Below are 49,236 nucleotides of genomic sequence, written 5' to 3'. Positions count from 1 at the left end.
GATTATGGAGAGGTAAAATCATCCGAAAAAGTATCAGGAGAGATAAAAGAAATAGATGTATTGTTCACTCCTTCAGTCGAACAAGCCTCTAATTTACAAGTGCTAGGCTTGCTAGGAAGATTTGCCGAATATCCTGCAATATTAGAACCATTCCGCAATCCTGCCTCTACCGATGAAATATGCGATTGTATTCTAAAACTATTAGAAGTAAAGGGTGGATTGCGACGAGAAGCACTCGGCAAAGAAAATCCAACTCCAGGAGTCGGAAATACCCAAACTGTGGGTTCTGACTCCAACCATATCTGAACGCTTATTATCTAGCTTTAACGTTAACCAAAAAGAGGGATGGTTATCAGGAGTATATTTTTTAGGTGATGCCTTACGGACAGCAATTGTTGCCATACATCAATTACCGGAAACACCTTCTTACGTTGTGGTTGAGATTATTGGGAAGGGGAAGTGTGCAGTCACAAGCGATTGTTGAGTTGCAAGCGTTACCATTAAATCATCCATACCAGCAAGCAACACTCGAATTAGTTTACAACTTGCGCGAAAATTTGAGAATTAATCAAGAATTATCATCAGACGATCAGGAGTTAATTATGCGATTAGAACCACTTTACCAAAGAGATAAGGAACAAGCTATACAGTTCGGAAATAAACAAGGAGAACAACGTCTAATTATACGTCAACTCAATCGCCGTATTGGTGAAATTGATGCATCATTAATCGAGCGAGTTCAAGGATTATCTATTGAACAATTAGAGAATTTAGGAGAAGCATTATTAGACTTTTCTAGTGTTGCTGATTTATCAGCTTGGTTGAGCCAACAACTTCGATAAATAATCGATTAATCATGTTTAAAATACATCCCTCTCGTTTGTTGGGAGGGATTTTTTATATATCACTGAAGCTAATACTTCAATGTTCTGGTGGATGGGGACGCGGATCATCTCGCGCTTGTTTGTTTTCGTTCCTCATAGTGATATCGCAATTGATAGCAACAGCTATCGATATCAAGTAGATAGCATTGCTATCAGAATATCAGGAATTGGATGCACAGTACTAGCAACGCAGTCCGGAAGAAAGCAGCGCATATAATTTATCAATCTCGGTGCTTCATATGTGCTGACCCTACCGTCTAAAGCGATTGAGGTTAAGCGAACTTGCTTCATCTTCTCCAGCGTGCAGGTAATTGTCGATAGTAATTTTCCCGCTGGAATGTCCCAAAGTCTTAGTAATTACATGTATAGGAGTATTTTTAGCAGCGTGGGTGGCGTGGGAATGTCGCAGCCAGTGGGGAGAAGGTATGCGCGATAACCCAGCAGCAAGAGCAATCGATTTAATAATACGACGAATGTGCCGATCGCACACTGGCTCGTTCGTTTTTTGACTGATAAAAATGGGTTCAGTTTTATCACTCTTGCGCTGTCGGTTTTTGAGTAAATATTGATATAGTTCAACAGGAAGGCGCACGTCGCGTTCCTTATCCCCCTTGCCTATAACCTTAATATAAGGTAAACTCGACTGATTAAGATGAATCGCGCCCCAGGTGAGTGTAGCAACTTCGCCAACCCGAAACCCTCCACAGTAAAATAGCTCAAACACCAAGTAATTGCGCTGCGCTTGAATTTTCTTTTGGGGTGTTTTCGCGTCACTAATCGCTAAAATTGCTGCATCGCTCATCATCTCAATCTCGGTGACAGAAAGCGTTCTTTCCTTTATTTTCTTGCGTTCAGCAGGCACCTTTAATAACATCGCCGGGTTAGCACGTAGATATCCCACATCGCACGCATATCTAAGAAAACTTTTGAGCGATGCCAACCTTCGCCGTACCGATGCCCGTGCAATATGACATAACTTCTCCTTCTCTAGAAGGTAGTTTTTATACTCATCCACATCTTCTTTGGTGACGGCGTGCAAATTCAAATCATCCAAGTCAGGATAATCAACCCCCAACTTGTACTGCACAAAATGCATTACATCATTACGATAAGCACGCGCTGTTTGAAGCGATTCGCGAGAACCTAACCAACTGGTAAATAATTCGCTCGTTGTATTAGCCCCAGTAATTTTTACGTTGACTGTTGCCTGTACAACAGCATCAACAGTTGCCTGGATAAACGCTAACTGCTCCGGTGTAAGTAACGCGATCGCATCGGTTAAATCGGTATGCCTTACGAAGTCAATACTCGCATTGTCCATCACAAAACACCTCAATAATTCCACACAGCGTCCGCCCACTTATATAAATGTCCGATAAGTACCGTTCCCAGACATTTAAAATATATTGTACACCCAACGAGAGGGTGTATTTGTACACAGCGTCAAGTTTTTGTCAAGGTATGGGCAATGTTAATTTATATTGCACTTAAGGGATTTTTCCGTGGGGTTGAGTTAAACAATTTGATGAGTAGTGTGATTGATATTACAGGTTAATTTTGAGTATTTGAGTGTGAATATTCGACCGCACTCCCGAAGGAGTGCATTTAACTGTGGAGTTCCGAGGCTTTGTGTGCTAAGAAGGATGAAGAAGCAGAGGGCAAGTAAGCTGCAATGCACTCTAGTAGGTAATGCACAGGAGAATTTATGACACGTCCACCTAGTAGCAGAGGTACTTCAACAAACCAGCCCAAATCTAGAAACACTCCTCCCAAGAAAAGCTCTAGTGTATCAAAACAAGCTTCGTCAAATGGTGCAAGTACCAACGCGGTAGTTGATTCGACACATAAGGCTGCATTGGATGTAGAATCTGTTGCTGTACCGTTGTCCAATCAAGAAGCTCCTTTCTCGACGGTGCCATCGGACAAGGAAGAAGATTCAGAAGGAGTTGTTGCTACATCGCCATTGGATAAACCTGCTGCTGTGATGGTGCCTCTGCGTTTGATTGTTACTGCTTCCACGCAACCCAGGCGTTATTTTGACTCCAAAGCGATGGAATCTCTGGTGGCATCGGTGAAAAAAGACGGTATCCTCCAACCCTTGTTGCTAAGACCGTTGGGAGATGACAAGTTTGAAATAGTTGGTGGGGAAAGAAGGTTTAAAGCCGCACTTTCGTGCGGACTCAAGGAAGTACCCGCAGTTGTCAGGGAGATGACTGACACCGAGGTATTAGAATTTGCTCTAGCAGAAAATTTGCAACGAGAAGATTTAAATGCCATCGAGGAGACTGAAGCGATTCTAGATTTGTTGGCTTTGAAGCTTAAGAGCGATAGGTTCGGGGTTATTTCCTTACTCAATAGACTTGCTCGAATCAAACGCGGAGTTGCGTACAACGATGTACACGTCGAACGTTTAAATATAGTCGAAGAAGTGTTTACGGATATTGGCAAGATGTCCCGTGAATCATTTCGGGTGCATAGATTGCCGTTACTCAATTTGCTTTTTCGATATCTTATCCGCATTACGTAACGGGCAAATTGCCTACACCAAAGCACTTGAGATAGCCAAAGTTTCGGATGATGTTGAACGTGCAGACCTTCTTTCTGAGGCTCACGCCCAGAATCTAAGCGTGAGTCAAATTAAAAACAAGGTTTTAGCTATTAACCCACCATCGTCTGGGGACGAACTACAAGAGCGCATAGGAGTTGCTTACAAATTGGCAAAGAAATCCAAAGCGTGGGATAACCCAGAATTGCGTTCCAAGTTGCGGGATTTGTTGACACAAGTAGAGGAGTTGCTTTCACTATAATACATTGAAGTTATAGGGCAGAAGTCGAACCCCACATAGCTGATAAAAACAGCTTTGGGCAAGCGTTACTACTTTCTATTTTTGGTCAAATTATTCAGTTTAGTTAGGCTAGACCGAATATTGCCCGCTTCCTTCCTACTTTTTAGCCGCTTTTTTGCTTCCTTGATAACTTGCTTCATCACGGATTCTTTATCAAAGCAAGTTACGTAAAACGCTTCAAGCAATGTTTCGATTGTGACTTTTTCTCGGTTGCACAATTCGTCGAGTTCGTCTTTAATTGGAGTTTCTAACCGCACGGGTATTCTAGCGGCAATTTCTGGAAAGTTGGCGAGTAATTCTTCTAATCGCTTGAGTTCCGATACTTCAGTTGGGGGAAGTGCGATGGCATTCAACGTGTCATCAATCTTCTCTTGCTGCAATACATCAATACGTGGCTCCACGGTAGGTTGGGTTGCGCGATCGCGAATCTCATCTAATAGGCTCATGTCTAATTCCTAGTACTATAAATTACACTGCTAATGACGGAATAAGTTTTGCGTACTGTTCGGCTAATGTTGGTTTTAGTTTCTGTGCCAATACTGAAATTGGATATTCCAATCCCGGTTGTCCTAAGTCTGTTGGTGATACCCGTTGGTTGATTGCATTTTTATATACATCAGATTCGAGCAGGTGAGGTAGCATTAAGTCTTTTCCCACTATTTCACCCATGAGCGTGATACTGCTTTTAGTGGCTTTTGTTGGGTTTACACCCGTCCATTTGGCACGGAAGGGGACTACTCCCACGAGTGAGCCATAGGGTAAAGCTGGCTGAAATTCTTTGACTAGTTCGAGTGTTCGTACCAAAGACTGCACTCCTTTGACGTTTGCTTCTGCTGGGATAATCCACTTGTCACCAGCACCCAGAGAAGTTTGGGCAAGGTGCGATCGCTCTGGTGGTGGGTCTACAATTATTACCCCGAAATTATTGGCAATTGGCTGTAAGCGGTTTCTCAGGATAAACAAACTAATGCCGCTGGATGCAAGTTTATAATTTGCATTCTCTAAGCCGTCATCTGAAGGTATCAAAAATAAGTTGGTATTGCTGATGGTGCGGTTGTCAAGTTGGACATCTGGTACTGGTGCGATCGCATTCACAATTGGTGTTTTGTCTTCGCTTTGAGTGATTACTTCCAGCAAAGTGGGGGTATTTGGTTGCACCTTAACCCCTAGAAAACTTGTGAGTGATGACTGCGGGTCTGCATCAATGAATAGTACTGGGATACCTAACCGTCCTAGATATCGACCCAGCATTAAGGCGACAGTAGACTTGCCCTGTCCCCCTGCCAATCCCAAGGTGACGATTGTGGGAGTTGAGAAAAGTTCCATTTGAAAGATGGCATAAATTCCTTCTTGCACAATAATACTACTATATATCTGCACTTAAATACAATAAAGTAATTGTACTTTTGTACAAAAGATAATAGACATAAAATTGCGTATACATTATATAGTGGGATTGCGCTTTGGTAATGAATGAATGCTTTGATTATTGAGGGAAACGTTTTGGCAGCATTAGGGCAACGCTAACCGTATATATTCAAGCTGTTTCAGGCTTTTCTTGTAGTCGAATCCTACCGGACGTTCTTCAAGCTTTCCACACTCGAACTAAACATATCTGTAAAAATTGACATCACCGTGCGTGAGCGTATTTTGATATTCGTACTTACTCCCATCCCCGACTGCAAGGATATATTCCTTCCTGAAACCAACAACTGCTGAGTTTCAAGTTCCACCTTTGCGGGAAACCTGTAAAATGGATAAATCTGGTCGGGTGGTAATGCATCAGAACCAATCCACACGAGTTTACCCTTAATATCGCCAAATTCACTAAACGGGAACGAATCAATCCGCACATCAACCGTCATCCCCTCTTTCACGAACCCGATATCTTTGTTGGTGATGTAGACTTTGGCTACAAGTTTGTCACTGGGAACCACTTTCAAGATGGGTTCGCTTGATGTGACAACAAACCCTGGTGTGTGTGCTTTTAATTCAAAGATTGTACCATTAGCAGGCGCTTTTATTTCCTGATATTTCAGGTTCATTTTGGCTTGACTAATTTGACTGTCCGTCTCAGCTATCTTTTTATTATTTTCGACTATCCCTTTAGTAAATTGCGAGTCAATTTCAGCAATTTTCTTATTATTTTCTGCTATACTATTAAGCCAATCTCTACGGGAAACTGCTACAGTCGAATGTAATTTAGCAATTCCTTCTGCTATAGAAGCTCTTAAACGTGCTTTTTCTTGAGTAAGTTGGTCAATTTCACTTTGGGCATTTCTTACTTCCTCTTGTTGTTTGAAGTATTGAATTTTGGAAATACCCCCATCTTTCATTAAAGGGGTAATATTATCCAAGATACCCTGATTCATCTTCAGAGTGTCTTTGGTACTGACAAGTTTAATATCGGTTTGCTGAAATTGTCGTTTTAATTGGTCTATTTGTGAAGTTGCAGCTGTTATTCGTGTATCAAGTTCGGCTTGGTTGGATGAAATACGTTCTCGTTGTTCTAACGTCAGCTTACTTGCAGAACCTGCACCAGACAACTGGGTACGGTATACCTGATTTTCTGCTATTAGTGTAGCCCGACTTCTAGTTAAATCAAGTATTTCAGTTGGAATTTTTAACTTTGTGACATCAACAGAAGTGCTACCTTTTAATTCAGACTGATAAAATTGGTTTTCTTGTACTAACGAAGCACGAATTTTCTGCAAGGATTGCATCTGTGCAATGCTCGTTGTATTATCAAGTGTAAGCAAGCGTTCTCCAAGATGAACTTGCTTGCCATCAATAACAAATATTTGTTTAACTACCCCACCCACAGGTGCTTGTACATCTAGTGTTGCACCACTAGCTTCCAATTTACCAGTAGCAGATACTGCTTCTTCAATTAAGGCTAAATTTGCCCAAATTACAGTACCAGTAGTTACTGCCATCAAACTCCACAGGATTGCTCTTGACCATTTTCTTGGTTGTTTTAATATTACTGGTTGGTCAAATTTGGGTACGTAACGTGGTGCAGTATTGGGTGGTTTGGGTTGAATATCAGATGCTGGGGTTGATAGTTGTTCTAATTGTTGGATGGAAACCAACGAGGGTATTGACGAATGTGAGTTACCATTACCACTAGTATTATTCTTGTTAGTACCATTCCCATTGTGTGAAGATTTTTCGTTTCCATTTTTCCCGTTACCATTATCAGTATTCATAATTAGTTTGTGATTGGTAAATAGCTGTTAGCTGTTAGCTGTTAGCTGTTAAAATTTTATTATTAATCATTATTTTTGTCTATTAATTAATTAATTAATTAATTAATTATAGCTTTGTTAATTTTTTAATATTTTATTCATCAAATGCTAGCGAATTGAAACATTTGGTATAATTTTAATTATAAATATGTAGCCATCATTAATTAAAAAAAATGATGATTGCTGAACTTGTGTTTGTTGTTGGTTAGCAATTAGCTATTGACTTTAGTGATTGGCTGTTAGGCGATATAGCCTGTTGTCTGATAGCTATCAATTATGACACATGGATGAACAGAAAATGAAAGATTTTATAGAGTTGAAAGTTTGGCAGAAGAGTCATCAATTAGTACTCCAAGTTTATGAAGTTACTGCAAAATTTCCCAAACACGAATTATACGGTTTAACTAGTCAAATGCGACGAGCATCAGCCTCTATTCCTACTAATATAGCTTTATGTTGTGGGAGGGGAAGTGATGCCTCTAAAAGCTCGCTTTCTTCAAATGGCAATGGGTTCTGGTAGTGAATTGGAATATCAACTTATACTTGCTCATGATTTGGGTTTTCTCGATAAATTACAACACGATAAGTTGATGGACGAGCTAATAGAAACTAAACGAATGCTCAATTCTTTCATCCAAAAACTAAGATTTACTAACAAAACAATTAACAGCTAAAAGCTAATAGCTAACCGCTAACCGCCAGATGCCTCCTGTTGTTGGTAGAGACAGTAGTATAATCCTTTCATCCCCATTAATTCTGCATGAGTCCCTTGTTCCGTTACTTTCCCAGCACTCATCATCAGAATCACATCAGCATTCTGAATAGTTGGCAATCTGTGCGTGATAAACAATACTGTCCTTCCACGGAATGCTGCTGCCAGATTCAAACAAACTTGCCTTTCAGTGGCATAATCCAAAGCACTGGTAGCTTCATCTAGAATCAAAAGTGGTGGATTTTGCAATACAGTCCGTGCGATCGCTATTCTTTGTCTTTGTCCCCCAGATAATGCTGAACCCCTCTCCCCAACTCTAGTTTCGTAGCCATTGGGCAGATTCATGATAAAATCGTGAGCGCAAGCAATATGAGCTGCTTCGACAACTTCTTCTGGTGTAGCATCCGGGCAAGTTAAAGCAATATTTTCCTGGACAGTGGTATCGAACAAGAGGGTATCTTGCAGTACCATGCCAATTTGCTGACGCAGTGAGTACAATTCAACTTTGCTGATGTCGTACCCGTCAATTAAGATGCGTCCTGCATCAAGTTCGTAGAGACGTGGTAATAATTTAGTTAGGGTACTCTTACCAGCACCACTTTGTCCCACAACTCCCACAAACTTACCTTTAGGGATATCAAGATGAACGTTATTAAGTTGGGGGTTGGGAGATTTACCAAAGCTGAAGGTGACGTTTTCGTATTTGACTGTTCCCTTAATTGCTGGCATTGGTATATTATTACGTCCTGCAATTTCGCTTTCTTGGGGAGTATCCAGAATATCTGCAAGACGTTCTAAAGATAAAGCCGTTTCTTGGAAGTTCTGCCACAGTTGAATTAATCGCAGTAGGGGACTGGTGACATAACCTGCTATAATCCTGAAAGCGATTAATTGTCCTAATGTAATTTCTTGCTTCAATACCAGATAAGCACCAACCCACAATAAAAGTAAACTCGATAGTTTATTGAGGAAGTTACTGAGGGAACTGGCTGTATTAGAAGTTAATACGTTCTCAAAGCTAGCGCTAATATATTTACCGTAGCGTGTTTGCCATTGCCACCTAGAATTAAGTTCAATATTTTGTGCTTTGACTGTTTGTATTCCAGATACAACTTCTACCAGATATGATTGAGTTTCGGCATTACGTTCAGCTTTGGTGCGGGTTTGATTGCGAATAATTGGTGCAAATATAAATGTAATTAGCGCAAATAATGGTACAGTTGCTAGTGCTACTATTGTTAAGAGCCAACTGTAGAAGACCATCACCGCGATGTAGATAACCGAGAAAATCGCATCTAGCACTACAGTTAAGGCTGTACCTGTAAGGAAAGAGCGAATATTTTCTAGTTCATTGATGCGGGAGGAGATTTCACCAACTGGACGCTTTTCAAAGTAGCGTAGTGGTAATCTGAGTAGGTGGTCGATTACTTCACTACCTAAACTTAAATCAATGCGGTTGGTAGTATCGACAAACAGATTAGTACGCAACCAAGTGATAACACCCTCGATGACAGCCATTACAATTAACAGGCTACCCAACACGTTGAGGGTATTGATGCCATTTTGAATAATGACTTTATCAATAATTACTTGAGTAATGAGGGGGTTAGCTAACCCTAATAGTTGTACAAATAATGAAGCGATAAATACTTCTATTAAAACTGTCTTATGTTTCTTGATAGCTGGGAGAAACCAAGATAATCCAAACCGCTTTTTGGGTGTTTCTTTAGTAGGTTGTAAAAGTAAGACTTGTCCCTCTTCTCCCCAAGCTTCAACAAAATCGGCTGGCTTTTTACGGGTAATTCCCTGTTCTGGGATGGCAAAAACTAGTTCTTGTTCTGTGGCAAAGTAAATAATTGCAAAGCTGTCAAGCCAAGGTAGTAAAATAGGAGTTGGTAGCTTGGATATAGCAACAGCGGGAATGTTGACTAATTGCGACTTCAAACCCATCAACTCAGCAACACCACCGCAGAGTTCTATGGAGATTTTACCAGTGCGCTGGTAGTTGTTAACTAATGCTCGCTTCAATACATCACGTTTCCACGGCATTCCCCAGAGTTGACTGAGCATTTGGAAGCACGCTAAACTAGCATCAACTGGTCCTCGTCCATGAACGTAGGGATATTTGACTTGTTGTGCGTTGTTGCTTTCGGATGGTGCTTCTGGTTTTAGGGGTGCAAATGGGACGTTTTCCCAAGGATTTGTCTCAATCGAAATATCGGATTCGGTTGTAGTTACTGGTTGGGAAAATGATAATGTAGGGTATGTTAAGCCAACCAGACGAATTCCCTTACCCGTTGCTTGAATATTACCTGCATCGGTTGGGTTGATAGCATTTCCAACCTGATAATTATCACAAGTGCTGCTAACTAACCATAGCAGATTTGGATCTAGTTGTTGAAGTGGCGTTTTACCTGGTGGTAAGTTAAGTACAGTTGCGTGGTGAAGAGATGCGATGGCTAAAGATTTTAGATTATCTACAACTTTACCGCGACGTTCTAATTCTGCACTTAATAAGTCGTAGATTTCAATCAGAGTGCATTTGTTGCAAAATGCATTTTTTAGGATTGGTTCAAATTCAAGCAGTGCGAGAAAATCTGCTGCTTTAAGTGTAAGGCAAATTGATTCGGTTGATGCGATCGCTGTTTCACAAATAACTCCACGTACAATGGAAGCAGCACCGATAATTGCACCTGGTTCTAGTAATTCCAATGTTTCTGGAGCATCTGCACTTCTTGAGTAACCCAGCAACCTTGCTTTGCCTTGAAAGAGAATGTTAATTCTTGCTGGTAGGGTTTCTCGTGCCAGAATTGCTTGTCCCATTCTATAACGCAATGGTTCGAGTTTTGCGGCGATGCGCTCGATTGAAGTGGGATCAAGCCTGTCAAAGGGTGGAATGCTAGCAAGGAACTCTACAATGGTGGTAGTGCTTTCTATCATTGCGTTACTAAAACTGGAGTAGATGCACTTGGGAGTAGGGAATTATCGTTGGTGTTAAGCGAAATTGGTGTAATCTGTAGTTGTTCTGCTAACCATTGTTCAAATAAGTGATTGAGCAACATGGTGCGTGTAGTATCATCTAACTGTGCCGCAACTAATTTTTCCAACCGTATAATTACGTACCAATTCTCCAGTTTGATGGGTGTCCACAACTGTCCTGGTTGGGAGATGGAGAGTTTTTGTGCTATTGCAGGATGGGGTTGCGATAGTGGAACGGGTCCCAGCAGTCCTCCTGTTTGTGCTTCTTGTCCTTGTGAGTATTCTTTGGCACAGTCAGCAAAGCTTTGTTCTCCTGCTTTGATGCGGAAGTATAGTTCTTGTGCTATTTCTGCGTCTTGGATGCGGAGGAGGGAGTAGACGACTTTATCGAGTTGGGGTTTGTATTGGAGGAAGAGTGATTCTAGTTTGTTTCCCCAATTTGCTATTTTGAATTTTTCTACCCGCAGTTCCCTTGTTGCGATCGCTTCAAATTGTAGCTCTGTGATACACTGTTGTTGTAATGCTGCTTTTATGGCTTCAAGTGTAGTAAGCTTGTTCTGTTGACAGAATTGCTCTATAGAGTTGGCTTTCTCTTGGGGAGTTAATTCGATAGGGGCAATGGCTTTATTAACGATTAATTCGCGTTGAAACTGTGACAATAGTTGATACTCTGCCAACAGGTGTGGTAACTCTGTGGCTGATATTGTTTGGTTGCCAAGTTGGATGTGTGCCATAGCAATAAACTTCGGTAGAAGAGAGCAGCCTGAAATGTGCGAGTGTTGCTTTAAATACAAACTCACTGTTTAAGGATTGCTTAATATAATAAATACGGCAACCTTAAGGATACTTAAAAACACTGCTATTTATCAAAAGTGCGGTACGTGGGAATACGGTAGCACAGTGGAATAACTCAAAACATGAGTTTTTGAGAAGTGCAGGACTGTCGGAAGCTTGAAAAGCTATGTGTACTTCGACTCTATTTTACATCTGTAAATATTTCTACTTACATTTTGTCATACGTCTGTATTATAAAATCACCTTCAATAGTCGCGTCACACACGTTTACAGTAACCGGACAGTGACCAGACAGTTAATAAAATGACCAGACAATATTAGTGTAGAAAACGCGCTGTATGACCAGACATTTTTGATAAAAACACTCATCAGTGCGTCGGAATGTCCGGACGATTTATCGTACCAATTTTTCTTTCTAATTATTTGTCTGGCTTTATTAATTTGACATGTCAAAATAGTATTTCGACTGACAGATAATTAAAGAAGTAAATTTTTTTATCAAAAAACATATATATAAATTTTGGATAAAAATTTTCTAGCAGTGGAGTCTCTGTCGTCCGGTGTCTGGTTGAAGAGTCTTGTGATATGAATAATAGTGTACAGCAGACAGTTAATTATATTTGAATAACAAATTACCATAAATATTAACATGTATGGCGAACTGTCTACCGGACAGTGGTAATAAAACGCTCCTCAAGATATTAAATATTAACCAGACAGTTGTAATTGTATACCGGACTCTTTTACCCGACATATAACACGTAAATAGCTTTTTGGGCTGTTTACGTATTACAAAAGCTGTGGGATTTGTGATACTGATTCTCCACGATATTTATTGTCGCAGGTTGCCCAGATTGAGCGTATCCGAGTATTATCTACCGAACAATTAGAAGCGTTGGGGGAAGAATTTTTAAGTTTTTCAAATGTATCCGATCTAGTTGCTTGGCTTGAGCAGAATGCAAGCAGTTAAGTAATCGTAGGTAAAATGTTGGGTTACGACGCATTGGAGATTATTAGTTAAATTTATAGATGGTTGTACGTCTTCACCCAACCTACGAATTGATGTGATTCTACTTATCATTAAAATCTATCAAACATGCTGACTTTATCAAATAATGATAGTTCGTAGCTCATCCTAAATTTACCATCTGGCAAATAACCAATATCAAGAGGTAAGCTATCAATACAGTTACATAATTTAATAATCCACTCCTCTAAAGCACTGTTCGTCAGTAGATGTGGTTTGTAAGAAAAGTTTAAGTAAAAGCGACCATCTGAAACATTTATTTTTATTTCATCATATACTAATTTATTTTGGAGGTTTTCTTGTAGAATTAGTCCATTTTTTGTAATTTTAATAACTTCCGAAATCAATTGTGTTATTTCGGGAACGTGTGTTGAATCAATGAAAAAGACATTAGAAATAACTTGATTTTCTCCCAGAATATACTTCTTCTTATCATCTGCATTTTGGAAATTATAAATATCTTCAGATTTACTCCATAATGCTTTTCTAATGCAAAAAGGGGGACTAATATCTAAATTATTACTATTATCACTAAAATCTTCATCATTATTAGAATATACTCCAAAAAACTCAATATTAGAAATAGAATCAAGAAGTAACCAGAATAAAGGAGTAAAAACGACAGGACTTCCCTTAAAATCAGCACTTATTAGTCTGACATCCATCATTTTAGAAATTGCCAAATTTTTCATCAAAGTAGGTGTGAATATAACTTTCTTTTGCGCTTTATAAATACCTACATATCCTCCGACAGCTTTTTCCCAAATTAAGTCTAAGTTTTCAGGTGTTTCCATGCTATTTTATTCTAAATTAATCATCTAAATTTTGAAAATCATCCAATTTACCAAGATATTCAGGGGTCGCATTTGGTACATATTTTGGCTTGCGAAGTCCCCACAAATTATTGTCTTTATCTTTGTAAATGTCAAATTCTTTTGCAGGACCTGGGAGAACTTCTTTTATCGTATGAGGGTCAATACCTTGTTTCTTTAACCACTTGTCGTCTAAGCCTTTTAAACCACCTACGGGTGCATCTGGGACATCAAAATCACCGCAACCCGCATTATGAACCAGAATCCCTAAATCAGAAACAAAGTAGGTATGGAATCCCTCAACCTTAAAATTATAAACCTCAAACTGTCCAGAGCGCTTTTCAATCTTATCAACATCAATAAAAGAGCCATCTTCAGTTTGCAATAAACTCCCTACTTGCAAATCCTTCGCTTCCACCCAACCCTTATCAGGTGTCCAGAAAGGATGTTCCCCAGTGGTAGAAATAACTTCCCCATCAACATACAAGTCAACCAGCGCAGTCGTTTCCCTAACAAAAGTGTCTAATACCTGCCGTGCTTCAATTTCCCCTGGTGTAGTTGGGTCATCTGCAATCACCCAATCCCCAACCTGAATATCCTCAATATTCTTGATACCCTCAGTAGTAAGGATTTCTGTACCTGCGACAAAGCACTTCCCGATTTGAGTTACTGTATTTTTAGTTGCCAGCAAACCATCAGTAGACTCAGCACTACCCTTAATCGCTTTATTAGCAGCGAAGAACTTCTTGACACCAAATAATGACCCAGCAAAAGGCACATAAGCCAGCAAGTTCCAAGCATCCTCGCGTTCAAACTTACCGTTATCTTGGTAGCTCTGGTAAAGGTTATAAGTAGCCTTAGCAGCATCATAAACATCAAGAGCATCCTGTGCCCTAGCCACCCATCTCAAAGGACCGATCGCAGTTTTTGCCCAAGTAGCAGCCTGCATTCCTGTCAAGAACGAAACCCCAATGCCCGTAACATTACCAGCGTTGTACAACATGGCATGTTTCGGTTCAATCTTCTTACCAGTGGTTGCTTCGTAAACATCGGTTAAGAAACCACCCGATACACCACTAGCAAAACCCGCACCCCATTCACCAAACATCCCCAGAATTTCTTCACCACTCGCACCAGTTGCCGCAGCACCAGCTATATATCCAACCCCTGCACCTACACCACCACTAGCCGCTCCAACTCCTATGAGGGTGGTTGCAAATTGTATCGCCCCCAGCACCTCTCCCAAGGTAAAATAGCCAGTGGGGTCGGTATACCTCACCGGATTAGCATGAGCATACTGATAATCATGCTGGCTGTAAGGGTCATTTAAAGTACCTGCATAAGCATCCTTCGAGATAAATCTACCCAAGTTCGGATCGTAATACCTAGCCCGCAGGTAATCCAACCCAGTTGAACTATCCCTTTGTTCTCCTGCAAACTGGAAGGAATTACCAAAAGTACCATCACTATTCAACAACACCCCAAAAGCATCGTAGGTGTAACGGTCAGTTATCAAACCAACATTATCCGTAATTACCCTAGTGGAACCCAGTCCATCGGTGTGGTAGAATCCTTCCTTGTTATCTCGACGCGACCTAACCAATCCCACACCCTGAGTATAATCAGCCGTAACTTGTCCGTTGGTGCCATACTCCATCAATACTTCCGGCAAATCCCAAATTGGAGCCGTTAAGTAGTTGGTTCTTACACCATCCGCAATTGTTGCTACCCGACTACCAAAAGCATCGTAGATATACTGTTGTTGAGAAGTACCAGAGGAAGTTGAACTATTTACCCCAATCAGGCGATTTTCACCATCATTAATCCAATCGTAGGTAATAGTTTGAGTGCCATCCGACCGACGCTTGAGGGAACCGTTATTATCGTAGGTAAAGTTTGTTACCTTCGTCCCTTGGGTTGTATCCTTAAGACGGTTGTTGCGGTCATAGGTGTAGCTAGTTAACCCTGAAAGCGAATCGGTTTTGCTGAGACGATTTCCAACCAAGTCATAGTCATAGCCGATTGTTCGGTTGCCTGCTGCTGGATCGGTAATCTTTTCTTCGGTCAACCGATTCAGAGTATCGTAAGTATAATCAACAATGCGACCTGAATGTTCTTCTACTTTATTGCGGTTGCCAACTGCATCGAGGGTGTATTTAAAGTCGGAGAATATTGTACCAGTGACATTTTTCGTCGTTACCTGCGTTAAGCGATCGCGTGTATCATATTGCCGCGATTCCAGCGAACCATTGGCAAGTTTAGTTTGGGTGAGATTTCCTACTTTGTCGTAATCGTAATCTGCTAGGAGTCGCGTCCCATCTTTAACAGTATCCAAACGATTTAGCTTATCGTAACCGTAGCTAGTGGTTCCTGCTTCTGTTGTCAAAGATGTAACATTGCTTAACAAATCGTAGCCGTAGTTGACAAATTGTTGATCGGGTTGAATAATTTTCGATAGGCGATCGCGCTGGTCATAGTTATACTGTGTTACGCCGCGTCCGTCGGTCACTGTCTTCAATTGCGACGAAACTGGATCGTAAGTGTAAGAGACTGTCGAAACTCTGGGGTCTGTAAAGGTCTTTTGCTTGAGGCGACCTATGGAATCGTAGCTATAGTTAATAGTGTTGCCATTGAAATCTTTTTGACTACTGACTTGTCCAAACTTATCGTAGACAGTTTGGTTCTGCTGACCCATCGGCAAAATTGTTGCCGTTAAGCGATAAAAGTCATCATACTCATACTGAGTAATATTTTGATTTGCATCTTGAGTTTGAGTTAACAAACCAAGATTATTGTAGGTATATTTTGTTTTTGCTTGATTAGCTTGTTCAACTTGAGTCAGTTGACTGAGATTGTCGTAGGTGTACTTAGTGGTATTTAAATTCTCGTCTGTAACACTAGTGACTCGGCTAAATTGGTCATAGCCCATTGAAACTTTATCGCCGTTATTGAAGAGAGTTTCTACCTGCTGGGCATATTCATCGTATTTGTAACGAGTAGAGTGACCAAGGGCATCAGTGACTTTGACTAGATTCTTACGTTGATCGTATTCAAACTCTGTTCGTTGATTCAGAGCGTTAATGACTGCGCTTACTTGACTGTAAGCATCGTATTCGTAAGTTGTAGTTTGGTTGAGTTCATTTGTTTCAGTTTTGACCCGTCCCAACTCGTCATAGCTTACTTGATAATGAGAGTTATCGAAGAAAACTGTTTCTTTAAGACGCGCCTTATCATCGTAAACATAATGCGTGTAGTGTTGTTCTCGCGGTCTGTCACACTCACAAAATCGCCTTTTCATATTGGGGATAGCGATGAAAGTGCGTGTTAGTACTGAAGATGCTAGGGATTTCGGAAAACAATCCTGGGTTGCAGCTTCTCAGAGAATATTGGAATGATGACCCGGCATTGCAGATGGTGATTAAGAAATTGCTTGTGAAGTTTCCGCAGTGGGGGATTGCGGTTGTGGATGGAGAATTAGTTAAGGGTAATGGGTAGTGAATACGTGATTGATGATGAGGTTGCACAATTGCAGTAGCATCTACCAACTGGTCAGCATCTATATAAATTCAAATCTGAGATATGCGTGCAGATTTGCAATCCTTTGCATAACTTCCGCAGATAAAACTGGTCCACCTAAAAAACCAGCATTAATCCAGTAGCAATGGAACACAGCTGTCAGTGAACAATGGTTAATAAGTTTAATCAACTGTGACTGAACCCGTTCCAACTTCTCTAATAGAAATATCAAATGCTTCTCTGAAGAAGTAGTAATTATTTGTCTTTGTGACGACAAAGCCCAAATATTTTCTTGTTTATCAATAAAAACTGAATTAATTTCCGTGCTACAATTTCCAGATTTTATAAAGTCTGGTTGGATTTTCAATAATTCAGTAATATTTATTGAATCTAAATAATTACTTGATAAAGTAAAAATAGCATAAGTATCAGTACAGTTTTCATTTTCTCTTAACCCTGCATCTTTCCATAAAATACTCATAGTAAACCTTTAGTCTTCTAAGCTTCGATTGTAAAAAGATAAGTATGCTTTTAAATTTGCAATTCTTCGCAAATAAGTAGGAGTCAGTATTGGACCATTAGGTATTTTAATTGTTTTCCAAACAACATTAAAATAAGCTGTTACTGCCGAACTATTTAAAATTTCTATGAGATCATTATGTTTGAATTCAAGTTGATATAGTAAATAGTCAAGGTGCTTCTCTAAACTAGATGTATTTAGCTTATTTTTTGAAGATATTAGCCATATTCCCTCTCTATCTCCTTTTTTTTGACGAATAGAACTTGGTTCAATTTGAAGCAGAGAGGTGATTATATCTGGTTGAGGTATATCTCCAATGATACCAAAAACGACATAGGCTGTGATACCGTTTATATCTCCTTCAACAGATTTAAATTCCGAATATTTATTCATGTATTTTACCTGTTAACACAATCTTTCAGATATTATTTATTACCCCACTCATTTAAGGCATTACCTAAAACTTCAACGAGTTCTCCATTTTGCATTTGAAGGATATCACCTTTCTCCAAGCTTACACTATCTCCATCAATTGTTTGCACATTTTTACCCGATCCATAATAAACTCCAACATTAAAGTTGCCAGGAAGACCTGAAGAAATTTTCATATCTTCTATTGCATCACCTAAATCATTACGATCCATACCAATTTGTTTGGCAATTTTGTTTGGAATAGTAGCTTGCGTTCCTTGCGGCGATATCCAAACGTCCGGGATCTTTGATGAGGCTGTAAAGAGGTAACTAATTAAGTCATTTATATCATGACTTGAGTGACCTGTATGATTACTAACTGTAGGTTGTGAATCCTTGCTAAATCCACCTAAAGTTTCTGGAGCCCATGTATTTCTCCAGGTGAGCAGTCCATCTAGTATAGTCCTCGGTCGTTCATCTTCGCCAAATCCCCTAAGCTGTTCTGGGTGATAAGATTTTGTCACTATTACATAAGCGGTCACTGCCAAACGTGTTTCTATAGAGAAAGCGAGAGCCTGCTCTGAAGCTGTAAATGAAAGCCCACTAGGATCAATAAAGTTGACTGGGTTGAGGTTGCCATAAAAATACTTGTGCAACGTCATTGGCTCACTCAGCCTGCCTTCATAAGTATCTCTTCTTGTAAATCTCCCCGAATTAGTGTCGTAATATCGTTGCCTTAAGTAGTAATCACCAAGGTTCTGGTCATACTGCTCTCCAGCAAACAGGTATTTATTCTCTACACCACCTGTTGAATTCAGCAGTTTCCCAAACGCATCATAATTATACGTAGTAACAACACTACCCTGAGCATCGGTCAGTATCCGCGTACTACCCAACCCATCAACGTGGTAGAAAGTGCGATCGTTAGCCTTCTCCTGAGCAATCAAATCATTACCGTAAACATACTCCTTGAGCACAGCACCATTCGGAGAATATTCTTCCAAAACCTGTGCATACGGTTGTATTTCATCAATCAAGTAACGCGTTTCAATACCATCAACAGTTGCAGCAACCCGAATACCCCTATCGTTATATCGATACTGCATCTGTTCTTGAACAACACCACCAGCATCTTTAACCCTTGCAGCAATCAACCGATTTTCATAATCCCAAGTGTACTCAGTTGTAATGCCATTTTTGGTTTTCGTTAACGTGTTGCCATTATTATCGTAGGTATAATTTGCAACGATTTGTTGATTAACAGTCTCATCTAATAATCGGTCATTGGCATCATAGACGTAATCTGTAACCGTTGTCGCATCGTTGACCATTTCAGTCTTAGTTTTACGATTGCCTACTTTGTCGTAGGTATAACCGTACAACCGATTTCCATTAATCGCATCAGTAATTTTTTCTTGAGTCAACCGATACAGGTCATCGTAAGTATAATCAACGCTACGACCATTGTGTTCAACGACTTTGGTGCGGTTGCCTACTTTGTCCAGGGTATAACTGTAGCTAGAGAGAATGGTGTCACCCTTATGATTTTCCAAATACTTCAATCGATTGAGGTCATCATAAGAGCGAATTTCTTGCGTGCCATTAGCAAAGGTAGTACGTACCAAGTTATTGACTGCATCGTAATCATAATCTGCGGTTACAACAGAATTCTCAATTACTTGGTCAAGACGGTTACGAACATCAAAGGTGTAGTTTACTGTGCCAGATGCGGTAGTAACAGAAGTGCGATTACTTGCTACATCATAGGTGTACTCAATCTTGCGTCCATCCGGGTCAGTACGTTTTGTCAAGCGATCGCGCACGTCATAATCATAATCATAGGTTGCAGTCGTTTGACCCGAAACGTCAATAAATGTGACGATATTTTGCAAACCAACTTGTGTATATGCATAACTAACCTTCGATCCATCCTGGAACTGCTTAGAAGTCATCCAGTTCATCGGGTCATAATTGTAAGTAGTAATGTTGCGGTTAAAGTCTGTGTATGTTTTCAAGTTGCCGACAGCATCATAAACAGTATCAGAACGCTGATCAAGTGGTAAAATCGTAGCAGTCCGGCGACCAACTCTGTCATATTCATAGCTGGTACGGTGGTCGTTAGCATCCTCCATCCAAATCAGGTTGCCAACTTCGTTATACCCGTACTCAGTCCAATCCTGAAGCGCATTCTTCACCCCAGTCAAGCGACCCAAATCATCATAGCGATATTCAGTGCGCTTGCTGTTCTGGTCAGTCATAGCAATGCGCCGACCTAAGTTATCGTATTCACTGGTGGTGTATGTCTTGTCGTTAAACTCGGTTTTTGTTAACCGCCCTAAATCATCATACTTATATGTAGTGGTATGGTTGAGCGCATCAGTTTGGGAAAGCTGTTGCCCTACTTGATCGTATTTATAAGTAGTTCTGGGATTATCATCCAGTGTATTGGGTGTGTTATCGGCATAAATTATCTCAGTTTGCCGACCATCAGCATCGTAGCGAACCTCTGTACGATTGCCGCGCTCATCAATCTGCGCTTTAACTAAGCCATCGTCGTAATAGACAGTTTCCGTCTTGGGATTGTCCCATAGTTCCGGTGAGAGATTTGGGTTATCTAGCGTATTATCTGGAAGAACAGTATATCTTAAGCGACCTATTTTGTCATAAACAAAGCGCGTTTCCCGTCCAGCTTTATCAATGGTTGCAATTGTACGCCCAGCTTCATCGTAGCGGCTGATTTCTCGCGGGTTGTCATTAGGATTATCAGGGGTGTTGTCTGCGTAGATGGTTGCAATCAACTGACCTTTGTCGTCGTATTTATACTCAGTTCGGTGCTGGAGCGCATCAATGACCGCAGTTTGATGCCCAAGTTTGTCATATTCATAAGTGGTAGTATGATTTTCCGCATCGGTCATCGTTTTCATTCGACCGTTGTCATCATACGTCCACGTTGTCAACAACTCTCGTACCTGACCATTGGTGAGAGTCATTTGACGAGTTTCAGTCAGCTTGTCACCGTTGGCGTTGTAAGTATAATTCGTAACATTACTCAACGCATCTGTAACGCTAATAACATTGCCATTGTCATCGTAATCAAATGCCGTGACTTTACCATTAGCATCTTTAACAGACCGGAGTTGACCTCTGAGGTCGTAAGTATAATTATTAGTGTGACTAAGAGCATCAGTAGTTGAACGGAGATTGCCACTTGTGCTGTAGACATTAGTGGTCGTGCGACCCAAGGCATCAGTCTCCGTCAACAAGCGGCTCTTATCGCCGTATGTGTAGCGTGTAATGTTACCTAATGCATCTTCTTGAGTTAGCTGATTGCCTTGACTGTCGTAAGTGTATTTAGTAGTAAAACCATTTAGACCAGAGCGGTCTGAAATGACGGTTTCTTCCAAAACATAGTTGTTATCATCGTACTTACGCTTGGTAATTTGACCTTCAGCATCAATTTCAGTAAGGATGTTACCGCGAGAGTCATATTCATAAACTGTGGCATGACCGAGTTGGTCTAGTATAGTCTGCCTGGAGTTATTCGGGTCATACGACATCTCAACGGCTTTACCGTTGACATCGATAATTTCCTTCAAGCGACCATCCGAGCCGTACTCATTCCGTACCCCAGTTCTGCCCAAGGGGTCGATGATTTTGTCGAGATAATGTTTCCGAGTAGTGTTATACGTAATGCGAGTCGTATTCTTCTCGCGGTCTGTCACACTCACCAAATCCCCAAATTCATCATACTCATAGCGGATAAGTTCGCCCATTGGGTCTTTCACCGACTTAATCCGACCACTCGCATCCCGCTCAAATGTAATCTTCTGACCAGTAGAGCTAGTAATCGCATCATCCGTATAAGTCAACTTATTACCATTGGTATCAGTAACCGTCAGCAAATCCCCAGTCGAAGCATCAATCTCATAAACAACCCCCTCTTTCGTCGTCAGCACATAAACGCTACCAAAATTGACATCTGCCGGATTATAAGGTACACCACCATTCAAGCCAACGTACTCACTAGTACCAGCCTTATGAAGAATCCGTGCATCTTTCACCGTCAAGGTACTAGTTACACCTTTATCGCCTACAAATGCTGGTCTGTACACATACGGATCGCTATCAATCTCATTTGAACCACCAAGATTTGCCAATAACCTAAACTGTGGATCAATCGTCGGTTTAAAAGTAAACGCTTGTCTCTGTCCACCAGGCAGTGTAATATAAACTTTCGTACCATCTTTGAACGCACTTTGATAGCCGATTAACTGGTCTTCCTCGCTTGGAGTCCGCAACGAAGTTCTCAAATCAGTATCCCGGAACTCCATCCGCCAACCATACCCAAAATCATCAGTGGTATTGGAAGTCAGCGTGTCATAGGTGCGAGTCAGCGTAATAGGTATCCCTGTTACTGGCACAGTCAAATCAGTAAACGACAACCGGAAATTACCCAGTTTCAACTCACCTGCAACATCAACAACTTGCTCAGAGTACGAAATATGACCGCCATTATCAGCAACTTCCAACCGCAAAATATAAGAATCGTTTTGCAATAAAGAGGGGTCAAACTGATATTTAGCATCAAGCAAGGCATTATTAACAACAGTCGGATTATCATTACGCCATACTTCCTTAAACTCACCACCATTAACAGGTGCAACCAATAGGCGATAATAATCCAACTGACCATCATCCGTAATAGTCGCCTTAATCTTACTTGGTGCAGTCACAAAACCATCAGTCACACCAACCAAGTTGAAATTAACAATTGGCGCACTCACATCGTTAGTATCAACTACTACTACATTGAAAGTGCTTTGTCCGACATTGCCAGCAGTGTCAGTGGCGATCGCGCGAGCGTTAATTGTTCCTGCAACTGTCGGAGTAAATGTTGCCAAACCATTAGCATCAATTACTACAGGAGAATTGTTAATTAGCAGTTGCAACCCAGCCACCTTAACATTATCAGTAGCCCGTGCCTGGAACGTGACCGACTCCCCAAGATTTACAGTATCGTAAGTAGCAATCAGGGAAACCTTTGGTGCAACAGTATCACCTGCTACAACCAAGTTATACGGCTGCTGCTTAGTACCGCCATTTCCATCACTAACCGTCAGCACAATATTATGCGTGCCAACATTGCTGGTTGTGGGAGTCCAACGCAACCTTCCCAATGCATCGATGGTCATTCCCTTATTGAGGGAAACTTGGTCGAGGGTATAAGTTAGGCGATCCGAGTCTGGGTCAACCGCAACTACATCATAGCTGTAAGCACTGCCGGGAGTTGTAGTTGTAACAGGATTCGAGTTAATTACGGGAGCGTTATTAGCTCGTGCAGTCAGGGTAAAGCGCTGTGCAGCAGCCAAACCACCTTTATCAACCGCACCCACAACAACTTGGTAATTCCCAGCGACAGGATTTGTCCAAGTCAGCAAACCAGTGGTGGCATTAATGCTCATCCCCGTTGGTACAGGAGAAGGAGATAACAATTGATAAGTCAGCGTATCACCAGCATCCGAGTCTTTTGCAACAACTTGGTATTTATAAGTACTGCCAAGCGCAGCAACAGACACGGGGGTAGAGGTAATTAATGGTGCATTGTTAATAGCCGTTGCACCCACCGTTAGGGTGTATGTCTGCGTAGAAGTTGCACCTTGGGTATCGTTTGCTATAACTTCAACGGTTTGAGAACCAATTTGTGTTGGTGTCCATTGAATCTTACCTTGAGCATCAATAGTCATACCTACCGGACGGCGACCCAAACTGTAGGCGATCGCGTCGTTTTCAGGGTCAGTTGCAACTACCGTGTAGGTATATTGTTGATTTAGTGCTGAAGACGTTACAGGAGTGGAGACTATTTGTGGTGTTTGGTTGACACCAGTAACAGTAAGCGTAAATTCTTGACCAACGAATGCACCGTAGGCATCAGTTAGCTGCACAGCCACCGTATGTTCGCCAATTTGGTCGGCACGCGGTTTCCAACGCAATGCTCCGGTATTGGCATCAATTACCATGCCTTCTGGTTTTTTGTCAAGACTCCACAGTAACAAATCGCCGTCGGAGTCAATACCAGTAATATTGTACTGATACTCTCGGTCTAAATTGGTAATCAGGTTGGGAACAGAAGTAATACTGGGCGCAGAATTGCTTCTTACAGTAGTACTGACAACATCAATATTAAAAGTTTGGGGAGTAAACCCACCCCGACCGTCACCAACTTTAACAGTGACGGGAATAGCACCGAGTTGGTTGAACTTAGGACTCCAGGAGATTATACCCTTGCTGTCAATGGTCATCCCCGTTGGAGAATTTTCTAAGGTGTAGGTGAGAGGGTCGTTATCGAGGTCGTTTGCCTGGACAGCGTACAGGTAGGTTTGACCCAAGGCAATGCTCTTACGTGGTTGGGAGGTGATGGTAGGTGAGGAGTTGGCAGGAGTAGCAGTGGAGGGGAGAACATTGATACCAAAAGGCAAATTATTCTTGCCTCCGCGTCCGTCCGAGATGGTGATAGTAAAAGTGTTACTACCTTCAGTACCAGCTTGCGGTGTCCAGGTAAACAAGCCAGTATTCTTGTCAATAAAAGCACCGCTTGTTGTTGGGGCAAGGCTATAACTGATGGAATCACCATCGGCATCTTGGGTTGTAAACTTATACTGGTAAGTTTGCCCAACAAAGGCACGGTTTACGGAGACAAACCCAGACGTAAATACTGGTGCGTTATTTAACGGAGATACCTTGAGTTTGAAGGATTGTAGGTCTACTCCGCCGTTAGAGTCCCTAACGCGCAGCAACACATCCTGTTCTCCAACTTGGTTAGCGGTGGGTTTCCAAACAACAATTCCTGTTGCCGAATCCACTACCATGCCATCAGGTTTTACCACAAGGTCATAAGTAAGAGCATCTCCGTTCAAGTCTGTAACAACGGGTTCGTAAACAAACGGACGCCCAACCATCACATCAATTGGTGGTGTGCTGAGAAAATCGGGCGGTACGTTTTCAGCAAGCCCAATAATATTGGCAAAGTTTATATCTTTTGCTAAGAGATTACTGCCAACGGTGATGTTGTGGGTGTAGCTGCCGTTAGGGAATGTCTGCGTCCAGCCTTGTCTCGTCTCTTGTGCAATCGTATAATTACCAGGGTCAAGCGTTAAAGAATAGTTGCCTTGGTTATCTGTGCGGGTGAAAAGTTCTTCTGGGTCGCGCTGGCGATTACCATTTTGATCGGCGTAGACAACTGTGCCTGCTAGAGGTTTGAGATTGCGCCCCATAGTAACTTTTACGTTGTCTATCCCCCAACTTTCGCTGTCATAAAAAGATGTAGTACCTTCTCCAGAGAAATTAAGTTTTAGCAATTCTGCTGAGTGAGCAAATGTATACGATAAGTTGTATACAGCACTAGGATAATACCCAAGAGTGTCAACTTCTGATGCTCCTGTTTTGGTCTCACCAATTATTGGTTCCTCTCCAGGTTTAATCTGGTTGGGGTACACCTGATTCCAATAGTTACCAAAAGCTGTATACAAAATTGGTGTAGGATTGCCGTCTACACTCAGTTTCCATAGGTCTGGCTGATAACCGCCATAGCCGAAGCCATCCCACGAATTGATGATGTACAAATCGAAGGAAACGGTGACAGTATCGTGAGTCTGTAAGTTATTGAGCGTCAAACTCGTACCTTGGTTCTCAGTACCATCATTTGGACCTCCATACTGTCCGAGGAATTTTCGCCCCGTTGGAGTTACATCTCGCTTAACATTCGACCATTCGGTCAGTAAACTTGTATCGCTCTCAAAATTCTGGAAATATACAGTTTCAGTTGGCGGTAATTCGTTACCTACATACACTTTGCCTGTAATTTTACCAGGGGCAATACCATCACTGACATTTAGCCTAAAAGTCTGAGTATCGACCCCCCCACGAGTATCCTGCACCCGCACGGTTACGTCTCGCTGACCTACCACAGGTGTATTCCAGCTTATTATGCCTGTGTTGGCATCAATTGTCATGCTTTGGGGGGCACTCACCAATGAATATTTCAGCGAGTCGTTATCTGAGTCAAGGGCTTTGACATCATAGGTATAGTATGAAGACGTATAGGCAACAGTAATCGGATCGCTGACGATAACTGGTGAGTTATTGCCCGGTTCCGGACGCACGCGAATCTTAAAGTTTTGTTCAGCCTTACCCCCTCGTCCATCTCTTACGTCCAGTCGAACGCGGTAAGTACTCGTCCCATCCAAATCCAAGTTCCCTTTTTCTCCTGTACCAGGCATTACCACAAACTTATTGCCAGAGAAAGTAGGGGTTGGATTAACACTAACTTGGCTAGGAACAACTTTAAAATTGTAGTCAACAAGAGTACTGGAAGAACCGCGTACTGCTAGAACATAGGTTCCTGCTTTTTCAGCAGTTACCTCAAAGTCGGGGCTAGTTGAAGTGGGTGTAGCAATTGCTGCGTTCGACGGTCCGTAAAGTACCCAGTTGGCATTAGTCCATTGCGGTGCAGTCAGGTCAAAGTTAAATTTTTGTCCGACATGAGCATAAAATTGGTAAAAGTCAACCTCAGCACCTGGGTCAAGCCGTCCGATTACGGGAGTATTTAAGATAAGGGTGGGTACTGTTTCCAAATCTACCAAGCGGAAATTGTAGCTACCCGTTGTATTATTATTACCACTAATCACTAAGCGGTAGTTGCCGCTATCCTTTAACAATAAGGGTTGATTGCTGTCAGCAAGGGTAGACAAAGTAATAATTTCTACACCATTGGGACTGTAAAGTTTAGCGGCAATATTGCTGTTACCAGTCAGACCGTCAAAAAACAATCGTTGACCGGGCGTACCATTAAAGGTATATATATCTTGTTTGCCTGCTGCGTTGATAGAACCAGGAACGGTACTGCCAAGGGTCAGGGTTTGGGGAGTTGTTACCCGGAATTGGAAGCTTTCCGTGGTGGTGGCATTGCTTTTACCACCTATCATCAAGGTGTAAGTACCATCCCCAGGTAGTTTGACTTCTAAATCGGAGCTACCAGATTGCTTGTTAAAGTTGCTTGCAACCAGTTGGTTGCCCGGTCCGTAAACTGCCCAACCAGTGCCGTTATTAGTGTTCCACTCCCCAAATAAGTCAAAATACAGATGTTGTCCCTTGGTGCCAGTGAATTTATACAGCTGCGCTTGGCTTGCTGGATATAGGCTTGATGACGTATTTGTATTTAAGGTCAGATTCGTAGAAAAAGCCAAGTCGAGGAGACGGAAGCTGTAGTTACCTGTGCTTCTTCCTTCTCCATCAAATACTACCCGGTAAGTGCCAGCCTCGTAGAGTGTAAATGGTTCCTGTTCTTGCGTTGTTTTGCGATTGTAAATAACAGCACCACTGGGACTGTAAATTTTAACTCCTAAAGTGTCAATTCCAGCCTGACTGTCGAAAAACATTCGCTGACCCACAGACCCTGTAAAAGTATACATGTCTTGCTCGCCCATTACACCGATGGAAGTTGTGTAAGTGCTGCCAACAGTTAATGAGGTAGGGGATGTCGGTGTTGCCACCATTTGGAATTGGTAGTTTGTTTGCCCGCTAGCAGCACCGTTGAGAGCAAGGATGTAAGTGCCACTAGCTGGTAGAGGGAGTTCTCTGTCTACACCACTGTCAGCACTGGTAATAATTTGATTCCCCGGTCCGTAAAGCGTCCAAGTGGATTTCGTACCAGTGTAATTATTTTCAAGATAGAGATTCTGAAGAGCTGTACCGCTAAATCTGTATAATTGTGTTTGATTAGCAGCAACAGTAATATTTTGCCTGCTACCGGAACTTAGTAAAGTAGCGACATCAGCATCAAAGAAGCGGAAGCTATATTGAGGAGTTGTTGTTTCACCAGGAGCGTCAACAATAATGCGGTAAGTACCGCTCTCAGCGAGGGTGAATAGCTCTTTATACTTAGAATCAAAGGGATTGAAAATCTCAAGTCCACTGGGAGAAAGCAATTTTATGCTCTCCTGACCACTAGTGATGCTATCAAAGAACAGATGCTTTCCAGCAGTGCCGTTAAACGTGTAGGTATCCTGTTCGCCTGCTTCGCTAATGCTACCACTGATTGTGGAACCCAAAGAGATGCTTGTTGTGGTTTGCACGGGTGTTACTACCCGGAACTGATAATCAGCTACGCTACCACCAATTCCAGTCAAAGCTAGCAGGTACTGACCAGCACTGGGCAAAGCTATTTCAAAGTCTTTATCCAAATCTTTGCGGGCAAGCTGCTGACCGGATGGACCGTAGAGAGTCCAAGTATTCGGTGTTGTTCCGGCAATGGAATCAAAGTATAAATATTGACCTGCCGTACCGTTGAAGCGATAGAGGTCTGTCCCAAATCCACCATTCGAGAAAGTATTATAAATATTTGTGTCTAAAGCAAGAGATGCAGCACCACTAGCAGAATTATCAAGTAAACGGAAGCTGACCGACGTATCACTGGCTTCTTTGCCACTGACAATTACATAGTAAATGCCGCTTTCATTCAGTGTGATAAATTCGCTATCAGATTGCGCTTGGGTGTTGAGAATTTGGCGACCGCTAGGAGTAAATAATCTAACAGTTGCGTTGGGGTTATTACTGTTAAGGGCATCGTAGAATAGTTGCTGACCGACTGTTCCGTTAAATTTATAGGAGTAAGCAGCCTTACCAGGATTTAAAGAAACATTGGTAACAGCATTCAAAGTTAAGTCAACAGCAGCCCCCAAGTCAATCAATTGATAGCGGTAGTCACCATTACCTTCCAAACGCAGGGTATAAGTTCCTGATTGCTGCAATTGAATTAGGTTGCTATCAGAAGCAGCATTAGTGGAAAAAACTTGATTATTGCTCGAATCAAGAAGACGGGCTGTTACTTGGTTTCCTAACTCCGCAGCAATCTGACTGTCAAAGTATACAAAAGTACCTGAAGATGCCGTGAAGGTATTGTTAACTGGCTGGGTTGTAGTAATGCTGCCAGAGCGTATTGTCCCCAAACCTGAGTTCGTTCCTGAAGGTAAAGAGATGTTATCTACCCGGAAGCTAAAGTTAACAGTGGTGCTTGCTGAACTGCTGCGTAGGGCTAAGATGTAAGTGCCGTTTGTAGGCAAGAATGCTTCAAAGTCATTACTCAATGCTGCCTGATTAGCTATAGAACCGTCTGGTGCGTACAGTACCCAGTCAGCGTTCTGTGTAGCCGTTAAGCTGTCAAATTTTAATCTTTGTCCTGCTGTACCATTGAAACTGTAATGCTTGGTTTCGTTAGTTGCCAAACTGTTAGCGATCGTCGTCGAGAGCGTTAAACTGGTTGCAGATGCTAAGTTGGCAAGGCGGAAACTGTAAGATCCAGTTGTGTCAGCATTGCCATCAAAGGTTAAACGGTAAGTCCCTGTTTCAGTGAGTAAAATAGGAGCACTGTCAGCACTGGCATTGCCACTCCATACTTCCACACCGCTGGCACTTGTCAGCTTAGTTGTAATATTGCTACTACCGCTTCTGGAGTCAAAATACAAACGCTGCCCACTAGTGGTGATGTCGAAAGTATAAACATCTTGTTCGCCGAGTCCGCTGATGTTATAGCTATATGTACTTCCCAAAGTTAGGGCAGTGGGGGAAGCTGTTGTAGGTACAACCTGAATCCTATAGTTAATTGCAGTTGTGGTACCATCCCCCCGCAGCATGAGGTAGTATGTTCCATTACTGGGCACTACTATTTCAAAGTCATCGCTGAGTGGCTTTGAATCAATAAGTTGGTTGCCCGGTCCATAAAGCAGCCAGGTAGCATTGCCAGATGCAATTTGGCTATCTAAATATAGGCGGTTTCCTGCATAGCCTGTAAATTGATATAAGTTAGTTGAAGACCCAGGATTCAGCGTACCAGTGGTGGACGTACTCGTTGACAAGGTGGTAGCAGCAGACAAATTACTGAGTCGGAAGCTGTAGCTGCCTGTAGTTTCTCCCGTACCTTCAACAATCAACTGATAACCACCAGTTTCTGGCAAAATAACTGGGTGACGCGCAGAATCTGAGGCAATCTTGGTATTAAAGACTTCAACTAACGACGGACTTACCAACCGTGCGTTAATATTGGGAGATTCCTGTAAGGCATCCAGAAATAACCTCGTATCAGCGTAGACTGAAAACGTGTAGATATCTTGTTCTCTTTTTTCTGCAATATTACTTGATACAGTGCTGCCCAGCGAGAGCGCTGTTGAAATTGCGTCGGGAGTAGTCACCCGAAATTGATAGTCAATTGGGCTATCGCTGTTACTCTGTATAGCTAAAGTATATGTGTTAATGGTTGGCAGCGTTATCTCTAAATCAGTATTTAAAGTGGCTGTGCGAATAACTTGATTGCTAGGACCGTATAGCGTCCAAGAAGCATTTGGGGAACCTAACAGAGAGTCCAAATACAGACGCTGGTTTGCCACTGTGGTTGACAACCGATACAAGTGGGTTTCTTTACCAGGGTCGAGTCGGTTAGTAATTGTATCTGTATCTAAGTTAATGGAAGTAGCAAGTGTTGCATTCAACAGGTTAAAGCTGTACGCACCCGTTGTTGCACCATCACCATCTATTACCAAACGGTAGACACCATCTTCTTCTAAACTGAACAGACTGGAATCGCTACCATCTAGTTTATAATTGGTGAAATACTTCTGCCTATCTCCACTGGGACTTATAAGAGTGGCATTTATTCCACTACTTGCAGATATTGTGTCTAAGTACAGCCGCTGTCCCCTAGTACCCGTGAAGGTATAGACATCTTGTTCACCTTTTTTAAGAATGCTGCTGCTAACGGTATTGGGATTGCTATTGGTTCCCAAAGTCAGCGGTGTAGGATTTGTGTCGTAGCTAATAATGCGGAAACTGTAGGGAATATTGTCGTTGTAATTACCCTTACCCCGCAAAACTAGAGTATACTGACCATCAGCAGGCAATTCTACCTCAAAATCACTCCAATCTTTGGAGGCAATCACTTGGTTGTTGGCGTCGTAAATAACCCAGTCCAAGTTGTTATTATCAGTTAAAGTGTCAAAGTACAACCTTTGACCTGCTTTGCCGTCCAAACGGTACGCATCATCTTCTGACCCTGGACTGAGTGTACCAGTAATGTTGCTGTCAAAAGTTGCAATTGGTACAGCATTGAAGTCAAGCAAGCTAAAACCATAGTCACCAGTAGCACCGGAAATAACCAAGTTATAGTTGCCAGTTTCAGTTAAGTTGATTACATCCTGATATTTTGTGTTGCTATCAATTAACTTTAAGCCACTGGGGCTATACAACTGCAATGTTTGAGACTCACTGCCAACTAAGGAATCAAAATAGATGCGCTCTCCTAATGCTCCACCAAAGGTAAATGTATCGCTTTCACCAGGATTGGCAATCCTCTCTATTACAGTATCGCCGAATACCTTCGTTTTGGTAGGTGTCCATTTGATCTCACCAGTGGTAGGGTCAACTGTCATGCCTTCTGGTCCCAGTGCCAAGCTGTAGGTTAGGTTATCGGCATCGGGGTCTGTGGCATCGGCATCGTATTTGTATTCAGTATTAATTGCCGCATCGACTACTGGGGTGGAAGTAAAAATTGGCGGTCGATTCGGCGGTGTGTCTATTACTGATAAGGTATAATTCTGCTGCGTTACACCACCGCGACCGTCGCTAACTTCGACTACAATTGATTGGTTGCCTTTGTTGCTAGCTACTGTGTTCCAGCTAATTAACCCAGTTGTGGCATCAATTATCATACCACTAGGAGAAGTTAGCAGTTTGTAGGTGAGAGTATCGCCCTGTGGGTCAGTTGCATTAACATCATAGCGGTATTGTTTACCGCCAATGATTTCAATAACGGGTTTGCTTTCAATTACTGGCTTTTGGTTGAGTTGTGCCAGTACCACTACATCGTAAGTAAACTGTTTTCCTTGCGGGTTGTAGAATAGTAAAGAACGCTGGTTAGTTACTCCAGCGGGATTGAGTTTACCAGAAGCAACCAGCTTGCTGAAATCGTAATAGGGAATGCCATCAGGTGTAACCCCATCTGGATTGCGTAGAATTACAGAGGGGTCGCTGATATTCTTAACTGCAACCAATAATGGTGCATCAACGCTGTAACTTCCAGTATTGCGGATAGCGATGTCTGCATACAAAGTCTTGGTATCTGCGTTGAAGCTGGTACTGTGGTATTCGGCGCGAAGGCTGTTGGAAACGTCACTTAGCAGGTTAAAATTGGGTGGTGTTCCTGGAGTAACTTCTGGTGCAAACGTGCTTTGTGTGGGGGAAAGCGTACCCGCAGGTGCAGCTTGGATGGCAAAGTCTGTAATCTTGACGTTGGTAGTTGTATCGCTGTCGTTGTTGACCAAGCGGAATATCAGCGTGGCATTAGTATCAGCTTTAATACCAGTAAGGTTAAGGCTAACGGTACGGGTTTGTGCGTTGTAAGTAGCACCAGCACCATTACCTACCGATTCACCTTCAGTTAAGTTAAAGAACGCATCTTTACCTTTGGCAACGGTATGTACTAAAGAATTGCCATTGGCATCAACTAATGCGACTTCAAATGCGTCGTTAATGGATTTGAGGTCGTTTAAATCAAAGGTGGGGTCAATCTTGAAGCTGAGAATTGATGGATTAGCAGGAATAACCAACGGGAAGCTACGTTGTGCGGTAAAATTAGTTTGTTCGGTGAGGGTAATTTGACTGCCGATAAGCAAACTCTGCGTGTTGCTGAGTCCACCCGCATCTTTAACAGAAAGTGTAAAGTTAAATAAACCCAGTTGATTAGAGTTAGGAGTACCGAAGACAGTCGCTGTACCATTACTGTTGTCGGTGAGAGTTAGCCAACTGGGTAAGTTTTTCGCACTTATTGTCCGCGTGTCAAGAGCATCTGGGTCGGTGGTAGCAATATTGTAAGTGAAAGTACTGCCAGAAGAAATGTTCGTGTTCGCAAGCGTACTGGTAAAGCTGGGTGCTTCATTGACGTTGGTAACGCTAATGGTAAATTCTTGGGTAGTGCTTACGTTCGACGCATCGGTACTGCGAACTGTAATGGTGTGTTGATTATTGCTTTCAAAATCAAGCAGCGTACCCGAAGCTACTTGCAGTTGATTGCCGACAATCTTAAAGCGTCCGCTTGCGTCGTTTGGTAGAGTATAAGTATAATTCCCCGTATTTGGGTTGTTGGTGTTCAACTGACCAATTACCGTTCCTATCGGGCTATTTTCGGCTATGGTGTTGCCTGTTAGGGTGATAGCAATTGGGTTGAGACGTTGGATGGTTGTGGAGAAAGTACTTTGGTTGCCAGCAGTATCAGTAGCGCTTGCTGTGAAGGAATTGTCTCCCATTACTAAGGGGACATTGGCAAAGGTAAATTTGCCTGTGCTATCTGAGGTTGTTACTCCCGACGTTTGTTGTAAAGTGACAGTAACGTTTGCCTGAGTTTGACCTACTAGGGTTACGGTGCTTTCCTTGGTTTTGCGATCGCCAATTACACCAGAGTCAGATGCTGGATCTAGGTTAAAGGTTGGTTGAGGGGGTGGAGTAGTGTCAAGGATAAAACCAAAACCCTCCTTGGATACCGACTGGAACTGTCCTTCGTTCCGTCTTGTTAATAGGTATAGAGCATATCCCCCATCTGGTAGCGAACTTCCGTTAATCGTCGAAAGCAAAGTGCGGTCAAAGGTAGTAACGCCATTTGATTGCAGATACGGCAAGATATTTACATAGTTGGCTTCAGGAGTGTTATTAAAGCCTGCTTTCCATTCATAAACTTCTTGGGGAGAAGGGACAGTGACCCTGATTGTTGGGTCAAATGTAATGAAGTCAGTGTTTGTAGTACCACCACCAGCAGTATCGTTAACTAAGGCAAATGAAGTGAACTTTGGTGGTTGGTAACTTAGGGAAGTAGAACCCGTGCTTTCATCGTATGAACCTGCGCTAAAACTCGACATAGACATCAGGTTGGTATTGGCACTTGTCAGCGGATCTGATTCGGAACTGCTGACTAACGGGCTATTTTTATTACTACCAGTGAGGATATCTTTTTCAGTTTTATTTTTTGAGTAACGTGGTTGTAGCGCAACGGGGGGAGTGTAGATTGGTTGGTTGAAAAGCGATGATTGTTCGTTGGTGTTTACTGGACGATTGTTGGGGTTAGTTGTAGTGTCGTTGGATGTATGCTGGTTGTTTAGGGGAGAAAATGGGTCGTAGTTACCGCTATTTTTGTTGTTGGTAGGTTTTGCTATATGAAGCAGGGATGGGCTTTCGGTTAGCGGTGCAGCAAGTGTTGCGTCATCAATAAGAGAGTTACCGAAGACACTGTTTGAAGATGTATTGTTGCTGCCAAGATTATCGGAACTAACCATGATGCGCTCCCCTTTGCCAGTAGTAAATATCTGTTGTTTGAACTGTTTTTAAATTTAGCTTTTAGCTTTTAGCTTTTAGCTTTTAGCTTTTAGCAATTAGGCTGAAATAAAACGGATAAATCCGAGGGTTTAAATAAAGATTAAAGTGTTTTTTTTACTTTCCATAAAAGCGATTAGCTAAAAGCGATTAGCTAACTGCTAATAGCTAACCGCTAATAGCTAACCGCTAACCGCTAACCGCTTTAGGCAACACCACTCATAGCAAATAAGTCTGGACTTACAACACTATCAGAATCTATATGCGGTAACTGTGGGAAGCTGTTTGTGGCTGTTTGTGCGAGAAAATGATTGTTGATAATATCTGTAAATGCTGCAAAGTCTGCTTGCCAGTTACCGATACAATCGTGCATATAAGCTAGTTTTTCTGATGCACTTTCACCATTGAGTGTATAACTAAAACTGCCGCTAAACATGACGATTGGTGTAGTAGTTTCGTCTGCTTGTCTAACAGTAGCTTCAGCGATACTGAGATATAAAGGAGCGCGTTCTAGTTGAAATACTAAGTTGATAGAAGCACGCATTGGAGAAGTTCCAATTGCTTGCCATGTACCAGCAGCAAGAAAGTTTGATGCGATATATCTTGATGCTGCATCTTGAGAATCTGGGAATGAAAGAAAGCCTCGAATATTAATACCAATTGCTTCGTATTCGAGGTTGGGAAGTGTTTGGGTGTATTTACGTGCCATTGCTGGAATTACCAGCTTTTCATATGTTTTATCAACCATTGCTTCTGAGAAGACAATGCGGTTTGGTTCTCCAACTATGACGATATTTTCTTCAAGCTCTATGCGTGAAAAGTTTTTGGAATTGACTGGTTGAGAAGCAAGTTTGATTTCTCCGTCAACAATACCTGCACCGCTAAAGAAGTCTATATTGATGGTTGATGTTGCTTGTTTTTTAGTAGCAAATACTATATCGATATTTAAACCAGATAATTGTTGATTCATAATTTTTCCTTTATTTGATAGATGCTTTTTGCTGTTGGTTAAATTAGCTCTTCGTTAAGTGGCACGCCAACTTTTACCGGATAATCAAATATCCGGTTTAATATTTCTGGTGTTTGGCATTCAAACCACAATTTGAGTAACAGTCCTGCCTTGATAACTTTGCTTTTTCTGCTTAACTATTTTTAATCTATTTTAGTAATAAATATTAATGCTATTTCTACCTAACTTCGTCTGGGGTTGATTTTCAGTGTATGTGTAGTTTTTAATGATGATTTTATGAGTGCTTCATAAAGCTAAAATATGTAGTTGCCCCTTTTTCATCTATTTCGTTGCCAATTGTCGGATTTGGGCGTAGTACACCATTTTACGGCAATGTAATTATTAATACGTTTTAGAAATATTACTGTTTTTTACTGATTATTGGTGCGTTGTTTAGGTTATTCATCTGAAAAGCTATTATACGGCTTTACAAGCAGGCAGGACTGCCTGGGACGACTGCTTACAAAGAGTCTCAACTTTTAGTTACGTACTAGAATAAGAAGCCTTTGGGAAATATTTTTTTGGTTAAGATGCGTTTTTCCGAGCGTGAGTATCAAGGAGAAAACAATTAGTTGCGTTGCCCCTTCATGGGGTAAAATCGTAACGAATTCGTTTTCGTTTCATGATGGGACTAGCACTGCGTTGTTCTATACTCACGATGAGTGCGGCTCATTCTTTGGAGCGATCGCCCGTAGATGAAGATGCTGCGCGATACTTCTGCATTATTCTATGCGCTTCTTCAAGCGGGTAAGCGCGATTCCTTTGAGATGGCTTTACAATTCAAAACCAGAGTCGGAACGATTCCGTTGTTGCGGCTTTTTCAGACTTAGTTGCTGTTGGGGTTTTGGTTGCTGCTTGGACTCTTGCTGCTTCTGCTGTGACAATTTTTTCAATTTCTCATTGAATTGTAAAAATTCCTTCACCTCGTCTGGTGTCAACCCTTGACCTTGGGCTGGTTTGTTTGGGTCGAGTGGTATAATGGCAATTACTTCGCCACTAGTCCGCTTGAGAATATAGGTTTCGTTAGAGAGCAGTAGTTCGTGGCGATCGCTCTTATAGCGTTTGCGTTTGTAACCTTGTAGTTCAAAGTACTTGCGGATAACAGACGCAATTTGATTTGCATACTGCTGCTGTTGGGCTGCATCCGAGGCTTGGGTTGAAAATTGCTGTGATGCAGGTTTTTCAGCACTTCTAGCAGATATATTGGACTTCTCTAGTGCTACTTCTAAAGTTGGTTCGGGTTGAATGGTAGTATTCGGTGTGATTGCACCTTGTTGCTTGATAATTTCTCCAATAATGTATATCGCTTTTGCTTCACTACCAGTTTCTTTTATTAGGTTTTGAAATAATGGTTCAGTACGTAGCTTTATTAACCAATCAATATTATAAGTTTGAGGAGAGTTAGCATTTACTTCTTCAGTTTCTCTTCTATCTTCTGCAACCGAATCTCGATGCTGTTCGCCCTGTTGTTCGTGCGGTTGAGTACCTCTGGTGGTAGAATCTGTATCAGTATCCAGGCTGTTGCTCCTGATATTACTCCCATCATTGCTAGCAGCCCCGCTAGCCCCCTGTAGGTGAATATCTGCTCCGACAGCATCAGCTTGAATGGGTACTTCTTCGGCAGCAGTTTCTCTAGTTTCTGAATTGCTGCGTTGGTTTTTTCTATTTCCTTTAGTTGGTTTAACTGGGTTGCTTGGTTGCCCAATATTTGGTTGTTGTTCGTCAATTGCTGCTCTATTTTCTGTAACGTTGCTGTCTGGTTGGTTATTAATTGGTTCGGAGTCGATAATTGATTCGACAACGCTTGCATCGTCTGTGATAAATTGACTATCTCCGACTTTATCAATACTTGTTGATTCTCTACCGATTGAACTTTCTCTACCCACTGTGTTAAGGATTGCGGCAATTGGTTCAATACTTGCAGTAATTCGTTTAATGCTTGCTGCGTCTGTAAGTCGTTTTCTTCTTCGCTTATTTCTTGAAATTGGTTGTTGTCCTGATTCGCCATATACTACACCTAAATATTTTTGTAATCCTGGGAACGAATAACCCTTACCTATTTGATATCCAGCTATTTTTATCCCATCCATCTCGTAAGCAATACCCAATATATTGTCCTGATTATCCAACTTGGGATGGACGATTATATTCTTCTCTTTTAGCCGGCTAACTAGTTGAGTAAAGGTTGGTTTATCAGAACAGGCTTCATCAACTGCATCCGCTATCAGTTGAGCTACTGATGGTTTACCTGAAGTATGCTTTAACTGTTTGATAGTTTGCGGTTTTCTAATCGTAGGACTAACACTTGCAATAATCCCTATTTCTTGCAGCTTTTGGACAACTTTTTCACTACTGCAAGGTGTTTGCTCTAAACCAAATTCTTTCTCTAACTTGCGTGCTGCAACTTCGGCTCTACTATAGTCCCACGAATCTGTAACAACAGTAGCATCCATCTTAATTCGGGAAGCAATAATATGAATGTGTTCGTGTTCTCTATCAGTATGTCTGCCCATTACATACTGACTTCTGTGCAATCCCTCACCCAAATATTCCATTTCTTCTAAGAAGCGTTTACCGACATAAGCATACTGCAAATCATCTAAATGTTCGTGATATTCACCATTAGCATGTTCGCTACTGCGGTGGGGGATAGATAATATTATATGAGCGCAAGCATTCTTAAATTCTGGGTTGGAACGTTTTGCAAGCGAGAATTCTCGTGCTAGTTCGTTGGGTGTAGCACTATTCATATTAGTGCCGATAATCGACGCACCCTCTTTCCCAAGTACATACTTGAGAGTGGGGAGAAAGTTACCATGTTTAAATATTTTGGGAATCAAGGTTGTTCTCGCTTTTACCCAGTACTAATTCAATTTTATAAAGTTTCAGTTTCATCATCCATATCTCTATCGATATCCAACAACTGCTGCGTGGTTGTCCAAATATCCGAATGCAATTGTTCGAGTTGTTCAACGATATTACTAATATCGTTATTGTCTGCTGTTGCTGTTAAACAAAGTTTAAGTTGGTTGGCAATCAATTTCAATTGTGCAAGTTGGTTGTAAAATTGCCACTGTTCTTTTAATAATGGAGTGGTGATTTTTCGTCTGAGTCCTGCACGACGCAGATATTCGGATATTGACAGTTTGCTATTAAAGGCATATTGCTTGATTTTTTCGCTTTCAAGTTGCGAAAAGCTCACTGGATGACGAATGGTTCTTTTACTTGTAGTAGTTTCGTCGGTTGTAGATAAAGCCTTATTCTTTTTCTTCTTTTGACTATCCGTTTGCATAGCGAGTTGTGGTTACAACCAACCACCGTAGCTAGCTAATAACAGTAACGTCCACCTTAGAATTGCGGAATTATGGATGCAGCAAACATTCCTTGCATCTGTGGGTCAGACAGCCACCAACAACAGAGGATGGTCGAAGTCTTGCACCCATACGTGGGTGATGCACTCAACGAATGGGTGGTACTGTGCAACTGCGCGGATTACTGCTGACATGGTGTGCTACGTCGAGTGCGATCGCTCGTCGAAGAGGAGAGAAATACAGCGCGATCGCTCCCACAAAGAATGAAGTAATATTCCCCATTAATTGGGGCTTTTTAGTATACACCAAACATTCCTTGCATACTGGAGAGAGTACCACCATTCGTGACAGCGGCAGTTGTATAATGTTAACGCCGCTAACGCAGAAAAACGTCCATTGACTGGTTGGACTATCTTGCACTAATGGGTAAGCTGTACCGCTCCAAATCGATTTGACTGTGGGTTTTATCCAAGTATGCCATCCGTAGCGTTAACAGCGTTAACATCTTTAAGTAAGTTTACTTTTGCGCTCTGGTAATAGTGCGGGTGTGAGTTTCCATTTTAAGAGATTGTAGGTTTTGTCGAAGTAAGCATAGTAATAGAATTACACCCCTTGCTGTTGGATTTCACTCTAACGCATTCCTGAAGCCGTTAACATCGTTAACATTGCGATATTCGTCAAGAAAAGCGATTAGCTTTTAGCTTTTAGCTAACAGAAGAACAGAAGAACAGCTAATTGCTTGAAGAGTCATTTATATCGCTTACTAGAGTCGGTTCTTTACCGTTATTAGCTGTATTGCCATTAAGCTGGCGGACAGTTGTATTAACATTGTTCTCCAGAGGCAGCCACCGAGAGCGTCTTTTATTAGGGTCTTTTTTGTACCACCCGGTTTTCTCTTTTACAAGTTGGTGGAATGGTATGCCTTTTTCTTTCGCTTCCTTATCGAGTACGTGGTACGAAAGCTGGTATTTTTCTAGTAATTCGGTTTGGGTGATTCCTCCATACCGTTCACCATCGGAAATCGTCTCCCTCAATTTTTCAACTATTTTTATTTCGGGTTTGATATCACCAAGCGCTTGTAATATTGCTTGCAGAATATCTTCTAACTTGTCGAGGCGTTGGTTTAATGGTGCAACAATACCAGTATCAACTGTTAGTTTATCATTGACTTGTGCTATTTTCGACTCTAGTGCAGTAATTCTGTCGGGAATAGTATCAATATTTTGTTGAAGATATTGCCCGATTGCTTCCCTTGCAATTGTAGTTCTGTTACGATTGGTCGCGGAGCTTAAATTATCAATTATTTCCATCCATTCGCGTGGAACTCTAACACCGAGCGTTTCTAAGCTTTTTTCTTCATCACTCTTGCTGAAAGTCTCACAATTTGTTTTCTTGACCATAACTTGATTGATAGTTTCATCTCAAATAAATCTGCCACGAGTGCGTGCCTTATATCTTGACTCGTATTAAATCTTGCTTGCTTTGATATCAAACAGAGTGCTGATTTTAAGTACTTTTATTGTTGCCGTTGGAATTAGCTGTATCTAATTGCCTGGAGATATATTGGTCAGCAGTATTATCTTGCTTCTTCAATTCTCCTATTGGTTGCATTTCCCCTTCTTTTGAAGCAGCATCCAACTCCGAATTATCTTGCGTGCCTACTCCTGCTATTGGTGGGGGTTCGACATTTATATCAGATGTAGGTTGCGTGTTACTTGCCAATATTTGATTAGAGTCGGATGAGTCAGCAGGTTTTGACTTTTTGGTTCGCTTTGATTTTGTTGCGGTTTCAGAATTAGCAGTGTCATTGGTATCACCATTCGACGCATCTGAGTTATCAGTTGATATCGACGTATTTTTACGTTTTGTTTTGGATGGTAGATAAGACCTAATGGTTGCTGCTTTTACATCTACACCTTCAACCTGAAATGCTTCTGCCACCTCATCATAATCGTAACCAGCATAAAGATGCTTCTTCAATTTCTGACTTGAGGCTAACAATCAACTCTCGCAAGGTAGCATCTTTAGGATTGTTTGCTTTAGCTTTTAGCCTAACAGCAATTTTTGAACGCTTTTTTTCAGTATCTTTAATCCGGACTGCTTTTTTGGTCATTGTTAATAACAAATTTTGACTGTAGACATCATATTCGACCGATAAAAGAAAAGATTTCCGTGCAAGTGCGGATATTCGCAACTTTTAAGAGCGTGCAATACAAAACTGCACTTTAGCTTAATGGTAAATATCAGAATGTTGGCGTATTTTGGAGGAAATAAGATAAATGATAGATATCAGAGAATATAAGGAGCGCTCAACCAAATAAAGAGCGATAAAAGTTAGTTGCCAGAAAGCGCGAGTTGGGGATTATCGCATGGATGTGACGGATGAGCTACGTTTAGTAGAAGAGCGCAAGCTGGCATTTTCTATGGGTATCAAACCCTATCCCATCATCAGCTTGATATGTTCCTTCGCTCCAATGGGGCGTTCCAACTTCTGATGTGCAATAATTTGATATTAATAGTCAGTAAAAATTAGGCGCTTTGATTGGTTTTATTAGTAAGCATAAATATGCTTGCTACTATTGCGGGACGCTTGGTGTTGGATAAATTGCACGCACCGAGCCTTGTTGGTGGGAATATGTATGGTGGTGATATTGTTACAAGAAAGTGCGCGAGTTGACAATATCCCTTTCAGAACGACGATAGCGTTAAATCTCCTTGCTACCATTTGGTGTTGAGCGCTCTTTGTTGCGTTATAAAGAATGATAAATTAGTAGAGATTGCCAAGCAACTACGCGACGCAGTGTGTTTGTATTGTCGCAGTTGAGGGGAGATTTAGTTATAGCGTCAGTAGAAGACAAGCGATTGTTGGATGATTTGTTGTTACAGGAAATTGATACGTTTATTGATTTTGAGCTAGCCTGAGAGCGATTATTTTGTTGCTAGAGAACCGAGTGGTGCAATTCCCGAAATGTTGCAACGCTGGATAAATTTTGTGACTGGTAGGGCAATCGCAACGTGGAAGGATAAACAGTATTCGTTATATTTTGTTGACTCACTCCTTCGAGCTTGATATTAAACCCAATTATCCAATTTATAAAACGTCCGTGTAAATTAAGCGGTATAACTTAATATTGATGAGTGTTGGGGCAATCTTAATTGATTTTAATAATCCGCGAACCGGCGAAGAGCGAACAGCTAAACGAAATGCTACAAGTATGGGGAGTATTTATTAAAATAGCAGTAGATATTGAGCGTGAAATTCTTGCGGGTGGTTCTGAACATCATTACGAATGCGAGCAAGAATTGTTGAAATCCGGTAGTAGACAACGGGATATTTGGGGTGCTGATTGGTGTCCATATACGCAGGAAATGGTATTTGAGTCAATAATTAACATCCGCCCAAGTCAAAACAATCGTACTATGGAGATTCAGTCGAATGTAATTAGAGAACGAGTTGCTCAAATTACCCAACGATTGTTAGGAGGATTATGATGCCAAACTGGAATGCAATTGAATCGAGTTTTTTACGCCAACCCCACCCACAACAATTGGGAGAATTGGCATCAAGTCTGGCACGTCTCAAATCCTGGTGTCAAAAAAATGCTAACCAAGAAGTAGTGCCAGTGTTACTGGAAGAAAGTTTGTTATATATCGAGTTAATACTTCGCTCGGATTATACAAATGATGCTACCGAATTAACCCAAATCCAAGATATGTTACGAGGATGGCAGCATAATTGGTCGATTATTTGCGATAACCCAACCGAAACTGCAACACTTGCTGCAAAAGCAGCTACTTGGTCGGAACGAGTGTTGGATATGTCGGGGTTACTTGTTGCAACGGACTCGATGAGCGCTTAACCCATCCGCACGTTGCCATGATGCTCCCCATTGCTGGTTATATTTGAAATCAAGTGCGGACTTTGGCTAACTGCTTTTCGTTCCGTCCATATAATAACTTGCCTTTTTCTACTATTTTTCGTGTTAGGGAAGCCGGGACTGTCATTCTAATAAGCGCAATTTAGAGAGCAAAGAAGAAATTTCTGTTTGTTTTAGTTTTAGTTCGGTTCTTCGTTCCGGATAGTTGACATAGCAAAGTTCTGGATTTCCTGGGTGGAACCGAGTAATTCTACCACGCCAATTGTAAGCCACACTTTCACGATCATTACTAGCCACCACATCCCCAACTTTTAACTGCGGTATGACTACATTCGCGGTTTCGTGGGTAGCAGCAGCTTCGTTAGTAACAGCGGTTTCGTTAGTAACAGCGGTTTCGTTAGTAACAGCGGTTTGGTGGGTAGCAACGGCTTGGTGGGTAACAGCAGTTTCATTAGTAGCAGCAGTTTGGTGAGTAACAGCAGTTTGGTGAGTAACAGCGGTTTCGTTAGTAGCAGCAGTTTGGTGGGCAACAGCAGTAGAGTTAGTAGCAGCGTCGGAGTGGGTAGCACCGCGATACTGCTTTAATGTCTGTCTCACTGAAGACACTTGTTCGTGTGTGAGATGCGATCGCACTGCTGCAAATTCTTCCTCGCTCCACATACCAATTAAATCAAACAGCAACTCAGCCGCATTTTCTTGACTTAGGGTATATAACACTACCTGCGCGTTTGCGAATGAATCAAATGGGAGTGTATTAGCAATTTGTCCTGAAAAAACGCACTTGACAGCAGTTGACTGAAACCCAGTACCAGAGCGACTGTCCAGGGTGTCCATATTTTGTCCACCCACTGTTATGGGGCTAGAGGAAAAATTCGTTTCAAAAGAATGAAAATTTCGCTGGGTCACTGAACTATTTTTTTCTAAATCGAAACCTGTACCCTGGACAATTGGACAGGGTGGACACCCTTGATATTGCGTTGTTTCAGCCTGTCCAGGGTAGGTAGAATGAAAAATTTCCCCCTGGACACCCTGGACACCCATGCTGTGACTGGCTTCTGGGCTTTTTGGTGGGTTATTTTCCACAATTTCACCCCGGAAAACTGGTGGATTGTTGGGAGTGGGGGATGTAGGGGTGTTACCTCCATTACTGTTACACCCATTGCCCGAATCGGTACCTCCCGATCCCGAACCGCTACCGCCATTACCGCCATTGCCCGAACCATTACCTCCATTACCCCCATTACCGCCATTACCGTTACCCCCATTACCCGAATCGTCTGGGGGTTCGGGTGGACTCCAGAAATCTTCAAAATCCATCAACCCACCTTCATTACACTTGGATTTAATGCAAATCCAAATTGGGTTTTGTGGTGGCTGAGGTCTTTCCCCGCTGTCCCTACCCTCTGGAGACCATGAAACAAATACACCAGGTAGCGAAACAAGATTGGACCAATGTGCCTGAATCCGATCGCGTTTTCCGTTAATCATTGGCGACCAGCTGCGGTCAACAGAGTTTCTCGGTAAAATGGTCTTCAAATGAGAAATAAATTTGCTCATCCCCAATGGGTTGTAGCCATGTTCCTTGCAGTAAGCTACATACCAACTGTGCAGCAGGTGATTGGGAACAAAACTTGCCTCTGACGATGGACGCAAGCACAAATCTACAAAACTTTTAGTAGAATCTCCGTACAAAGCAGCGTCCAGTGCCAAATTTATTGCTCGTTCTGATTCTGGTCGTGATAGCAGTATCCGATCGCGTTCGTCACGAGGCATTGCTAACGCCCAACTGATAACATCAGCTTTAGCTGCTTCTAATTTCACCCGCAAATCGGGGTCTGTTTTAATATCCCTGCTTTTTACGGGAATTGGGTAAGCACGACGCACCCAGCCGTCCCCAGCATTTTCAATTTGCAAGTGGTCTACAGAGGCTAGCCAAAACCGCATGTACCACTGTTTGTCGTATGCTACTGGGTTGAATAATGCCCTGCCGGTCATGGGACCATTGTCAACTAGTTCGTAAAAAGCCCGCACTCCTTCGGCATAGCCACCCATATCAGGGAAACCAAATATTCGCTTACCTGTTAGGTATTGATGGCGACCTTCAGGGGTAGAAATATCCACAAAATTACTGGCACTGCCAGAACCTTCTTTCCCAAATAAACTACCCCAAAATCTTCCCAATGTCCCCTTTCCACCGCCACTTTGCCCAATTAGATGCGGGAATCTGCCATAAGGAGCAGTTGGGTCAAGAAACATACTGGTGAATGCGCGAATTACTGGCAGCATGTCTTCACCAAAAGAGTCAACTATAAATGCATGGAAGACTTCGGGACATGGTTTGTTGGGTTCGTAGTCGTGCGGTATCAGGTGAGTTAGGTAAAAATCTTTACTTTTTGGCAAACGATCCCCGGTTCGCAAGTCAACAACGCAGTTGCCAAATGCCAGTAAATGTGTATTTGTTGGCAGTGGTTCTGGACGTTCTAACTTGCTGCGGCAGAATTTAAAGGCTGATTCTTTGTGACTATTTGTTTCATAAGGCTTAATCACCTGCCAGCCAAATTTGTCTGAGTGTTTGAGTTTAAATGCTCTTTCCCCAGCGTCGGCAACTAAAGTATAAATACGGTTATCTGGTTGGTGCTGCCAAACTTCAACTGACTCTGACCAACGATAAAACGCTGAATCGATAACTCGCCAGTTTTGAGCACTATCAAACACATTCCGATAAGCCCAACCGTCAAAAGTGGTGGAGGTTACGCAATTAGTGAGCGATAATCCCAGTCTCTCACAAATGGGTTTGTAAAAGGATTCTGGGTTTTCGGGGTCGTCGTAATGAGATATTTGGAAGTGACGGGCATCTTCAAGTTGTTCTTCTTTTTCTTTTTCTTGTTGTAGTTCGAGCGATCGCTTGGCAACAGCAGCATGAATTTCTTCTTCCAGCTTGCGGATAAAGTCGGGTACTGACATTTGCCCTAAAATTTCCTTGATATCACTTGACTTATATGGTAAGTCAGGGCAAATATCATGGGGGTTAATGGCGATAAATGCAATTCCTACTTTGTCGGCACATTTTTGGCATAGTTGAGCTTTCTTTAATCCAGCTTCGTCAAAGTCGTGCAGGAAGACTATTAGCCCTATCCCAGCGGACAAAGCGCGTTGATATTCATTTGATATAGTCTTTTTATCCCAACCGCTACCTTGAAATGTGAAGCCGGCGATCGCATTTACTCTACCGATTTCAACACAACCCTCACCTTCGTGTTGAAGTAAAATAGATACTCCATTTACAGAAGAAGCAGCAGCTAGAGCTTCTGTTAGCCGATATGCCTTCCAGGGTTTATTCCCCTTATTCCACCTGGTTTTACCGCTGCTGTCAACGTGGCTTTGGCTGAAGGATTTAGCGCGTCCTTTATAGTGAGCAGCACACGGGCTTTCAAAGCGGTGAACTGTTTGCCCATTACCATAATCATAGGTGGTGACGGTAATTTCCTTTAATTCTGCTGGGGTTGCGCCATCCGATTTAAGTTTGTCGATTACTCTGTCTGGGACAAACTGCGGTTTTTGGGGAGAGGGTACATCAGTTGCAGTTTCTGCCAATCTTACTACAATTAGTTCACCTTGCGGGATTGGGGCTGGTTTGGGTGATTGTTTGGTTTTGTGCGATTTGGGGTAAAGAGTGTTCGTCGATTGTGAGCGATCGCTTCCCCTCTTACCAACAACTTCAGCCCAAGGTGATATTGCTTCTCGGATATCGTCGCACTGACAACCGTTGAAGCATTGATATTTCCCATTTTTTGGGTTAATCCCTAAGTTGTGTCCGTCGCATACGGGGCAAATGTACTTGTTTTTCTCTTTGGCTGGGGTAAGCCGGTCTAGGAAGTTGCGAATGTCAAAGGTTTCTGACTGATGATCCGAGTTAGATGATGTGTACATGATACTCTCCAAAAGTTTTGTGGACTTTGGAGCGGGTTGTACACCGTTAGCAGTGGATATCTAGCTTCTTCTTTCCTTTTTGAGAATTTTTAACCATTCTTGGGAAGGTTTTGGCATTTTGATTGGTTAAAAATAAAATTTTGGTAAAAGTCTTCCAAAAAGAATGTAAGCGATCGCTCGACAATGCTAAGATAATGCGTAACGGGCACGAAACCCGCTACACAAAACCCGCTAGCATAAGCCTTGTTGACGGTGTTAAACCGCTAATGCTTCGCTAGCTATTGGTGTTGTCTCTCTTCTCCAACTTAAACAGTGTTTTTACCTTCCACAGTAACTTGGGCACTGATTAGGTTTTTGAGAGTAACCCGCTCTTTATTCAAAATGTCTGTCAACCCCGCTTCGGGGGTAAAAGTACCGCTCTTTTTGGGCGGTGCTTTTATATTTGGGGATTGACTTGTAGTATTTTGTTTCCTCACCTCCTGAATTTTGATAGCTAATCACTATGCTCGCTTCGACTTCAACATTAATTGCTTGATAGTTATATAGAAACAATGAAAGGCATCTTCATGATTAACAGATGATGCTCTAATTTCACCCTTGGATTCTGTGCTGTACGGGGTGTACAAATGTGGCACAAAACTTGAAGAAGTGTTGCCATTATTTCTTTGCAAGCAGCTGTTTCAGATCGATCCTAGTTGATTGTGGGGTTTCTGTAAATCTATTTTAGTAAAAATCATAAAAAATGGTTAAAAGCATCTCTGGCTAAAGGTTATAGAGATATTTATTAGCGTTTTTTGTGTGAAGTATAAAAAACTTAACAATCTGGCTGTTAAAAAAAAACAAGACTTTTTACCGTAGCAAACAATAGTGTTTTCTACAGCAAATAAATTTCTATCACTTGGCATAGAAAATAAGATTGCTCAATGAGCATTAATCTATGTTGATAGTGATAGTAACAATGTGTGTTTTGGTTATTTTTTTGTTAGTTGAATCAAGACATATTTACTCCTTAAAAATTGTAGAGTGCCGAGATTCTGGCTTCTCACTATTCGTGATGATCGCGGATGGTAAGCAGCACAGGGGATGTGCTGGGTAGATGCGATCACTTGCCCGTTGCCGGGGTATTGATGGCAGTCTAAGCATTTTAATTAAAGCTTGCGCGTTCATGTTTCTTCTTCACGTTTTTTGGTTTGTGAGGAAGATTTTTTGGTTTGCGGAGTAGGCAAATCTACGGCATTTTTTGCCAACCAGTCCTCAATAAGTTCAGCCGCAATATCAGACATATTTAGCCCTTTGAGAAAACAGGTTGTTTTAAATCTGTCTTTTGCCTCTGGCTTTAGATATACCCGAATAGAAGTTTCTCCTTGTGCCACGTTATTCCGCAACTGATGAACTTATCCATCAGTTTATTGGTACAGCGACATATTTAGATCGATTATGCCTTAGTTGACTAATGCACTGGTACATTGCTATCCTACCACTATAACCAAAAACGCCCAAAATCCTTGCTGCAAGCCAAATAGCAGTCCAAGTTGGGCGACAGAGTTGTATTGCCAAAAATCGCCTTAATTCTACCCCTAGCAATGGATTGAGCGCTGACCACCCTAATATTTGGAGAAATAACCAATGCTTGTAACTCAGCCATATTTGGCTGAAACACCCCAAACTAGCCCAGTCATTGCCGTTGGGGTCGATTCTGGGGCAGGACTTACCAAAGTCTGCTATCGGGACTCAGAAAACCAAATCAAAGTCCGCACTCCCTCGAAAGTGCTGGAAATAAAGGAAGAATTGCACGATATCCTCCAATCTAACGAGGGTGGACACTTCTTCTACCATTCAGGCGACAGGCTGGATTTAGTCGGACGGGAATTCCTCACAGGTACACTTGCTAGTTGGAAAGCTCCAACAACCCATATCAAGCTCAGTGATGACCCAGCACTAAAGGCTGAATATGGCTTGCACACGTTACTTGGGGCGTTGGCTACCCTGCCCCACCGTCCAGAGTGGAACCTATATCTGGTGCTATCTATACATAATGTGAAGGTTTTCAAAGATTTGTTAATCAACAAAACCAACGGCAGTCATTTTGTCAGTTTTAACGGCAAAAATACGCCACTCTCACAGGTCAATTTAAACGTGAGTTTAGTTGTACCCGAAGGCGCTGGCTCCTACAGCTACTGCGTTTCAGTCAAACCTGAGCCGTTGATTGACCGCAGTGCCCATGCGATCGCCATTGATTTTGGAACTTCGACGGTTATCCCGACTGTTTTTGCCCCTGGTGGTGCAATTATCCATCGGCAAGTTTTGGAAGTGGGTGGTTGTATTGATTTATTGGATGCGATCGCCAGTGACAGTGAGTTAATTCAATTTTTAGGCAGTGGCAAAGCTGGCAGCATTGAAATCATTCGCCAGGGTATCGAAAATACGACTTTTCAGTATGGCACTCGTAATTTCAACTTCCGCCATATTTATGCACGACATCTCAAACCTTGGTTATCGGATCGCCTGCGCCTAGCTGTAATAACCTGCAATACTAATCACTCAAACCTGCAATCAACGCATTTCCAAACCAGGATTATTTGCAACTATAATTACACTTCAACCAGGATTAATTGCAACTGAGCCAGGATTAACTGCAACCAACCTGCAATCATCGGTTTCAACCAGGATTATTTGCAACTAAGCCAAAGTCCTGTCAAACAGGAGTTTGGGAGTTTACTTAAAAACTGCTTCAACTTTACAAAAATATATTAAAATTTGAACCAGAATTAATTGCAACTATAAGGTCAAATAAACGGTCGTTTTTTTAACTGTTATGACCACCCAGATTGCAAACCAGAAACCGAATCAAGTTTAGTAACGAAACTCGGTAATTATATCAAAGTCAACATACCCTGTTAAGTAACGAGTATATGTACTTGTTAAGGGTTCAAAGTATGTTAATAGGTTATGCC

General features: G+C 41.9%; 29 protein-coding genes and 2 pseudogenes. 12 read left to right on the top strand and 19 right to left on the bottom strand.

The window, feature by feature from the left end; genetic code table 11:
- Nucleotides 1-842, top strand: a pseudogene (locus TOL9009_RS37705) (DUF4351 domain-containing protein); the annotation flags it as partial.
- 292 nt (nucleotides 843-1,134) lie between these two features.
- Here TOL9009_RS37705 and TOL9009_RS0102705 read toward each other — a convergent pair.
- The gene (locus tag TOL9009_RS0102705) at nucleotides 1,135-2,205 is read right to left on the bottom strand and encodes a tyrosine-type recombinase/integrase (RefSeq protein ID WP_029631001.1); all 1,071 of its coding nucleotides are present in this window, start codon (nucleotides 2,203-2,205) and stop codon (nucleotides 1,135-1,137) included.
- Nucleotides 2,206-2,589: 384 nt separating this feature from the next.
- Here TOL9009_RS0102705 and TOL9009_RS37700 point away from each other — a divergent pair, with 384 nt between their 5' ends.
- Together TOL9009_RS37700 and TOL9009_RS45030 are read left to right on the top strand one after the other, a co-directional pair.
- On the top strand, nucleotides 2,590-3,411 hold the full coding sequence (locus TOL9009_RS37700) for a ParB/RepB/Spo0J family partition protein (RefSeq protein WP_144238130.1): 822 nt from the start codon (nucleotides 2,590-2,592) through the stop codon (nucleotides 3,409-3,411).
- A gap of 100 nt (nucleotides 3,412-3,511) precedes the next feature.
- Nucleotides 3,512-3,691, top strand: coding sequence for a hypothetical protein (locus TOL9009_RS45030; RefSeq protein WP_144238129.1), 180 nt, complete (start codon nucleotides 3,512-3,514; stop codon nucleotides 3,689-3,691).
- A 68-nt stretch (nucleotides 3,692-3,759) separates the two neighbouring features.
- Here TOL9009_RS45030 and TOL9009_RS0102695 read toward each other — a convergent pair whose 3' ends face one another.
- The 3 genes from TOL9009_RS0102695 to TOL9009_RS0102685 all read right to left on the bottom strand — a co-directional run bounded on the left by TOL9009_RS0102695 (nucleotide 3,760) and on the right by TOL9009_RS0102685 (nucleotide 6,939).
- A complete protein-coding gene (locus TOL9009_RS0102695; protein ID WP_029631000.1) occupies nucleotides 3,760-4,176 on the bottom strand; it encodes a hypothetical protein in 417 nt (138 codons plus the stop codon).
- A 22-nt stretch (nucleotides 4,177-4,198) separates the two neighbouring features.
- The gene (locus TOL9009_RS0102690) at nucleotides 4,199-5,056 is read right to left on the bottom strand and encodes a ParA family protein (protein WP_029630999.1); all 858 of its coding nucleotides are present in this window, start codon (nucleotides 5,054-5,056) and stop codon (nucleotides 4,199-4,201) included.
- 245 nt (nucleotides 5,057-5,301) lie between these two features.
- Nucleotides 5,302-6,939: an HlyD family efflux transporter periplasmic adaptor subunit gene (locus TOL9009_RS0102685; protein WP_051502763.1), complete on the bottom strand. Its 1,638-nt coding sequence runs from the start codon at nucleotides 6,937-6,939 to the stop codon at nucleotides 5,302-5,304.
- Between the two features lie 322 nt (nucleotides 6,940-7,261).
- Between TOL9009_RS0102685 and TOL9009_RS48350 the strand changes: the two genes are divergently transcribed.
- Both TOL9009_RS48350 and TOL9009_RS48345 read left to right on the top strand, forming a co-directional pair.
- Nucleotides 7,262-7,498 (top strand): four helix bundle protein, encoded by a 237-nt coding sequence (locus tag TOL9009_RS48350; protein ID WP_313770040.1) that lies wholly within the window; start codon nucleotides 7,262-7,264, stop codon nucleotides 7,496-7,498.
- Complete coding sequence (locus tag TOL9009_RS48345) at nucleotides 7,452-7,652, top strand: four helix bundle protein (RefSeq protein ID WP_260675819.1); 201 nt, start codon at nucleotides 7,452-7,454, stop codon at nucleotides 7,650-7,652. The genes TOL9009_RS48350 and TOL9009_RS48345 overlap by 47 nt, the downstream gene beginning before the upstream one ends.
- 17 nt (nucleotides 7,653-7,669) lie before the next feature.
- On the opposite strand, the gene TOL9009_RS0102675 is transcribed toward TOL9009_RS48345, so the two are convergent.
- Together TOL9009_RS0102675 and TOL9009_RS0102670 are read right to left on the bottom strand one after the other, a co-directional pair.
- Entirely contained in the window at nucleotides 7,670-10,630 is a 2,961-nt protein-coding gene (locus tag TOL9009_RS0102675; RefSeq protein ID WP_029630997.1) for a peptidase domain-containing ABC transporter, read from the bottom strand.
- A complete protein-coding gene (locus TOL9009_RS0102670; RefSeq protein ID WP_029630996.1) occupies nucleotides 10,627-11,403 on the bottom strand; it encodes a peptidylprolyl isomerase in 777 nt (258 codons plus the stop codon). Before TOL9009_RS0102670 ends, TOL9009_RS0102675 begins: the two co-directional genes overlap by 4 nt.
- A gap of 914 nt (nucleotides 11,404-12,317) precedes the next feature.
- Between TOL9009_RS0102670 and TOL9009_RS48725 the strand changes: the two are divergent.
- Nucleotides 12,318-12,434, top strand: a pseudogene (locus TOL9009_RS48725) (DUF4351 domain-containing protein); the annotation flags it as partial.
- Nucleotides 12,435-12,544: 110 nt separating this feature from the next.
- Here TOL9009_RS48725 and TOL9009_RS0102660 read toward each other — a convergent pair.
- Both TOL9009_RS0102660 and TOL9009_RS41950 read right to left on the bottom strand, forming a co-directional pair.
- Nucleotides 12,545-13,285, bottom strand: coding sequence for a hypothetical protein (locus TOL9009_RS0102660; RefSeq protein ID WP_029630995.1), 741 nt, complete (start codon nucleotides 13,283-13,285; stop codon nucleotides 12,545-12,547).
- Between the two features lie 16 nt (nucleotides 13,286-13,301).
- Nucleotides 13,302-16,601 (bottom strand): polymorphic toxin-type HINT domain-containing protein, encoded by a 3,300-nt coding sequence (locus TOL9009_RS41950; protein WP_029630994.1) that lies wholly within the window; start codon nucleotides 16,599-16,601, stop codon nucleotides 13,302-13,304.
- 23 nt (nucleotides 16,602-16,624) lie between these two features.
- Between TOL9009_RS41950 and TOL9009_RS46795 the strand changes: the two genes are divergently transcribed.
- Nucleotides 16,625-16,798, top strand: a complete 174-nt coding sequence (locus tag TOL9009_RS46795; protein ID WP_186227460.1) for a hypothetical protein — start codon at nucleotides 16,625-16,627, stop codon at nucleotides 16,796-16,798.
- 61 nt (nucleotides 16,799-16,859) lie between these two features.
- Here the strand turns inward: TOL9009_RS46795 and TOL9009_RS0102645 are convergent, their stop codons facing one another.
- The 6 genes from TOL9009_RS0102645 to TOL9009_RS0102620 form a co-directional block, all read right to left on the bottom strand.
- Nucleotides 16,860-17,300: a DUF4279 domain-containing protein gene (locus TOL9009_RS0102645; RefSeq protein ID WP_029630993.1), complete on the bottom strand. Its 441-nt coding sequence runs from the start codon at nucleotides 17,298-17,300 to the stop codon at nucleotides 16,860-16,862.
- Nucleotides 17,301-17,309: 9 nt separating this feature from the next.
- Nucleotides 17,310-17,732: a DUF4279 domain-containing protein gene (locus TOL9009_RS0102640; RefSeq protein ID WP_029630992.1), complete on the bottom strand. Its 423-nt coding sequence runs from the start codon at nucleotides 17,730-17,732 to the stop codon at nucleotides 17,310-17,312.
- 32 nt (nucleotides 17,733-17,764) lie between these two features.
- Nucleotides 17,765-34,117, bottom strand: a complete 16,353-nt coding sequence (locus tag TOL9009_RS48340) for a putative Ig domain-containing protein (RefSeq protein WP_038295846.1) — start codon at nucleotides 34,115-34,117, stop codon at nucleotides 17,765-17,767.
- 242 nt (nucleotides 34,118-34,359) lie between these two features.
- A complete protein-coding gene (locus TOL9009_RS0102630) occupies nucleotides 34,360-35,124 on the bottom strand; it encodes a hypothetical protein (protein ID WP_029630991.1) in 765 nt (254 codons plus the stop codon).
- Nucleotides 35,125-35,936: 812 nt separating this feature from the next.
- Nucleotides 35,937-38,003: a relaxase/mobilization nuclease domain-containing protein gene (locus TOL9009_RS41945; protein ID WP_144238128.1), complete on the bottom strand. Its 2,067-nt coding sequence runs from the start codon at nucleotides 38,001-38,003 to the stop codon at nucleotides 35,937-35,939.
- A 35-nt stretch (nucleotides 38,004-38,038) separates the two neighbouring features.
- Entirely contained in the window at nucleotides 38,039-38,455 is a 417-nt protein-coding gene (locus TOL9009_RS0102620; protein WP_029630990.1) for a plasmid mobilization protein, read from the bottom strand.
- A 76-nt stretch (nucleotides 38,456-38,531) separates the two neighbouring features.
- On the opposite strand from TOL9009_RS0102620, the gene TOL9009_RS45015 reads away from it, so the two are divergent.
- Nucleotides 38,532-38,741 (top strand): hypothetical protein, encoded by a 210-nt coding sequence (locus TOL9009_RS45015; protein WP_144238127.1) that lies wholly within the window; start codon nucleotides 38,532-38,534, stop codon nucleotides 38,739-38,741.
- Nucleotides 38,742-39,205: 464 nt separating this feature from the next.
- Here TOL9009_RS45015 and TOL9009_RS0102615 read toward each other — a convergent pair whose 3' ends face one another.
- From TOL9009_RS0102615 to TOL9009_RS46790, 3 genes are all read right to left on the bottom strand, one after another.
- Complete coding sequence (locus tag TOL9009_RS0102615) at nucleotides 39,206-39,874, bottom strand: ribbon-helix-helix protein, CopG family (protein ID WP_029630989.1); 669 nt, start codon at nucleotides 39,872-39,874, stop codon at nucleotides 39,206-39,208.
- 106 nt (nucleotides 39,875-39,980) lie between these two features.
- Nucleotides 39,981-40,454: a hypothetical protein gene (locus TOL9009_RS0102610; RefSeq protein ID WP_144238126.1), complete on the bottom strand. Its 474-nt coding sequence runs from the start codon at nucleotides 40,452-40,454 to the stop codon at nucleotides 39,981-39,983.
- Nucleotides 40,420-40,587, bottom strand: a complete 168-nt coding sequence (locus TOL9009_RS46790) for a hypothetical protein (RefSeq protein ID WP_186227459.1) — start codon at nucleotides 40,585-40,587, stop codon at nucleotides 40,420-40,422. Before TOL9009_RS46790 ends, TOL9009_RS0102610 begins: the two co-directional genes overlap by 35 nt.
- Before the next feature lie 256 nt (nucleotides 40,588-40,843).
- Between TOL9009_RS46790 and TOL9009_RS48720 the strand changes: the two genes are divergently transcribed.
- The 3 genes from TOL9009_RS48720 (at nucleotide 40,844) to TOL9009_RS0102595 (ending at nucleotide 42,334) form a co-directional block, all read left to right on the top strand.
- Entirely contained in the window at nucleotides 40,844-40,969 is a 126-nt protein-coding gene (locus TOL9009_RS48720; RefSeq protein WP_260675818.1) for a hypothetical protein, read from the top strand.
- Between the two features lie 661 nt (nucleotides 40,970-41,630).
- Nucleotides 41,631-41,966 (top strand): DUF5674 family protein, encoded by a 336-nt coding sequence (locus tag TOL9009_RS0102600; RefSeq protein ID WP_029630986.1) that lies wholly within the window; start codon nucleotides 41,631-41,633, stop codon nucleotides 41,964-41,966.
- Complete coding sequence (locus tag TOL9009_RS0102595; RefSeq protein WP_084763083.1) at nucleotides 41,963-42,334, top strand: hypothetical protein; 372 nt, start codon at nucleotides 41,963-41,965, stop codon at nucleotides 42,332-42,334. The genes TOL9009_RS0102600 and TOL9009_RS0102595 overlap by 4 nt, the downstream gene beginning before the upstream one ends.
- A 141-nt stretch (nucleotides 42,335-42,475) precedes the next feature.
- Here the strand turns inward: TOL9009_RS0102595 and TOL9009_RS0102590 are convergent, their stop codons facing one another.
- Both TOL9009_RS0102590 and TOL9009_RS37675 read right to left on the bottom strand, forming a co-directional pair.
- Nucleotides 42,476-46,282 (bottom strand): primase-like DNA-binding domain-containing protein, encoded by a 3,807-nt coding sequence (locus TOL9009_RS0102590; protein ID WP_029630984.1) that lies wholly within the window; start codon nucleotides 46,280-46,282, stop codon nucleotides 42,476-42,478.
- Between the two features lie 1,163 nt (nucleotides 46,283-47,445).
- Nucleotides 47,446-47,655, bottom strand: a complete 210-nt coding sequence (locus TOL9009_RS37675) for a plasmid partition protein ParG (protein WP_038295843.1) — start codon at nucleotides 47,653-47,655, stop codon at nucleotides 47,446-47,448.
- Nucleotides 47,656-47,908: 253 nt separating this feature from the next.
- On the opposite strand from TOL9009_RS37675, the gene TOL9009_RS0102570 reads away from it, so the two are divergent.
- Nucleotides 47,909-48,904 carry a ParM/StbA family protein gene (locus tag TOL9009_RS0102570; RefSeq protein WP_029630983.1) on the top strand — a complete coding sequence of 332 codons (996 nt, stop codon included), beginning with the start codon at nucleotides 47,909-47,911 and terminating at the stop codon, nucleotides 48,902-48,904.
- Nucleotides 48,905-49,236: the final 332 nt, after the last annotated feature.

It is taken from the genome of [Scytonema hofmanni] UTEX 2349, from assembly GCF_000582685.1.
In the GTDB taxonomy this organism is placed as follows: Bacteria; Cyanobacteriota; Cyanobacteriia; order Cyanobacteriales; family Nostocaceae; genus Hassallia; species Hassallia hofmanni.
This window is presented reverse-complemented; position numbering and strand designations above follow the sequence as displayed.

Coding starts and splice junctions, on each gene's coding strand:
- TOL9009_RS46790 (WP_186227459.1), bottom strand. CDS start 40,587: ATGACCAAAAAAGCAGTCCGGATTAAAGATACTGAAAAAAAGCGTTCA.
- TOL9009_RS0102570 (WP_029630983.1), top strand. CDS start 47,909: ATGCTTGTAACTCAGCCATATTTGGCTGAAACACCCCAAACTAGCCCA.
- TOL9009_RS0102640 (WP_029630992.1), bottom strand. CDS start 17,732: ATGAATAAATATTCGGAATTTAAATCTGTTGAAGGAGATATAAACGGT.
- TOL9009_RS48345 (WP_260675819.1), top strand. CDS start 7,452: ATGCCTCTAAAAGCTCGCTTTCTTCAAATGGCAATGGGTTCTGGTAGT.
- TOL9009_RS0102590 (WP_029630984.1), bottom strand. CDS start 46,282: ATGTACACATCATCTAACTCGGATCATCAGTCAGAAACCTTTGACATT.
- TOL9009_RS37700 (WP_144238130.1), top strand. CDS start 2,590: ATGACACGTCCACCTAGTAGCAGAGGTACTTCAACAAACCAGCCCAAA.
- TOL9009_RS41950 (WP_029630994.1), bottom strand. CDS start 16,601: ATGAAAAGGCGATTTTGTGAGTGTGACAGACCGCGAGAACAACACTAC.
- TOL9009_RS0102645 (WP_029630993.1), bottom strand. CDS start 17,300: ATGAGTATTTTATGGAAAGATGCAGGGTTAAGAGAAAATGAAAACTGT.
- TOL9009_RS48350 (WP_313770040.1), top strand. CDS start 7,262: ATGGATGAACAGAAAATGAAAGATTTTATAGAGTTGAAAGTTTGGCAG.
- TOL9009_RS0102690 (WP_029630999.1), bottom strand. CDS start 5,056: ATGGAACTTTTCTCAACTCCCACAATCGTCACCTTGGGATTGGCAGGG.
- TOL9009_RS0102615 (WP_029630989.1), bottom strand. CDS start 39,874: ATGGTCAAGAAAACAAATTGTGAGACTTTCAGCAAGAGTGATGAAGAA.
- TOL9009_RS0102595 (WP_084763083.1), top strand. CDS start 41,963: ATGATGCCAAACTGGAATGCAATTGAATCGAGTTTTTTACGCCAACCC.
- TOL9009_RS0102685 (WP_051502763.1), bottom strand. CDS start 6,939: ATGAATACTGATAATGGTAACGGGAAAAATGGAAACGAAAAATCTTCA.
- TOL9009_RS0102660 (WP_029630995.1), bottom strand. CDS start 13,285: ATGGAAACACCTGAAAACTTAGACTTAATTTGGGAAAAAGCTGTCGGA.
- TOL9009_RS48720 (WP_260675818.1), top strand. CDS start 40,844: ATGGATGTGACGGATGAGCTACGTTTAGTAGAAGAGCGCAAGCTGGCA.
- TOL9009_RS0102670 (WP_029630996.1), bottom strand. CDS start 11,403: ATGGCACACATCCAACTTGGCAACCAAACAATATCAGCCACAGAGTTA.
- TOL9009_RS48340 (WP_038295846.1), bottom strand. CDS start 34,117: ATGGTTAGTTCCGATAATCTTGGCAGCAACAATACATCTTCAAACAGT.
- TOL9009_RS0102630 (WP_029630991.1), bottom strand. CDS start 35,124: ATGAATCAACAATTATCTGGTTTAAATATCGATATAGTATTTGCTACT.
- TOL9009_RS0102675 (WP_029630997.1), bottom strand. CDS start 10,630: ATGATAGAAAGCACTACCACCATTGTAGAGTTCCTTGCTAGCATTCCA.
- TOL9009_RS0102620 (WP_029630990.1), bottom strand. CDS start 38,455: ATGCAAACGGATAGTCAAAAGAAGAAAAAGAATAAGGCTTTATCTACA.
- TOL9009_RS0102695 (WP_029631000.1), bottom strand. CDS start 4,176: ATGAGCCTATTAGATGAGATTCGCGATCGCGCAACCCAACCTACCGTG.
- TOL9009_RS0102705 (WP_029631001.1), bottom strand. CDS start 2,205: ATGGACAATGCGAGTATTGACTTCGTAAGGCATACCGATTTAACCGAT.
- TOL9009_RS45015 (WP_144238127.1), top strand. CDS start 38,532: ATGCAGCAAACATTCCTTGCATCTGTGGGTCAGACAGCCACCAACAAC.